The organism is Gordonia sp. CNJ-863, assembly GCF_001942325.1.
In the GTDB taxonomy this organism is placed as follows: Bacteria; Actinomycetota; Actinomycetes; order Mycobacteriales; family Mycobacteriaceae; genus Gordonia; species Gordonia alkanivorans.
The window spans coordinates 57,672-115,342 of the sequence record NZ_MKKG01000022.1 but is presented as its reverse complement, the minus strand read 5'-3'; the positions used below and the strand labels follow the sequence as shown (position 1 = coordinate 115,342).

49 protein-coding genes, 1 tRNA gene and 3 pseudogenes (2 of these 53 cut by a window edge) are annotated in these 57,671 nt (G+C 68.3%); 38 read left to right on the top strand and 15 right to left on the bottom strand.

From position 1 onward, the window contains the following. The 3 genes in view from BJF87_RS12415 to meaB are tightly spaced (each overlapping or abutting the next) and all read left to right on the top strand, a layout consistent with a single transcriptional unit that may run on beyond the window. Window positions 1-93: the 3' end of a methylmalonyl-CoA mutase family protein gene (locus tag BJF87_RS12415; protein ID WP_075863333.1), read on the top strand. The gene continues 1,842 nt to the left of window position 1, outside the view; the window shows 93 of its 1,935 coding nt (coding positions 1,843-1,935); its start codon lies beyond the left edge, outside the window; it ends in the stop codon at window positions 91-93. Further along, the gene (scpA, locus tag BJF87_RS12410) at window positions 90-2,375 is read left to right on the top strand and encodes a methylmalonyl-CoA mutase (protein ID WP_075863273.1); all 2,286 of its coding nucleotides are present in this window, start codon (window positions 90-92) and stop codon (window positions 2,373-2,375) included. Before BJF87_RS12415 ends, scpA begins: the two co-directional genes overlap by 4 nt. Then, window positions 2,375-3,373 (top strand): methylmalonyl Co-A mutase-associated GTPase MeaB, encoded by a 999-nt coding sequence (gene meaB / locus BJF87_RS12405; RefSeq protein ID WP_075863272.1) that lies wholly within the window; start codon window positions 2,375-2,377, stop codon window positions 3,371-3,373. The genes scpA and meaB overlap by 1 nt, the downstream gene beginning before the upstream one ends. A gap of 42 nt (window positions 3,374-3,415) precedes the next feature. On the opposite strand, the gene BJF87_RS12400 is transcribed toward meaB, so the two are convergent. Beyond that, window positions 3,416-4,453, bottom strand: coding sequence for a nucleoside hydrolase (locus BJF87_RS12400; RefSeq protein ID WP_075863271.1), 1,038 nt, complete (start codon window positions 4,451-4,453; stop codon window positions 3,416-3,418). Between the two features lie 116 nt (window positions 4,454-4,569). On the opposite strand from BJF87_RS12400, the gene BJF87_RS12395 reads away from it, so the two are divergent. After that, window positions 4,570-5,814 carry a M23 family metallopeptidase gene (locus BJF87_RS12395; RefSeq protein ID WP_035751558.1) on the top strand — a complete coding sequence of 415 codons (1,245 nt, stop codon included), beginning with the start codon at window positions 4,570-4,572 and terminating at the stop codon, window positions 5,812-5,814. An 81-nt stretch (window positions 5,815-5,895) separates the two neighbouring features. Continuing rightward, window positions 5,896-6,825: a mechanosensitive ion channel family protein gene (locus tag BJF87_RS12390; protein WP_006360430.1), complete on the top strand. Its 930-nt coding sequence runs from the start codon at window positions 5,896-5,898 to the stop codon at window positions 6,823-6,825. A 68-nt stretch (window positions 6,826-6,893) separates the two neighbouring features. Here the strand turns inward: BJF87_RS12390 and BJF87_RS12385 are convergent. Further along, window positions 6,894-6,979: transfer RNA gene (locus BJF87_RS12385), tRNA-Leu, on the bottom strand. Between the two features lie 107 nt (window positions 6,980-7,086). Here BJF87_RS12385 and BJF87_RS12380 point away from each other — a divergent pair. Continuing rightward, window positions 7,087-8,421, top strand: a complete 1,335-nt coding sequence (locus BJF87_RS12380) for a M20/M25/M40 family metallo-hydrolase (RefSeq protein WP_006360429.1) — start codon at window positions 7,087-7,089, stop codon at window positions 8,419-8,421. Window positions 8,422-8,482: 61 nt separating this feature from the next. Next, window positions 8,483-9,028: a YbhB/YbcL family Raf kinase inhibitor-like protein gene (locus BJF87_RS12375; protein ID WP_006360428.1), complete on the top strand. Its 546-nt coding sequence runs from the start codon at window positions 8,483-8,485 to the stop codon at window positions 9,026-9,028. Window positions 9,029-9,097: 69 nt separating this feature from the next. Here BJF87_RS12375 and BJF87_RS12370 read toward each other — a convergent pair whose 3' ends face one another. The 3 genes from BJF87_RS12370 to BJF87_RS12360 are packed head-to-tail and all read right to left on the bottom strand — an operon-like array spanning window position 9,098 to window position 11,615. Further along, window positions 9,098-10,234, bottom strand: a complete 1,137-nt coding sequence (locus tag BJF87_RS12370; protein WP_006360427.1) for a quinone-dependent dihydroorotate dehydrogenase — start codon at window positions 10,232-10,234, stop codon at window positions 9,098-9,100. Continuing rightward, a complete protein-coding gene (locus BJF87_RS12365) occupies window positions 10,228-10,551 on the bottom strand; it encodes a DUF5703 family protein (protein WP_075863270.1) in 324 nt (107 codons plus the stop codon). Before BJF87_RS12365 ends, BJF87_RS12370 begins: the two co-directional genes overlap by 7 nt. 2 nt (window positions 10,552-10,553) lie before the next feature. Further along, window positions 10,554-11,615: a hypothetical protein gene (locus BJF87_RS12360; protein WP_006360425.1), complete on the bottom strand. Its 1,062-nt coding sequence runs from the start codon at window positions 11,613-11,615 to the stop codon at window positions 10,554-10,556. Window positions 11,616-11,772: 157 nt separating this feature from the next. Between BJF87_RS12360 and BJF87_RS12355 the strand changes: the two genes are divergently transcribed. From BJF87_RS12355 to BJF87_RS12330, 6 genes are all read left to right on the top strand, one after another. After that, window positions 11,773-12,615, top strand: a complete 843-nt coding sequence (locus BJF87_RS12355) for an undecaprenyl-diphosphate phosphatase (RefSeq protein WP_006360424.1) — start codon at window positions 11,773-11,775, stop codon at window positions 12,613-12,615. Window positions 12,616-12,673: 58 nt separating this feature from the next. Then, window positions 12,674-13,411 (top strand): MSMEG_4193 family putative phosphomutase, encoded by a 738-nt coding sequence (locus BJF87_RS12350; protein WP_035751563.1) that lies wholly within the window; start codon window positions 12,674-12,676, stop codon window positions 13,409-13,411. Window positions 13,412-13,436: 25 nt separating this feature from the next. After that, on the top strand, window positions 13,437-14,144 hold the full coding sequence (locus tag BJF87_RS12345) for a DUF3090 domain-containing protein (protein WP_075863269.1): 708 nt from the start codon (window positions 13,437-13,439) through the stop codon (window positions 14,142-14,144). Between the two features lie 73 nt (window positions 14,145-14,217). Next, window positions 14,218-15,036, top strand: coding sequence for an SCO1664 family protein (locus BJF87_RS12340; RefSeq protein ID WP_262338958.1), 819 nt, complete (start codon window positions 14,218-14,220; stop codon window positions 15,034-15,036). 88 nt (window positions 15,037-15,124) lie between these two features. Continuing rightward, window positions 15,125-16,375 carry a cysteine--1-D-myo-inosityl 2-amino-2-deoxy-alpha-D-glucopyranoside ligase gene (gene mshC / locus BJF87_RS12335; protein WP_035751706.1) on the top strand — a complete coding sequence of 417 codons (1,251 nt, stop codon included), beginning with the start codon at window positions 15,125-15,127 and terminating at the stop codon, window positions 16,373-16,375. Window positions 16,376-16,465: 90 nt separating this feature from the next. Continuing rightward, a complete protein-coding gene (locus BJF87_RS12330) occupies window positions 16,466-16,774 on the top strand; it encodes a hypothetical protein (RefSeq protein WP_006360419.1) in 309 nt (102 codons plus the stop codon). Window positions 16,775-16,787: 13 nt separating this feature from the next. On the opposite strand, the gene BJF87_RS12325 is transcribed toward BJF87_RS12330, so the two are convergent. Beyond that, on the bottom strand, window positions 16,788-17,894 hold the full coding sequence (locus tag BJF87_RS12325) for an alpha/beta hydrolase (protein WP_035751568.1): 1,107 nt from the start codon (window positions 17,892-17,894) through the stop codon (window positions 16,788-16,790). Beyond that, window positions 17,891-18,769, bottom strand: coding sequence for a PAC2 family protein (locus tag BJF87_RS12320; RefSeq protein WP_075863267.1), 879 nt, complete (start codon window positions 18,767-18,769; stop codon window positions 17,891-17,893). Before BJF87_RS12320 ends, BJF87_RS12325 begins: the two co-directional genes overlap by 4 nt. A gap of 51 nt (window positions 18,770-18,820) precedes the next feature. Here BJF87_RS12320 and metH point away from each other — a divergent pair, with 51 nt between their 5' ends. Both metH and BJF87_RS12310 read left to right on the top strand, forming a co-directional pair. Continuing rightward, a complete protein-coding gene (metH, locus tag BJF87_RS12315) occupies window positions 18,821-22,411 on the top strand; it encodes a methionine synthase (RefSeq protein ID WP_006360416.1) in 3,591 nt (1,196 codons plus the stop codon). A 24-nt stretch (window positions 22,412-22,435) separates the two neighbouring features. After that, window positions 22,436-23,218: a crotonase/enoyl-CoA hydratase family protein gene (locus BJF87_RS12310; RefSeq protein WP_006360415.1), complete on the top strand. Its 783-nt coding sequence runs from the start codon at window positions 22,436-22,438 to the stop codon at window positions 23,216-23,218. A gap of 85 nt (window positions 23,219-23,303) precedes the next feature. Here BJF87_RS12310 and BJF87_RS12305 read toward each other — a convergent pair. Both BJF87_RS12305 and BJF87_RS12300 read right to left on the bottom strand, forming a co-directional pair. Beyond that, window positions 23,304-24,890, bottom strand: a pseudogene (locus BJF87_RS12305) (DUF222 domain-containing protein). A gap of 153 nt (window positions 24,891-25,043) precedes the next feature. Beyond that, complete coding sequence (locus BJF87_RS12300) at window positions 25,044-25,967, bottom strand: manganese-dependent inorganic pyrophosphatase (protein ID WP_035751572.1); 924 nt, start codon at window positions 25,965-25,967, stop codon at window positions 25,044-25,046. Between the two features lie 100 nt (window positions 25,968-26,067). Between BJF87_RS12300 and BJF87_RS12295 the strand changes: the two genes are divergently transcribed. Beyond that, entirely contained in the window at window positions 26,068-26,514 is a 447-nt protein-coding gene (locus BJF87_RS12295; protein ID WP_035751574.1) for a MarR family winged helix-turn-helix transcriptional regulator, read from the top strand. Next, a pseudogene (locus BJF87_RS12290) lies at window positions 26,511-27,985 on the top strand (MFS transporter). The gene BJF87_RS12295 and the pseudogene BJF87_RS12290 overlap by 4 nt, the downstream one beginning before the upstream one ends. A gap of 1 nt (window position 27,986) precedes the next feature. Here BJF87_RS12290 and BJF87_RS12285 read toward each other — a convergent pair. Further along, window positions 27,987-28,799: an alpha/beta fold hydrolase gene (locus BJF87_RS12285; protein WP_042376268.1), complete on the bottom strand. Its 813-nt coding sequence runs from the start codon at window positions 28,797-28,799 to the stop codon at window positions 27,987-27,989. Between the two features lie 125 nt (window positions 28,800-28,924). On the opposite strand from BJF87_RS12285, the gene BJF87_RS12280 reads away from it, so the two are divergent. The 5 genes from BJF87_RS12280 (at window position 28,925) to hisG (ending at window position 32,089) form a co-directional block, all read left to right on the top strand. After that, a complete protein-coding gene (locus BJF87_RS12280; protein WP_075863266.1) occupies window positions 28,925-29,392 on the top strand; it encodes a CinA family protein in 468 nt (155 codons plus the stop codon). Window positions 29,393-29,396: 4 nt separating this feature from the next. Continuing rightward, window positions 29,397-30,191 carry a helix-turn-helix transcriptional regulator gene (locus BJF87_RS12275; protein WP_035751582.1) on the top strand — a complete coding sequence of 265 codons (795 nt, stop codon included), beginning with the start codon at window positions 29,397-29,399 and terminating at the stop codon, window positions 30,189-30,191. Window positions 30,192-30,241: 50 nt separating this feature from the next. Further along, entirely contained in the window at window positions 30,242-30,913 is a 672-nt protein-coding gene (locus BJF87_RS12270; protein WP_042376306.1) for an HAD family phosphatase, read from the top strand. After that, the gene (locus BJF87_RS12265) at window positions 30,910-31,173 is read left to right on the top strand and encodes a phosphoribosyl-ATP diphosphatase (RefSeq protein WP_006360406.1); all 264 of its coding nucleotides are present in this window, start codon (window positions 30,910-30,912) and stop codon (window positions 31,171-31,173) included. Before BJF87_RS12270 ends, BJF87_RS12265 begins: the two co-directional genes overlap by 4 nt. A 70-nt stretch (window positions 31,174-31,243) precedes the next feature. Further along, window positions 31,244-32,089 (top strand): ATP phosphoribosyltransferase, encoded by an 846-nt coding sequence (hisG, locus tag BJF87_RS12260; RefSeq protein WP_006360405.1) that lies wholly within the window; start codon window positions 31,244-31,246, stop codon window positions 32,087-32,089. A gap of 166 nt (window positions 32,090-32,255) precedes the next feature. Here hisG and BJF87_RS12255 read toward each other — a convergent pair whose 3' ends face one another. Together BJF87_RS12255 and BJF87_RS12250 are read right to left on the bottom strand one after the other, a co-directional pair. Beyond that, on the bottom strand, window positions 32,256-33,116 hold the full coding sequence (locus BJF87_RS12255; RefSeq protein WP_006360404.1) for a thioesterase family protein: 861 nt from the start codon (window positions 33,114-33,116) through the stop codon (window positions 32,256-32,258). Window positions 33,117-33,164: 48 nt separating this feature from the next. Further along, window positions 33,165-34,046, bottom strand: coding sequence for a RecB family exonuclease (locus BJF87_RS12250; RefSeq protein WP_006360403.1), 882 nt, complete (start codon window positions 34,044-34,046; stop codon window positions 33,165-33,167). Window positions 34,047-34,209: 163 nt separating this feature from the next. Between BJF87_RS12250 and BJF87_RS12245 the strand changes: the two genes are divergently transcribed. The 3 genes from BJF87_RS12245 to BJF87_RS12235 all read left to right on the top strand — a co-directional run bounded on the left by BJF87_RS12245 (window position 34,210) and on the right by BJF87_RS12235 (window position 39,645). Next, complete coding sequence (locus BJF87_RS12245) at window positions 34,210-35,040, top strand: tRNA (adenine-N1)-methyltransferase (protein ID WP_005200017.1); 831 nt, start codon at window positions 34,210-34,212, stop codon at window positions 35,038-35,040. 183 nt (window positions 35,041-35,223) lie between these two features. Beyond that, on the top strand, window positions 35,224-37,011 hold the full coding sequence (gene arc, locus BJF87_RS12240; RefSeq protein ID WP_075863265.1) for a proteasome ATPase: 1,788 nt from the start codon (window positions 35,224-35,226) through the stop codon (window positions 37,009-37,011). A gap of 114 nt (window positions 37,012-37,125) precedes the next feature. Further along, window positions 37,126-39,645: an FHA domain-containing protein gene (locus tag BJF87_RS12235; protein ID WP_035751708.1), complete on the top strand. Its 2,520-nt coding sequence runs from the start codon at window positions 37,126-37,128 to the stop codon at window positions 39,643-39,645. A gap of 108 nt (window positions 39,646-39,753) precedes the next feature. On the opposite strand, the gene glgP is transcribed toward BJF87_RS12235, so the two are convergent. Next, window positions 39,754-42,312 carry an alpha-glucan family phosphorylase gene (gene glgP / locus BJF87_RS12230; protein WP_075863264.1) on the bottom strand — a complete coding sequence of 853 codons (2,559 nt, stop codon included), beginning with the start codon at window positions 42,310-42,312 and terminating at the stop codon, window positions 39,754-39,756. Between the two features lie 81 nt (window positions 42,313-42,393). On the opposite strand from glgP, the pseudogene dop reads away from it, so the two are divergent. The 11 genes and pseudogenes from dop (at window position 42,394) to BJF87_RS12175 (ending at window position 54,623) form a co-directional block, all read left to right on the top strand. Beyond that, window positions 42,394-43,892 (top strand): annotated as a pseudogene (gene dop / locus BJF87_RS12225) (depupylase/deamidase Dop). A 194-nt stretch (window positions 43,893-44,086) separates the two neighbouring features. Beyond that, complete coding sequence (locus BJF87_RS12220; protein ID WP_004019064.1) at window positions 44,087-44,278, top strand: ubiquitin-like protein Pup; 192 nt, start codon at window positions 44,087-44,089, stop codon at window positions 44,276-44,278. Next, complete coding sequence (gene prcB, locus BJF87_RS12215) at window positions 44,275-45,156, top strand: proteasome subunit beta (RefSeq protein WP_075863263.1); 882 nt, start codon at window positions 44,275-44,277, stop codon at window positions 45,154-45,156. Before BJF87_RS12220 ends, prcB begins: the two co-directional genes overlap by 4 nt. Then, entirely contained in the window at window positions 45,153-45,953 is an 801-nt protein-coding gene (prcA, locus tag BJF87_RS12210; protein ID WP_006360396.1) for a proteasome subunit alpha, read from the top strand. Before prcB ends, prcA begins: the two co-directional genes overlap by 4 nt. Window positions 45,954-46,025: 72 nt before the next feature. Further along, entirely contained in the window at window positions 46,026-47,384 is a 1,359-nt protein-coding gene (pafA, locus tag BJF87_RS12205) for a Pup--protein ligase (RefSeq protein ID WP_005200010.1), read from the top strand. A 45-nt stretch (window positions 47,385-47,429) separates the two neighbouring features. Further along, window positions 47,430-48,422, top strand: a complete 993-nt coding sequence (locus BJF87_RS12200) for a YafY family protein (RefSeq protein ID WP_006360394.1) — start codon at window positions 47,430-47,432, stop codon at window positions 48,420-48,422. Further along, window positions 48,422-49,390, top strand: a complete 969-nt coding sequence (locus BJF87_RS12195) for a YafY family protein (RefSeq protein WP_075863262.1) — start codon at window positions 48,422-48,424, stop codon at window positions 49,388-49,390. The genes BJF87_RS12200 and BJF87_RS12195 overlap by 1 nt, the downstream gene beginning before the upstream one ends. 75 nt (window positions 49,391-49,465) lie before the next feature. Further along, window positions 49,466-49,729: a Sec-independent protein translocase subunit TatA gene (gene tatA / locus BJF87_RS12190; RefSeq protein WP_006360392.1), complete on the top strand. Its 264-nt coding sequence runs from the start codon at window positions 49,466-49,468 to the stop codon at window positions 49,727-49,729. 20 nt (window positions 49,730-49,749) lie between these two features. Next, the gene (gene tatC, locus BJF87_RS12185) at window positions 49,750-50,724 is read left to right on the top strand and encodes a twin-arginine translocase subunit TatC (protein ID WP_075863261.1); all 975 of its coding nucleotides are present in this window, start codon (window positions 49,750-49,752) and stop codon (window positions 50,722-50,724) included. After that, window positions 50,721-53,549 carry an RNA helicase gene (locus BJF87_RS12180; protein ID WP_075863260.1) on the top strand — a complete coding sequence of 943 codons (2,829 nt, stop codon included), beginning with the start codon at window positions 50,721-50,723 and terminating at the stop codon, window positions 53,547-53,549. Before tatC ends, BJF87_RS12180 begins: the two co-directional genes overlap by 4 nt. 180 nt (window positions 53,550-53,729) lie before the next feature. Continuing rightward, the gene (locus BJF87_RS12175) at window positions 53,730-54,623 is read left to right on the top strand and encodes a DUF4333 domain-containing protein (RefSeq protein ID WP_075863259.1); all 894 of its coding nucleotides are present in this window, start codon (window positions 53,730-53,732) and stop codon (window positions 54,621-54,623) included. Between the two features lie 16 nt (window positions 54,624-54,639). Here the strand turns inward: BJF87_RS12175 and BJF87_RS12170 are convergent, their stop codons facing one another. Continuing rightward, on the bottom strand, window positions 54,640-55,596 hold the full coding sequence (locus tag BJF87_RS12170) for a 5'-3' exonuclease (RefSeq protein ID WP_075863332.1): 957 nt from the start codon (window positions 55,594-55,596) through the stop codon (window positions 54,640-54,642). An 84-nt stretch (window positions 55,597-55,680) separates the two neighbouring features. On the opposite strand from BJF87_RS12170, the gene BJF87_RS12165 reads away from it, so the two are divergent. After that, the gene (locus BJF87_RS12165; protein WP_075863258.1) at window positions 55,681-56,823 is read left to right on the top strand and encodes a Xaa-Pro peptidase family protein; all 1,143 of its coding nucleotides are present in this window, start codon (window positions 55,681-55,683) and stop codon (window positions 56,821-56,823) included. Here BJF87_RS12165 and BJF87_RS12160 read toward each other — a convergent pair whose 3' ends face one another. Further along, window positions 56,824-57,225 carry a PPOX class F420-dependent oxidoreductase gene (locus tag BJF87_RS12160; RefSeq protein WP_035751598.1) on the bottom strand — a complete coding sequence of 134 codons (402 nt, stop codon included), beginning with the start codon at window positions 57,223-57,225 and terminating at the stop codon, window positions 56,824-56,826. It abuts the gene before it with no gap. A 64-nt stretch (window positions 57,226-57,289) separates the two neighbouring features. On the opposite strand from BJF87_RS12160, the gene BJF87_RS12155 reads away from it, so the two are divergent. After that, window positions 57,290-57,671, top strand: partial view of an SDR family NAD(P)-dependent oxidoreductase gene (locus BJF87_RS12155; RefSeq protein ID WP_006360385.1) — the 5' portion only. The gene runs 386 nt beyond the window's last position; 382 of the gene's 768 nt are visible here — the first part of the coding sequence; the start codon lies at window positions 57,290-57,292; its stop codon lies off the right edge, out of view.

Below are 57,671 nucleotides of genomic sequence, written 5' to 3'. Positions count from 1 at the left end.
CCGGACGGTTCGCTGCGGGTCGGCATCGACGCGGTGAGCACGCTCTCCGAACTCCTCGATCAGCTTCTCTCAACCTCGGGAGCGACGGCATGACCCAGACCGAACCCAAACTGTCACAATCCAACTCGGCCCGGTCGATCCCGAGCTTCGCCGGGGTCGAGCTCACCGACGGAACGGCGGCAGCAGCAGCCGGACCGGGCGCGCCCGTCACCGAGGAACTGGCGTCGGCGCACGGCTACTCGGTCGACCAGGTCACCTGGAACACCCCCGAGCAGATCGACGTCGCGCCGGTGTACACCCGGACCGACCGGAACGCGATCCTCGACGACGCCGAGCACCCGTACCCGCTCGACTCGGTTCCGGGTGAGGCGCCGTTCATCCGTGGCCCGTACCCGACGATGTACGTGAACCAGCCGTGGACGATCCGCCAGTACGCGGGCTTCTCGACCGCCGCCGAGTCCAACGCCTTCTACCGCCGCAACCTCGCGGCCGGCCAGAAGGGTCTGTCGGTGGCCTTCGACCTCGCAACCCACCGCGGCTACGACTCCGACCACCCGCGCGTCGCCGGCGACGTCGGCATGGCCGGTGTGGCGATCGACTCGATCCTCGACATGCGTCAGCTTTTCGACGGCATCGACCTGGGCAACGTCTCGGTGTCTATGACGATGAACGGTGCGGTGCTGCCGATCCTGGCGCTCTACGTCGTGGCGGCCGAGGAGCAGGGTGTGCCGCCGGAGAAGCTGGCGGGGACCATCCAGAACGACATCCTCAAAGAGTTCATGGTCCGCAACACCTACATCTATCCGCCGAAGCCGTCGATGCGGATCATCTCGAACATCTTCGAATACACCAGCCAGAAGATGCCGAAGTTCAACTCGATCTCGATCTCCGGCTACCACATCCAGGAAGCCGGCGCGACCGCCGACCTGGAGCTGGCCTACACGCTGGCCGACGGCGTCGAGTACATCCGCGCCGGTCTCGAGGCCGGTCTCGACATCGACAAGTTCGCTCCGCGTCTGTCCTTCTTCTGGGGCATCGGCATGAACTTCTTCATGGAGGTGGCCAAGCTGCGCGCGGCGCGTCTCCTGTGGAGCGAGCTCGTCGCCGAGTTCGGTCCGAAGAACGCCAAATCGCTGTCGCTGCGCACGCATTCGCAGACCTCGGGCTGGTCGCTGACCGCGCAGGACGTGTTCAACAACGTGGCCCGCACCTGTGTCGAGGCGATGGCGGCGACCCAGGGTCACACCCAGTCGCTGCACACCAACGCGCTCGACGAGGCGATCGCCCTGCCGACCGACTTCTCGGCCCGTATCGCGCGCAACACCCAGCTGCTGCTGCAGCAGGAGTCGGGTACCACCCGCCCGATCGACCCGTGGGCCGGCTCGAACTACGTCGAGACGCTGACCCACCAGCTGGCGCAGAAGGCGCGCAAGCACATCCGCGAGGTCGAAGAGGCCGGCGGCATGACGCAGGCCATCAACGAGGGTCTGCCGAAGCTGCGCATCGAGGAGGCCGCGGCCCGCACCCAGGCCCGTATCGACTCGGGTCAGCAGACGCTGATCGGCGTGAACAAGTACCAGGTGGCCGACGACGAGGAGATCGAGGTCCTCAAGGTCGAGAACTCCAAGGTGCGCGCCGAGCAGCTCGAGAAGCTCAACACCCTTCGCACGCAGCGTGATTCCGCTGCGGTCGAGGCGGCCCTGGCCGACCTGACCCGCGCCGCGGCGTCGTCGGAGGGTGGCATGGAGAACAACCTGATGGCCCTGGCCATCGAGGCTGCGCGTCATCAGGCGACGGTCGGGGAGATCTCCGAGGCGCTCGAGAAGGTCTATGGTCGCCATCAGGCCGAGATCAAGACGATCAGCGGGGTGTACCGACATGAGGCAGGCGAGGTGAGCAACATCGACGCGGCCATCGAGGCAGTGCGCCAGTTCGCCGAGGCCGAGGGTCGCCAGCCGCGCGTGCTGGTCGCCAAGATGGGTCAGGACGGCCACGACCGCGGCCAGAAGGTCATCGCGACGGCGTTCGCCGACCTCGGCTTCGACGTCGACGTGGGCCCGCTGTTCGCCACGCCGGAGGAGGTGGCCGCCCAGGCCGCCGACAACGACGTGCACGTGGTGGGTGTGTCCTCGCTGGCAGCCGGTCACCTCACCTTGGTTCCCGCCCTGCGGGAGGCGCTCAAGGAAGTGGGGCGCGAGGACATCATGATCGTCGTCGGCGGTGTCATCCCGCCGGGCGATTTCGCCGAGCTCTACGAGGCCGGCGCCGCCGCGATCTTCCCGCCCGGATCGGTCATCGCCGACTCGGCCGTGGAGCTCATCGGCAAGCTCGCCGACACCCTCGGCCTGGAGCTGCCCGGGGTGGCCGCGAACTGATGGCGGACAGTCCTCGGCGTCGGGTCGACGTCGACGCGCTGGCCGATGCCGTCCTGGCCGATCGCCGCGCCGACCTGGCGCGCGCGATCACCCTGGTGGAATCCAAGCGCCCCGATCATCGGGCCGCCGCCCAGGAATTGCTGCTGAAGCTGACCCCGCACGCGGGCAACTCGTTCCGGGTCGGCATCACCGGCGTTCCGGGCGTTGGCAAGTCGACGACCATCGAAGCGCTCGGCATGCACCTGGTCGAGCTCGGGCACAAGGTGGCGGTTCTCGCCGTCGACCCCAGTTCGACACGCACCCGCGGGTCGATCCTCGGTGACAAGACCCGTATGGGCCGCCTGTCGACGGAGAAGAACGCCTACATCCGGCCGTCGCCGACGTCGGGCACGCTCGGCGGTGTGGCCAAGGCGACCCGTGAGTCGATCGTGCTCGTGGAGGCCGCCGGCTTCGACGTCGTGCTCGTGGAGACCGTCGGCGTCGGGCAGTCCGAGGTCACCGTCGCCAACATGGTCGACACCTTCACCTTCCTGACGCTGGCCCGCACCGGGGATTCGTTGCAGGGCATCAAGAAGGGCGTCCTGGAACTCGCCGACGTGGTCGTGGTGAACAAGGCCGACGGCAAGCACCTCAACGAGGCGAAGGGTGCGGCGCGCGAACTTCGCAACGCGCTCGGGCTGATCTATCCGCACGACGCCCTGTGGACGCCGCCGGTCCTGACGATGAGCGCGATCGAGAAGACCGGCGTCGACGAGTTCTGGAACACGGTCGTCAAGCACAACCAGACCCTCAGGGTGGCCGGCGAGTTCACCGCCCGCCGCAACCAGCAGCAGATCGACTGGACGTGGTCGATGGTCCACGACATCGTGCTCAGCAGGCTCGCGGAGTCGCCCAGCGTCCGCGACATCCGCGACGAGGTCGAGGACGAGCTGCGCGAAGGTGTGTTGACGCCGGCACTCGCCGCGCAGCGCATCGTCGACGCTTTCGACAACAGGTAGGTGAAGTCGGCGATCTGAGCCGAGTCGCCTCACGGTTCGACCCTATGCGGGTGCGTGCCTGAGGTTTCGGACGAAGGCGCCGATCGTCTCGATCAGGTCGTGGAAGACGGCGTCGAGGTCGGTGGCGGTGGCGATCCGGGCGTTCGGGCCGAGCGGCGACATCCAGCGTTCGTCGGCGACCGTCATGCCGCGGGTGAGGGTGCCGACGAGTTCGACGTCGACCCGCGCCGGGATGGTCGTGACGAGGTCGGGGTTCAAGGCCACCATCGCCGCGAACGGGTCGTGGAGGTGGGCGATGTAACCCTCGTCGTGGTCGTGGTGGAACTCGAAGTAGAAGCGCAGGGCGTCGGTGAGGTGCCGGATGATCTCGTTGTCCGCGACCGAGCGCAGACCCCGTTCGTCGCCCGGGTCAGGGCGTTCCAGGGGCGAACTCCCCGCTGCGGCGGACAGGCGCACCACGTGGCCGGGGGTCAGCACGACCTGTTCGGTGAGATCCAGCGCGCACACGATGGGCTCCGGCGCGCCGTCGGTACCGAATGCGGCGAAGACCTCGGCGGCGGCCTCCGGGTCGACGGCGACGTTCCACTCCGAGGTCGGCGTCGTGTTGCCGTGGGTGTGGAAGGCCCCGCCCATGATCACGAGGCGGTGGAGGCGGGCGGGCAGTGCGGGGTCCCGGCGGATCGCGGTCGCCAGCGAGGTGAGCGGACCGGTCACCAGCCCGACCAGTTCTCCGTCGTGCGTGCGCGACGCCTCGATCCACGCATCCGGGGCGTCGAGGTGGCTCGGCGTGCTGGTCGGGGTGGGCAGCGCCGCGTGACCGACCCCCAGCGGTCCGTGCGTGTCCTCGGTCGTCATGAGTTCGGCGACGAGCGGCGCGGCCGGCCCGACGTGAACGGGGACCTCCGGGCGGCCGCAGAGTTCGAGCCAGGCGAGGTTGTTGGTGGTGACCACGTCGACGGGGACGTTGCCGGCCGTCGAGGCGATGCCGACGAGGTCGACGTCGGCGCGCGCCAGCAGGTAGAGGAGTGCGACCGAATCGTCGATGCCGGTGTCGCAGTCGAAGAACAGGCGCTGGGTCACGTCACAATTGTGCCCGGTGTGCGGAGGGGGGGCGGCGCGTCGCCCCGGGGATCCCTAGTATTCCGACGCAGGAAGCCGGGGCGGATCGCCGTCGGCGCGGCCGCGGAGGAACGCACATGCACACACCACGACGTCCATTCGCGGTCCTCGGGGTGTGCGCAGCGCTCGTCCTGTCCGCCTGTGGCGGCGGCGAGGAGAACGGAGATGGTACGGCGGTACCGGTTCCGCCCGACCCGGTCCTCACCCCGGTCGTTGGGTCGGTGATGTTCGCTCCGACGCCGTTCGCCGGGTCGGACGGCGCCGATCACCTCGTCTACGAGGTGTCGCTGACCAACTTCATGCGCACCCCGGTGACCATCACCGGCGTCAAGGCGCTCGACGCAGGGGTGGACGGTACCCCCGAGCTGCTCGGCCTCGACCAGGCCGATGTCGGGGAACGGCTCAAGCCCACCGGGGCGCCCTCCGTCCCGCCGAGACCCGGTGTGCCCGAGGGATACTCGGACGTGCTCGCACCGGGGCAGAACGGCGTCCTGTTCCTGCATCTGAAGTTCGAGGGAGCGGCGCCGACGAAGCTCGTCCACGAGATCTCGGTCCGTGCCGACGGGGCGCCGCCGGAGATGCGGGAGACCACCGAGCGGATCGCGGAGGTCGAGGTGAACGACGGTGTTGTCCCCGTCCTGGGTCCGCCCCTGATCGGCGAGCACTACATCGCCGCCGACGCCTGCTGCGACGCGGTCCGGCACACGCGCGCGATCCTGCCGTTGGACGGCGCTCCCGTCGTCGCCCAGCGATACGCGGTGGACTGGGAGCAGGCCGGACCCGACGGCAAGATCTTCGTCGGTGAGGCCAGGAACCCGGCGAGCTACCGGATCTTCGGCGACGACGTGCTCGCCGTCGCCGACGGCTCCGTCGTCGCCAGCCGCAACGACCTGCCCGAACAGGTACCGGGGGAGTTCCCCGCGAACCTGCCGATCGCCGAGGCCGACGGCAACAACCTCGTCCTCGACATCGGCGACGGGTTCTTCGTGAACTACGCCCACATGCAACCCGGTTCGGTGCGATTCGAGCCGGGGGACCGGGTACGACGCGGCGAGGTCATCGGCAAGGTCGGCAACACCGGCAACTCGGTCGCACCCCACCTGCACGTCCACGTCATGAACGGGCCGTCGTTCCTGATGTCCCAGGGTGTGCCGAGTGTCACCGACCTGTTCACGATCACCGGCCGAGTGGCCGGCACCGCCGCCTTCGACGCCTCGGAGGGCACCGGTGTACCGCTCGAGATGGCGCCCGGTGTGACCGTCTCCACACAGCAGGACCGGATGATCCTCGATCAGAACGTCGTCACCTTCCGCGCAGGCTGACAACGGTTTTCGGCGTCGACACCGACGCTCTCGGGTCGATCCCGACTGGACAACGAATTCAACGTCCGTACGGTCGGGGTCATGACCATTCAGAACCTGGCCTTCGAATGGACCGAGACGAATCGCGAATGGATCATCGAGAATCCGATCCGCATCGCGGCCTACATCCTGGCCGCACTCGTCGTGCGTTTCGCCATTCACCGCACCATCGACCGGGCGACCCGTCCACGCTCGCGGGACGGTGAGAAGTCGCGTGGAGCGACCCTCATGCGCGGTCTGCGGCCCAAGACGGTGACGACCGAACGCAGCGCCCAGATCGCCGCCCGGCGCGCGCAGCGGGCCGCCACCATCGGTTCGGTGTTGAAGTCGACGGTGTCGATCGTGTTGCTCGTCTGGGTGGTGCTGTCGGTGCTGAGTGTCCTCGGCGTGAACATCGCGCCGTTCATCGCCTCGGCCGGAATCGTCGGTCTGGCGATCGGCTTCGGTGCCCAGAATCTGGTCCGCGACTTCGTCACCGGGGTGTTCATGCTCCTCGAGGACCAGTACGGGGTCGGCGACATCGTCGACCTCGGCGAGGCCATCGGCGAGGTGGAGACCGTGGGTCTGCGCGTCACCACGCTCCGCGACATCGACGGCACCCTCTGGTATGTCCGCAACGGCGAGATCGCCCGCGTCGGCAACATGAGCCAGGAGTTCGCGGTCGCACGCGTCGACACCCCGGTTGCGCCGGGCGCCGACATCGACAAGGCGCAGCGGGTCGCCGCCGAGGCGGCACGTCTGGCCGTCGAGGAGGACGACACCGACATCCTCGGAGCCATCGAGATGCTCGGTGTGCAGGAGGTGTCCTCGGATCAGGTCGTCCTGCGCCTGACGGTCAAGACCAAGCCGAACGGGCAGTGGGCCGTGCAGCGCCGGCTGCGACGCGCCATCCTGCAGGCCTTCGTGGAGAACTCCATCGCCCTGCCGTACTCGCGCGCCTGGGGTTCGTTGCTGGAGACCGCCGGCACCTGACCTCCGATCAGGGTGAACCAACGAGAAAACCCCCGGCCGGAGCCGGGGGTTTTCTCGTTGTTCTGCGGTGTCCGAGGGGGGACTTGAACCCCCACGTCCGTTAATAGGACACTAGCACCTCAAGCTAGCGCGTCTGCCATTCCGCCACTCGGACTTGCTTTGCTGCGTTGCTCCGGAGGGGATTTCTCCCCGCCATCTCGCGGCAGCGGGATAACACTAACCGAGGTTGCCCGTGTATCCCAAATCCCGTAGGAGTGAGGGGTGTCTTCACAGTCTGCGACCACTGAAGTAGTCGATCTCGTCAGCCGGTTGATCCGGTTCGACACCTCCAACACGGGGGAGCCGGAAACCACGAAAGGCGAGGAAGAGTGCGCCAAATGGGTGGCGCAGCAACTCGAGGAAGTGGGATACACCACACAGTACGTCGAATCGGGTCGTCCGGGCCGCGGGAACGTCTTCGCACGCCTCGCCGGACCGCCTGACTCCGACCGCGGTGCCCTCCTGATCCACGCCCATCTCGATGTCGTGCCCGCCGAGCCGGCGGACTGGAGCGTCCACCCGTTCTCCGGTGCGGTCAAGGACGGCTACATCTGGGGACGCGGTGCCGTCGACATGAAGGACATGGCCGGCATGGCGCTTGCGCTGGCCCGCCAGTTCAAGCGCGACGGCACCGTCCCGCCGCGCGAGATCGTCTTCGCCTTCCTCGCCGACGAAGAGGCCGGCGGCACCTGGGGTGCCCACTGGCTCGTCGAGAACAGGCCCGACCTCTTCGAGGGGATCACCGAGGCGGTCGGCGAGGTGGGTGGCTTTTCCCTGACCGTCGACCGACCGGACGGCACCCAGAAGCGCCTGTACCTCGTCGAGACGGCGGAGAAGGGCCTGGGCTGGATGCGACTCACCGCAGAGGCCCGTGCAGGTCACGGCTCATTCCTGCACGCCGACAACGCGGTGACCGAGGTGGCCGAGGCCGTGGCACGGATCGGTCGGCACACCTTCCCGCTCGTGATGACGGAGTCGGTGAGTCAGTTCCTCGCCGAGGTGAGCGCCGAGACCGGACTGGACTTCAGCCCCGACGCACCCGATCTGGAGACGTCGCTGTTCAAGCTCGGCGATCTCGCCCGCATCATCGGCGCGACGCTGCGCGACACCGCCAACCCGACCATGCTCAAGGCCGGATACAAGGCCAACGTCATCCCGCAGAAAGCCGAAGCCGTCATCGACTGCCGCGTGCTGCCCGGACGGCAGAAGGCCTTCGAGAAGGAGATCGACGAGCTCATCGGGCCCAATGTGACCCGTGAGTGGATCACCCACCTCGATTCGTATGAAACGACGTTCGACGGCGACCTCGTCGACGCCATGAACAACGCCATCCTCGCCCACGACGAGCTGGGAAAGACGGTGCCCTACATGCTCTCCGGCGGCACCGACGCCAAGGCGTTCGCCAAGCTGGGGATCCGGTGCTTCGGCTTCGCGCCGCTGCAACTGCCGCCCGACCTCGACTTCGCGGCGCTCTTCCACGGAGTCGACGAGCGGGTGCCGGTCGACGCGGTTCTGTTCGGCACCAAGGTGTTCGAACACTTCCTGCTCCACAGCTGAACGCTCACATAGAGTGTTGGACAGATCGTTCCGATGCGCGAAACGTCAGAAAGGTGAACACATGTCGTCCTTCGACCCGTACTCCCCGCTACCGAGTCTGCCCGGTTTCACGCTGACCTCGGAAAGCCTCACCGACGGCTCGCCGCTGGCCAACGGTCAGGTGAGCGGAATCATGGGCGCGGGTGGAGATGACCTGTCACCGCAGCTGAGCTGGTCCGGATTCCCCGCGGAGACCAAGTCTTTCGCGGTCACCGTCTACGACCCCGACGCACCCACCGCGTCCGGATTCTGGCACTGGGCCGTCGCCGACATCCCCGTGTCGGTCACCAGCCTGCCCGAGGGCGCCGGTGATGAGGACGGCTCGGGCCTGCCCGACGGTGCCGTGACGCTCACCAACGACGCCTCGCTGCGCCGCTACATCGGTGCCGCACCGCCTCCCGGTCACGGCCCGCACCGCTACTTCGTCGTCGTGCACGCCGTCGACACCGAGTCGCTGAACCTGCCCGAGGCGGCCACCCCGGCCTACCTCGGTTTCAACCTGTTCTCCCACGCGATCGCCCGTGCGACCCTGGTCGGCACCTACGAACAGCCCGGCGAGAACGTCTGAGAAGCAGAACAACGACAATGGCGTCCCGACCACTGGAGGTCGGGACGCCTTTGTTGTCAGAGCAATTCGCTAGGGCTGCTGGGCGGCGGCGCAACCCACCGCGTCGGAGATCGACGCGAACCCGCCTGCTCGGACCCGCTCGGCGAGACCGGAGTGCAACTCGTACAGCCACAGCGGTCCGCCGTAGATGAACCCGGTGTAGACCTGGAGCAGATCGGCGCCGGCGCAGATACGTTCCCAGGCCTGGTCGACGGTCTCGATGCCGCCGACACTGACAATCGCGATCTTCCCGCCCACGCGGTTGTAGAGCCGCTTGAGGACGGCGAGCGACCGGTCGGCCAACGGGGCACCGGACAGTCCGCCCGCACCGATTTCGCGCACCTCGGCGTCCGGAGTCCGCAGACCTTCGCGGCCGATGGTGGTGTTGGTCGCGACGATGCCGGCCAGTCCGAGCTCGACGGCGAGGTCGGCGACCGCGTCGATGTCGTCGTCGACGAGATCGGGTGCGATCTTCACCAGGACCGGGACGTGGACCTCCGCCTGCACCGCGGCGAGGATCGGCCGCAGCGAGTCGACAGCCTGCAGGTCACGCAGGCCGGGGGTGTTGGGTGAGCTCACGTTGACCACGACGAAGTCGGCGAGCGGCCCGAGGAGGCCCGCGGAGAGCCGGTAGTCGTCGATGGCCTCGTCGAGCGGAACCACCTTGGTCTTGCCGATGTTGGCGCCGATCGGGGCGGACACCGGACCGCGCCGGACCTCTTTGAGATGTTCGGCGGCGACGTGCGCACCGGGGTTGTTGAAGCCCATCCGGTTGATGAGGGCACGGTCGGCGGGGAGCCGGAACAGGCGCGGCCGGGGATTGCCGGGCTGTCCCTGGCCGGTGATGGTGCCGATCTCGGCGAAGCCGAAACCGATTTGCCCCCAGGCGTTCACGGCGTCGGCGGTCTTGTCGAAACCGGCCGCCAGGCCGATGGGCACCGGGAAATCCACACCGAACACACGGCTACGCAGGACCGGATCGTGGTGGGCCAGCAGCTTGGCCACCGGGAAGGAGAGGACGGAGAACCGGCTCACCGCGCGCAGCAGCACGAAGACGATGTGGTGGATGCGTTCCGGCGGCAGCAGGAACATCAGCTTGAGCAGCAGGGGATAGCACCGCCGGTTGAGTGCGATCAGCACCTTGGTGGCGGTTCGTGCGGTCAGCATGCCTGGGCGCTCCGGGGATCGTGGTCGGTGGAACGGTTCTCGTCGAGCGCGCGGGCCCCGCGCGGCGGACGTTTGCGCTTGAGCAGGATCTTGCGTGTGCCGTCGGAGTAGAGGCGGACCCGCGACAGCTCCCAGCCGCCGAACTCGGCCTGGAGCGCGAGACGCATCGACGCGGTCACCCGGGTGACGTCCGGCGGCAGCTTCAGCAGGATGTACTCGACGTCCTCCGAGGTGACCTCCCAGCCGGCGGGGTACTGCGCGCCGACGCGGGCGAAGGTCCGTGAATGCCGCGTATGGGGCCGTCGGTCAGAACCCATGGTCACCGACCGGGCTCGACCGCCGTGACACCGAGAGGGGTGCCGGGCGGCGGGACGACCTGGAGTTTGCCGTCGCGTGCCGAGAGGACATAGACGGTGCCCGCATCGTCGACGGTGATGGTGTCCGGCTGGACCACGGACGCGAACCGCTGCATCTCGGTCGGCTCGCCGTCGGCCAGGTCATACGCAACCACCTCGTTGTTCCCGGTTGTCGACACCCAGAGCAGGTTTCGGGTGTCGTCGTAGTCTACGGCGTACGGGCCATCGGCCACCGGGTAGCGGAATCGCATGACCAGCGGTGACCCGAAGAATCCGAGGATCTCGCCGTCGCGGGTGTTCGCGACCAGGATGCGCCCGAATCGGTCGACCGTCGAGGTCGTGGCGCCGTTGCCCGCACGTAGGGCAGGCCCGGTCTCGCCCGACTCCGGGTCGATCGGGGTCACCGACGACTGTGCACGGTCGAGGACGACGACCTGGCCGTCGAGGCCCTCAGCCGATGCCGGGGCCGCGGTGAGCGAGTCCACACGGACGAACTCGCGCAGGTCGTGCTTCTTCTGGAACTCACCGTTCTCGGACCCGGCGTCGTAGATCAGGACCCGGCCGTCGGCGGTTCCCACGACGATCTCACCGGACGCGGCGCGCACGACCGCGGTCGGTTCGTCGGTGTCGATTCCGGTGGTACGGGCCCGGCCCTCGGCATCAACGACGACCAGCGAACCCGGTCCGACACCGAGGTAGCCGCCGTCGGTGTCCGCGGCGAGCGCGGTCAGGCCCGGCACCTGGATCGGGGTGGGTGGCGCGGTCATCGTGGCGGCGTCGAAGCGGAGCAGTCGGCTGCCGTCCGGCGAGACTACGGCGACCGTGCGACCCGAGGAGGCGAGTGCCCGGGAGCCGGCGGGTGCGGGGACCGTCAGGCCGGCCGGCTCGGAGGTCGCGGGCGCCTCGACCGCGGTCGCCGGAGCGACGGTCGGGACGTCGGGGGTGCCGGATTCGTCGGACCCGCATGCCGTGATCATCGCCACACCCACGGCGAGGGTCGCCGCCGCGGCGACCGGGCGCCGCAACCGTGCGAGACCTCTCGGGGGCTGGTGACGGGGGCGCGGTCGTCGAGACGAGTGCATGGACCCATCTTGCGTGACCGGTCGCGCGCGATGCTCAGGCGGGTCGACGCGTGTCGCCGAGCCGGGTCGGCGGGCGGGTCGCCGCGTAGCATCGGGCGCCGTGACCGACACCATGACCTGGACCCAATCGATCGTCCTCGGGGCGCTGCAGGGTCTCACCGAGTTCCTGCCGATCTCGTCGTCCGGGCATCTCCGTATCGCCTCGGAACTGATGTTCGGCGAGGACGCCGGGGCGTCGTTCACCGCGGTCACCCAGCTCGGCACCGAGGCGGCCGTACTGTTGTTCTTCGCCAAGGACATCGTCCGCATCATCGCGGCCTGGTTCCGTGGCCTGTTCCACGCGGAGGAGCGCAGCCTCGACTACCGCATCGGCTGGTATGTGATCCTCGCGACCATCCCGATCGGCATCATCGGCTTCGTCCTCAAGGACCAGATACGCACCACCGGCCGCAACCTGTGGCTGGTGGCGATCATGCTGATCGTCTTCGCCGGTGTCTTCTGGCTGGCCGAACGCTACGGCAAGAAGCAGCGCCCGCTCGAGAAGCTGACGCTGCGCGACGGTCTGGTGATGGGCGGCGCACAGTGCATGGCCTTGATCCCCGGGGTCTCCCGATCGGGTGCGACCGCCAGCGCGGGTCTGTTCCTCGGCCTCGAACGCGAGGCCGCGTTCCGGTTCTCGTTCCTGCTGGCCATCCCCGCGGTGACGGCCTCCGGCCTGTTCAGCCTCCCGGACGCGTTCAATCCGAGCGGCGAGGGCATGGAGGCCACCGGGCCCCAGTTGCTGGTCGCGACGATCGTCGCGTTCATCGTCGGATATGCCGCCATCGCCTGGTTGCTGAAGTTCGTCAGCAATCACTCGATGAACTGGTTCGGCGCTTACCGCGTGGTCCTCGGTGTCTTCCTGATCATCCTGCTGTCCACCGGCGCCATCTCCGCGACCTGACGTTCGCGGCGGTCCTCGTCGTGTGCGGGTCGCCTGCGCACATGCCTATGGTTGTGGCATGACCGTGATCCTTCTCCGGCACGGCCGTTCGACGGCGAACACCTCGGGTGTGCTCGCCGGTCGTAGCCCCGGAGTCCACCTCGACGACCGGGGCCGTGAACAGGCCGACGACCTCGTGAGCCGCCTCGGCGACCACCTCGCCGAGATCAGGGCGATCGTGCGTTCGCCGCTCGACCGCTGTGCGGAGACCGTCGCACCGCTACTCGCCGCACTCGGCACCAACGGCGACCGCCCGCCGGAGGTCGTCGTCGACGACCTCGCCGAGGTCGACTACGGCGGCTGGACCGGACGTTCGATCTCCGAGCTGCTCTCCGAGCCGCTCTGGAAGGTCGTGCAGCAGCAGCCGTCGGCCGCGGTCTTCCCCGACGGCGAGGGTCTCGCCGACGTCCAGGCGCGGGCGGTGCGCGCCATCCGCGAACTCGACCGCGTCTACGGCGGGCCGGACGGTTCCGGGGTGTGGGTCGCGTGTTCGCACGGCGACGTCATCAAGTCGATCGTCGCCGACGCCATGGGCAGCCATCTCGACGCCTTCCAGCGCATCGTCGTCGAACCGGCGTCGATCAGCGTGATCCGCTACGCCTCGTCGCGTCCGTACGTGCACACCGTCAACAACACCCAGAAGCTCTCGATACCGACCCCGCGTCCGCCCACCGGCGACGACCAGCAGTCCTCCGACGACGCCGTCGTGGGCGGGGACACCGGTGCCACTGCGACGATCCCGGCGACATCGGGATAATGAACTCAACAATCAAGGAGGTGTGATGTCCCGAGCGATCCACGTGTTCCGCAGCCCGGACCGGTTCGTCGCCGGCACGATCGGGCAACCCGGTGACCGCACGTTCTACCTCCAGGCCGTCCACGAGACCCGCATCATCAGCGTGATGCTCGAGAAGCAGCAGGTCCAGATCCTCGCGGACCGGATCGGTGCGTTGCTCGACGAGATCCATCGCCGGTTCGGGACGCCGATCCCGCCGGTGACCGATCGGGTCGGCGACCTGAGCCCGCTCGTCATGCCCGTCGACGCCGAGTTCCGGGTCGGCACCATGGGATTGGGCTGGGACGCCGAGTCCGAGGCCGTCGTCGTGGAACTCCTCGCCATCACCGAAGGGGAGTTCGACGAGAGCGTCGTACTCGACGACACCGACGAGGGACCCGACGCGGTGCGTGTGTTCCTGACCACCACGGCCGCACGGGAATTCGCCGCCCGGTCGTCGAAGGTGATCTCGGCCGGCCGCCAGCCGTGCCCGCTGTGCAGCGAACCGCTCGACCCCGAAGGCCACCTGTGCGTTCGCACCAACGGCTACAAGCGTGATGCGCAGCTGAGCAAGTCGATCGACTTCATCGACCCCGAGGTGTTCAACAGCCTTGCGGCGCAAACCGATCCGAGCTTCCTCGTCGACGAGGACGACGACGACCCGGAGGATCCTGACGACGAGGATCCGGGCACGTCCGGACCCTCGCAGGCGTGAGACAGGGGCACGGTCGTTGACGACGGAGGCCGCGAGTCCGCAACCCGAGCCCTCGGACCCGGTGCCGACTGAGGTGTCATCGCTCGACATCCTCCGCGACGGTGAGCTGGCCATCCTCGGCCGGATTCCGTCGGCGAGCAACGCCACCCTGGTGTGCGACGCCGTGCTCGACGAACAGTCGGTCCGCTGCGTGTACAAGCCGATCCGCGGCGAGGTCCCGCTCTGGGACTTCCCGGACGGCACGTTGGCCGGCCGCGAGGTCGCGTCGTACCTGATCTCGGAGGCCCTCGGCTGGGGTGCCATCCCGACGACCATCCACCGGGACGGGCCGGTCGGTCCGGGGATGGTCCAGCGCTGGGTCGAGACGCCGGACAACACCGAACACCCGCCCGTCGAGAACCAGCCGCGGATCGACCTGGTGGACCTGTGCCCGGTCGACACGGTGCCGACCGGCTTCTTCGCCGTCCTGCAGGCCTACGACCCGTACGGCGAACCCGTCGTGCTCGTCCACGCCGACGACCCGAGACTCCAGCGCCTGGCGGTGCTCGACGTCGTCCTGAACAACGCCGACCGGAAGGGCGGCCACGTCCTCGAGGGTCTCGACGGCGGTGTCTACGGCATCGACCACGGCATCTGCCTGCACTCCGAAGACAAGCTCCGGACCGTCCTGTGGGGTTGGGCGGGGGAGAAGGTGCCCGGACACCTGGTCGCCGACGTTGCCGAACTGGCGGAGAAGCTGGAGACCGACGGGTGCACGCTGCGCGACGAGCTGCAGCGTCACATCACCGCCGACGAGGTCGACGCACTCACGGTCCGGGCGGTCGTCATCGCCGAGAGCGAGACCATGCCACTCCCGCCGGGGCACCGGACGATCCCGTGGCCACCGTTCTGACGTCATACTGTGATCCGCGTCGCCGGCCCACGCAGGCTGGGACCGGGCCGTGAACACCTCGCGGTCCGTGGGCAATACAGTGGACGGCATGCAGTCGTGGCCCGATGTGGAACTTCCGGAGGTACCCGGCGAGGGGCCTGCCCTTCGTCTCTATGACACCGCCGACCGTGCGGTGCGTCCGGTGACCCCCGGACGGACCGCCACCATGTATGTCTGCGGGATCACCCCGTACGACGCCACCCACCTCGGCCATGCCGCCACGTATCTGACCTTCGATCAGGTGAACCGCGTCTTGCGGGACCAGGGACACGACGTGCACTACGTGCAGAACGTCACCGACGTCGACGACCCGCTGTTCGAGCGCGCCGACCGCGACGGAGTCGACTGGCGCGACCTCGGCGCGCGGGAGACCCAGCTCTTCCGCGATGACATGACCGCCCTACGCGTGCTGCCGCCGCGCGACTACATCGGTGCCGTCGAGTCGATCGGCGAGGTCATCGAGGTCGTCGAGAAGCTGCTCGCCTCGGGTGCCGCCTACACCGTCGACGATGCGGAGTACCCCGACGTCTACTTCCGGACCGACGCCACCGAGCAGTTCGGCTACGAGTCCGGCTACGACCGGGAGACCATGGCGCGGTTCTTCGCCGAGCGCGGCGGCGACCCCGACCGTGCCGGCAAGCGTGACCCGCTCGACGCCCTTCTGTGGCGTGCGAAGCGGGAGGGCGAGCCTTCGTGGGACTCGCCCTTCGGTCCGGGACGTCCGGGCTGGCACATCGAATGCTCGGCGATCGCACTGAACCGGCTCGGTATCGAGTTCGACATCCAGGGCGGCGGCAACGACCTGATCTTCCCGCACCACGAGTTCTCGGCCGCACACGGTGAGGCGCTCACCGATTCGCGACGCTTCGCCCGCCACTACGTGCACACCGGCATGGTCGGCCTCGACGGCGAGAAGATGTCGAAGAGCCGCGGCAACCTGGTGTTCGTGTCGGTTCTGCGACGCGAGGGCGTCGACCCGGCCGCGATCCGTCTGGCGCTGCTCGCCGACCACTACCGCGGCGACCGCATGTGGACCCAGTCGGTGCTCGACACCGCCGTCGAACGTCTCGACCGGTGGCGTACCGCGTTCGCCGCACCCACCGGACCCGACGCGGCAGATGTGATCGCGCGTGTCCGCCAGCATCTCGCCGACGATCTCGACACCCCGAAAGCGCTTGCCGCAGTGGACGCCTGGTGCGCCGATGTGCGCAGCGGCATCGGCTCGTCGGCGGCGGCGCCCGCGACACTCGCGGCCGCGGTCGACGCGCTGCTCGGCATCCCGGCGACCCGTCAGGACTGATCCGGTCGCCGGCGTTCTCCGGATGCCGGCAAACGTCGGGCGGGTTGTACGGGGCGAACAGTGAGTGGCCGCTCTGGGTACAGTGCTCTCGTGGCGCGCGTGCAAGAGATCAGACCAGACACCGACTCCGGGGTGTTCACCGTGGTCACCCGGACATCCACCTACCTCCTCGACTTCGGGGAGATGACGCTGTTGCGTGCTCCCGGTGTCGGCGGCACGGACAGCGAGGACTGGACCGTCAGTCGGCTGCGCCGTGATTCGGAGGACATCCCGCTGCTCGGGGTGAAGTCCTGCCGGCTCGGCGAATCGGCTCAGTTCTGGGTGCGGGCCGCTGACGATCCCGACGTCCGGACGTGGCGGATCACCACGCCGGTCGTCTCCATCGAGAAGATCGGCTGACCCGGGCCGTCGCTCACCTGATCCGTCCGCTCAGGGCGTTGATCGAGTCGACGAACAGCGCCGGACGCTGCCGATGGATGTCGTGCCCGGCCGGGATCCGGTCGACGAGTAGGCAGTCCGGCATCAGGACATGGGCACGACGTGCGTCGTCGTGTGTCATCGCCCCGAGCAGAACGCCGTCCTGCTCGTGCACGGTCGCGTGCAGCAGCGTCGCGGGTGCGCGGACCCTCGTGAGGGTCTCGGTCTGGTCGAAGCCGTCGAACCACGTGTTGTCGTAGAACATCTCGCCGTAGCGGAGGTCGTAGTCGCCGGTGCCGTCCTGCAGGCAGGCGGTCAGGGCGAGGGCCCGGTTCATCGTCGGCGGCAGCCACCAGAGACGCGGGATTCGGTGCGGATCGCGGTCGAGCCGGCGCTCCACCGGGTCGCGGACCAGACGCGTCCAGCCCTTGTCGCCGAACAGCGTTCGTAGGTGACTGTGGCGCACCCAGTGGCGCGTCCAGGTCATCGACGCGTCGTGGCGGGTGGCCAGGAACTCGTGCATGGGCCGGAAGCCGTCGAGCCATGCGAAGGTGCCCGGTGCGCGGTCGGGTTCGGTGGCGAAGAACGGTGCGTCCTCGATGAGGACGGCGCGGACCAGGTCGGGGGAGTCGGCTGCCAGGCGTGCGGCGAGGAGCCCGCCCGACGAGTGCCCGGCCACCACCGCGGGCGTTCCGACGACCGACTCGATGAACCAGGTGAGTGCCGTGGTCTGCCGTAGAGCCGGATAGTGCGCCGGATCCTTGGTGGACCCACCGTGCCCGAAGCAGTCCACCGCGAAGACGTGCCAGTTGTCCGACAGCGCGCCGAGCACGGACGCGTAGTCGGTCCAGGAGACCTGCTGTCCGGGGATGAGGAGGAGCGGCGCGCCGCCCGGTGGGCCCTCGCCGTAGCCGATCACCGCGCCGTCGGGCATGGTGACCGACCGTGAGGTCACCCCGCTCGAGGCGAGGAGGGACGACTCCCGGCGATCATAGGTGAGGTTGCGGGTCACAAACGTGGCGGCGCAGGCCGACACGACGGACATGCACACCGCACCCACGGCAGCGGCGCGGCTCGCCGCTGCCTTTCGGGGAGCCGTCACGCGCTGAACGGCCCCTGGCCGCGACGCTTCAGATATCGCTCGAACTCGGCGGCCAGGGCGTCGCCGTCGATCTTCGCCATCACCTCGTCCGGATCCATCTCGGCGTCGCCGCGTTCCTCGAGCCCGCGGACGTAGTCGGCGATCTCCTCGTCGTCCTCGGTCATCTCGGTGACCGCGCGTTCCCACTCCTCGGCCTGCTCGGGCAGGGTGCTGAGCGGGACCTCGATGTCGAGGACCTCCTCGACGCGTGTCAGCAGCGCGACGGTGGCCTTCGGGTTGGGCGGGGTCGACACGTAGTGCGGCACCGCGGCCCAGAAGGACACGGCGGGCAGGCCTGCCTGCACGAAGAGGTCCTGCAGCACGCCGGTGATGCCCGTAGGGCCCTCGTAGCGGCTCTCCGCGAGGTTGTACCGGGCCGCCGACTCACTGCTGTAGGCCGTCCCGGTGACCGGCACCGGGCGGGTGTGCGGGGTGTCGGCGAGCAGTGCGCCCAGCATGACGGTGGTCTCGACCTCGAGCTCCTGGGCCAGATCGACGATCTCGGCGCAGAACGCGCGCCACCGCATGTTCGGTTCGATGCCGCGGACCAGCACGATGTCGCGGTCGGCGCCGCGCGGACTGCAGTACGAGATCGACGTCGTCGGCCATTCGATACGCCTGGTCACGCCGTCCACCTGCTTGACCGTGGGACGGTTGACCTGGAAGTCGTAGTATTCATCAGAGTCGATGTCGGCGAGCGGACGAGCGTCCCACTCGAGGGCGAGGTGCTCGACGGCGCTGCTGGCGGCGTCCCCGGCGTCGTTCCATCCCTCGAAGGCCGCGAGCAGAATGGGTCTGCGCAGCTGGGGGAGGTTCGACATCTGCTCAGCGTTCACCGAACCAGCCTACGACCGAACACGCAGAGAGGGCGAACTACGCTGTCAACCATGTCCTTCGAAAACTCCGGCCATCGACCGAGCGACTTCGACACGACGTTCCTGTCGTCGATGTCGCGGCGCGTGCTGATCGGAGACGGGGCGATGGGCACGATGCTCCAGGCCGCGGACCTCACCCTCGACGATTTCCACAACCTCGAGGGCTGCAACGAGATCCTCAACGACACCCGGCCCGACGTCCTCGAAGGCATCCATCGCGCCTACTTCGAGGCCGGGGCCGACGCCGTGGAGACCAACACCTTCGGCTGCAACCTGTCGAACCTCGGCGACTACGACATCGCCGACCGCATCCGCGAGCTGGCCTACAAGGGCACGGCGATCGCACGCGGCGTCGCCGACGAGATGGGTCCGTCCGCCGACGGCACCGGCCGTTACGTCCTCGGCTCGATGGGTCCCGGCACCAAATTGCCGAGCCTCGGCCACACGACGTTCGCCACGATCCGCGACGCCTACCAGGAATGCGTCATCGGCATGCTCGAGGGTGGCGCCGACGCGGTGCTCATCGAGACCTCGCAGGACCTGCTGCAGGTGAAGGCCGCGGTGATCGCGGCGCAGCGCGCCATGGATCGGGTGGGTCGCCGGATCCCGATCATCAGCCACGTCACGGTCGAGACGACCGGCACGATGCTGCTGGGTTCGGAGATCGGTGCCGCGCTGGCGGCGATCGAGCCGCTGGGCGTCGACCTCATCGGTTTGAACTGCGCCACCGGTCCGGCGGAGATGAGCGAGCACCTGCGCTACCTGTCGAAGCATGCGCGCATCCCGGTGTCGGTCATGCCGAACGCCGGCCTGCCCGTCCTCGGGGCGAACGGTGCCGAGTACCCGCTGACGCCGGAGGAACTGGCCGAGTCGATGGCCCAGTTCGTCGGCGAGTTCGGACTGTCCTTCGTCGGCGGCTGCTGCGGCACCACACCGGAGCACATCCGTCAGGTCGCCGAGGCGGTCGCGCAGGTCACCCCCGCGACGCGTACGCCCGAGCACGAGTCGGAGACGTCGTCGCTCTACACCGCGGTTCCCTTCGATCAGGACGCGAGCTTCCTGGTCATCGGTGAGCGCACGAACACCAACGGCTCCAAGGCATTTCGTGAGGCCATGATCGCCGAGGACTACCAGAGGTGCCTCGACATCGCCAAGGACCAGACGCGCGACGGCGCGCACATGCTCGACCTCAACGTCGACTACGTCGGTCGTGACGGCGCGGCGGACATGACCGCTCTCGCGAGCCGCTTCGCGACGTCGTCGACGCTGCCGATCATGCTCGACTCGACCGAGCCGGAGGTGATCCGCGCGGGTCTCGAGGCGCTCGGCGGTCGTTGCGCGGTCAACTCGGTGAACTACGAGGACGGTGACGGTCCGGATTCGCGGTTCAACAAGATCATGCAACTCGTGGTGGAACACGGTGCGGCTGTCGTCGCCCTGACCATCGACGAGGAGGGGCAGGCGCGGACCGCGGACTGGAAGGTCAGCGTCGCCGAGCGCCTCATCGCCGACATCACCGGCAACTGGGGTCTCGCCGAGGAAGACATCATCATCGACGCCCTCACCTTCCCGATCTCCACGGGTCAGGAGGAGGTCCGGCGCGACGGCATCGAGACGATCGAGGCCATCCGCCGGCTGCACGAGACGCATCCCGACGTGCACTTCACGCTGGGCATCTCCAATATCTCGTTCGGCCTGAACCCGGCTGCTCGGCAGGTGCTGAACTCGGTGTTCCTGCACGAGTGCGTGCAGGCCGGCCTCGACACCGCGATCGTGCACGCGTCGAAGATCCTGCCGATGGCGCGCATCCCGGAGGAGCACCGTCAGGTCGCGCTGGATCTGGTCTACGACCGCCGGCGCGAGGGTTACGACCCGCTGCAGAAGCTGATGGAGCTGTTCGAGGGTGTCTCGGCGGCGTCGGCTCGCGAGTCGCGCGCCCAGGAACTGGCCAAGCTGCCACTGTTCGAGCGGCTGGAACGACGCATCGTCGACGGTGAGCGCAACGGCCTGACCGACGATCTCGACGAGGCGATGACCCAGGTCCCGCCGCTGTCGATCATCAACGACACCCTGCTGTCGGGGATGAAGACCGTCGGCGAACTCTTCGGCTCGGGTCAGATGCAGCTGCCGTTCGTGCTGCAGTCCGCCGAGGTCATGAAAGCGGCTGTGGCGCACCTCGAACCGCACATGGAGGCGACCGGTGAGGACGGCAAGGGCCGTATCGTGCTGGCGACCGTCAAGGGCGACGTGCACGACATCGGCAAGAACCTCGTCGACATCATCCTGTCCAACAACGGGTATGAGGTTGTCAACATCGGCATCAAGCAGCCGATCGCGACCATCCTCGACGTCGCCGCCGACAAGAGGGTCGACGTCATCGGCATGTCGGGTCTGCTGGTGAAGTCGACCGTCGTCATGAAGGAGAACCTCGAAGAGATCAACACGCGGGGCCTCGCCGACGAGTACCCGGTCCTGCTCGGTGGTGCGGCGCTGACGCGCTCCTATGTCGAGAACGATCTGTCGGACGTCTACGAGGGCGACGTGCACTATGCGCGTGACGCTTTCGAGGGCCTGCGACTGATGGACGACATCATGGCGCGCAAGCGCGGTGGCGGCCCCGACCCCGACAGCGACGAGGCCAAGGCCGAGGCGGCCAAGACCGCCGAGCGCAAGGCACGCCATGAGCGGTCCAAGCGCATCGCCGCGAAGCGCAAGGCCGCCGAGGAACCCGTCGAGGTGCCGTCGCGTTCGGACGTGGCCGCCGACAACGAGATCCCGACCCCGCCCTTCTGGGGTTCGCGCATCGTCAAGGGCGTGCCGATCGCCGACTATCTGCAGCTGCTCGACGAGCGTGCGCTGTTCCTCGGCCAGTGGGGTCTGCGTGGCGCCCGCGGCGGTGACGGCCCCTCGTACGAGGAGCTCGTCGAGTCCGAGGGCCGGCCGCGTCTGCGCTACTGGATCGATCGGCTCGCGACCGAGAACATCCTGCAGCACGCCGCGGTCGTCTACGGCTACTACCCGGCGGTCAGCGAGGGTGACACCGTTCACGTGCTGACCGAGCCGGATCCCGATGCGCCGGTGCGGTTCAGCTTCTCGTTCCCGCGCCAGCAGCGGTCGAGGTTCCTGTGCATCGCCGACTTCATCCAGTCACGCGAGGCCGCGAAGGCCGCCGGCCGGGTCGATGTCATGCCGTTCCAGCTCGTCACGATGGGGCAGCCGATCGCCGACTTCGCGAACAAGCTGTTCGCCGAGGACGCGTACCGCGACTACCTCGAGGTGCACGGCATCGGTGTGCAGTTGACCGAGGCGCTCGCCGAGTACTGGCATCAGCGCGTGCGCAGCGAGCTGAAGTTCGGTGACCGGTCGATGGACAGCGAGGATCCCGAGCACGCACAGGGCTTCTTCGACCTCGAATATCGTGGTGCGCGTTTCTCGTTCGGTTACGGCGCCTGCCCGGATCTCGAGGACCGCGCGAAGATGATCGAGCTCCTCGAGCCGGAGCGGATCGGTGTCCAGTTGTCGGAGGAACTGCAGCTTCATCCGGAGCAGTCCACGGATGCGTTCGTGCTGCACCATCCGGAAGCCAAGTACTTCAACACCTGAGTCTTCACCACGATCGGAGGGGCGATGGGCGGGTCGGGAGTGATCGAACGGCCGCAGGGACCGGTCCGGATCATCGGGATCGACCGTCCCGACCGCCGCAACGCCGTGGATCGGGCGACCGCCGATGCCCTGGCCGACGCGTTTCGTCGGTTCGACGCCGACGAAACCGCCTCGGTGGCCGTGCTCTACGGCGAGGGCGGGACGTTCTGCGCCGGAGCCGATCTCAAGGCCATCGCCGACGGAACCCCCAACCGGGTGGAGTTCGACGGTGACGGCCCGATGGGCCCGACCCGGATGCGGTTGTCCAAACCGGTGATCGCGGCGATCTCCGGTCACGCGGTCGCCGGTGGCCTCGAACTCGCGCTGTGGGCCGACATGCGCGTCGTCGAGGAGGATGCTGTCTTCGGCGTCTTCTGCCGGCGCTGGGGCGTTCCGCTGATCGACGGTGGGACGGTGCGGCTTCCTCGGTTGATCGGGGAGAGCCGCGCGATCGACCTGATCCTCACCGGGCGCGCGGTGGCCGCGGACGAGGCGCTGCAGATCGGACTCGCGAATCGGGTCGTACCGTGCGGGACATCCCTCGACGCCGCCGTCGAGCTCGCGACCCAGATCGCACAGTTCCCGCAGACGTGCCTTCGCCAGGATCGTCTGTCTGTCCTCGAGCAGCCGGGCATGGACACCGACGCCGCCATGGTCAACGAGCTGCGCCATGGGATGGTGTCACTTGCCTCCGACACCGTCGCAGGAGCCGCGCGATTCGCCGACGGCGCGGGCCGTCATGGTCAGGGCATCACCTCTGCTCCCTGATCCGAAAGAACGCGACATAGCCCTCGCTGCCTGAGGTGCGAGGAGCGCAAGCGACGAGCCACGAAGGCTCACAGACCATTCGGCGTCACCCGCGCGGGTACGCCGCGGCGAGGAGTATCGAGGCAAGTGTGGCTTCGGCGTCGGAGGCGTTGCGGAGGTCGATGATCTGGCGCATCTCGAAGCGCGGTTGATCGCCGGACTCGGGTTTGGGTCAGTGGATATCGGTGCGCACCTGTTTCAGTTGTTCAGCGAATCGGCGGGGTATGTCGGGTCGCCGGTTGATGCGTTCGGGGTTGGGTGGTGCGCCGGGTTCGGCGTTGAGCCGCCAGGCGCAGCGGCCTTCGTCGGGTCCGTCCCGAACCATGCGGGTGGTGTACTGGCCGGGCTGGTCGCCGACCAGGCGGTTGTGTTTGGGACAGGCGGGGGCGAGGTCGGTGATGTCGGTGAGTCCGCCAAGGCCCCAATCCAGTTGGGCGTGGTGTATTTCCACGTGTGCGGCGGCTATGCCGCAGTCGGGGGTGGAGCAGCTTTCGCCGTCGGGTCTGGCGAAGGACACCAGGCGTTGTTCGCGGGTGGCCAACCTTTTGCCGCGGCCGAAGTAGAGCGGGACGGCGGTGGCGTCTTTGAATACCGCCAGCCAGGGTTGGGTGTCAGCGGCGAGTTTGATGAGGTCGGTGATGGGGATGAGGGTGCCGGTGGCGGTGGTGGCGAAACCGGCTTCGCGGACCAGGTCGTCGAGGTCGGCCTTGATGATCAATTGCGTGGGTAGTCCGCGGTGGCTCTTGCCCAGCAGGCCGTCGTCGAGGACAGCTTTGAGGAGGGCGTTGAAGGCGTCGTGATTGAGTTGGGCGGGGGTGCGGGTATCGCGTTCGGCAGCCGCCTCGACTGCTTCCGGATCGGCATCCTCGACTGAGCCACAGGGTGATTCGGGGTCATCCGGATTGTTCATGCCGGGTTTGGCCCACACGGCAAGCAACATGGTGACGCGCGCAAGCAGTTCGGGTGTGAGGTTGGCGGTCATTTTCGCGGTGCCGTCGGCGCGCTGGCGGTTCACGTACAGCTGGCGGCGGCGTTTGCGGTCGGTGTCGTCGGCGAGTGTGCCGTCGGGGTCCACGAGTGCCAGCAAGCGCGCCCCGAGGGCGGCGATGTCGGCGGGGGTGTGGTCGACGGCGATCTCGGCCATCTGTCGTTCGGCGGCGACTTTCACGTCGTGGTCGACGGCGTGGGGGATCTGGTCGAGGACGTCGAGCACGGCGTGCACGTGGGCAGATCCGACACGTCCGTCGGCGAAGGCTTCGGCCAGGGTGGGGTGCTGGGGTGGGAGTGGTTCGCCGGTGAGGCTGGGAAAGGTTGCGGTCGCTGACATCTGGTCGCGGCGCCGCATGGGGTGGGCGACGCGTAGGCGGTGGGTCATGAACTGGATGACGCTGCGGTGGCCGGTTTTGCGGGGCAGGTCGCGTTCGGTGGCTTCGACGATCTGTCGGTCACCGGCGAAACCCAGTCGAGCGATGGCTCGTTCGGTCTCGGCCGCGACATCGACGAGTGCGGCATCTGAGCACTGCGTGAGATCGACGGCCTGCAGTTCGGTCGTGATCCGGTGGAGTTCACCCACCAGTTCCTCGGCACGCGAGATGGGCTCGTCGGCGACGTCCACCTGCGAGGTACCCCTCATGGCGGCCACCCCCGACACCTGGTGCGAAATGTATGTTCGACAATACCCGCGATTGTGTTGTCGTGCAACGAATATCGTCGGTTCTTCCGGTCGCCAAGACTGTCGGTGCGGTGTGGTAACGCGGCTACCGTCCGACCTGTCAATCGGGCGAACTCAGCTCGTCAGCTCCTCGGTCAACTGCGGCACGATCTGCTTCTTCCGCGAGACGATGCCCTTGCCGAAGGCGTGCCCGTCGGCAACCGTGATCCCGAGCGCACGCTCGACGGCGTCGACGGGTTCACCGACCACGAGAAGGTCTGAGTCGCAGGCGATCACATCGGTGATCAGCAGCAGGAACAGATTGTGGCCCGCGGTCTCCCTCTCGGCGGCCATGGCCTCGAAGAACTCGTCGCGGCGGGCGAGGACGGCGTCGGAGTCGACGGTGGTCAGCTGGGCCACGCGCACGCTGGCCGATCCCATCGAGAAGGTCTTGGCGTCGAGTCCGATGATCGACGACGCCGGTTGGTCACCGAGGTCCGTTCCGGCGCGGAGTAATCGGTTCCCGTAGTCCACGAGGTCGACGCCGGCGATCGTCGCGAGCTCCTCGGCGGCGATGCGATCGGAGTCGGTGGTCGTGGGGGAGTTCAGCAGGAGGGTGTCGGAGATGATCGCCGACAACATGATCCCGGCGGTGTCGGCGGGGATCTCGACCTCGCTCTCCGCGTACATGCGGGTGAGGATCGAACACGTACATCCGACCGGCTCGACTCGCATGTACAGCGGCGCGGCGGTCTCGAAGTTGGCGATGCGGTGATGGTCGATCACCTTGCGGACGGTGACGTCGGCGATGTCGGCGACGCTCTGCTGGCGTTCGTTGTGGTCGACGAGCATCACGTCGTGGGGGCTCGCGTGCTCGATGACGCGCGGCGCCGCGAGGCCGAAGTGGTCGAGCGCAAAGGCCGTCTCCGGGCCGGGTGAGCCGAGGGCGACGGCTTCCGCGTCAACTCCGAGTGCCTGTTCGAGCCGTGCCAGGCCGATCGCGGACCCGATCGCGTCGGTGTCGGGATTGCGGTGTCCGATGACGAGGATCTTCGACATGCGACTCAGCTTTCGCTCGACGTTGCTGCATCCCAGCGTACGGCGGAGCTCCGACGTTCGATGATTGCCGCAGAGATAGTTGTAAAACTACAATCGTTTTATGTCGACAACGGACGCCCACGTGCGCTCGCAGACCACCACCGAGGTGTGGTTCGCGATGAACAGCCTCGTGCGGGATCAAGAGAAGCAGTCGCGTGCCCGCATCAGCGAGGTCATCGACATCCCGTTCAGCCGGTTCCGCGCGCTCCGCCGTGTCGCCGTGCGGCCGATGACGCAGCGAGACCTCGCGGAGCGAATGGGTGTGGATGCATCGGCCATGAGCGGCATCGTCAATGATCTCGTCGCCCGCGGGCTCGTGACCCGGGAGGCCGACGCCGACGACGGCCGGTGTAAGCGCGTCACGATCACCGACGCCGGCCGCCGGGTGATGGACGAGGTGACCGCGAACCCCGCGACTGCGCCCGAGATGTTCGCCGCGCTCGACGAGGCGCAGCTCCAGCAGCTCGCGGAATTGCTCGATCTCCTCCGCGCGGCGGCCGAGTCGTGAACGCCGCACGCGCTGCGTTGCGCGCTCGATCGGCCGACGGCACCCTGACGCGGCGGGACCGGCTCGTCATCCTCGCCACCTGTTGCCTGAGCCTGTTCATCGTCGGCCTCGACGTGTCGGCGGTGAATGTCGCGTTGCCGTCGATCAGTTCGGACCTCGGCGCGACGCCGGCGCAGCTGCAGTGGGTCCTCGACGCGTATGCGCTGGTGATCGCGAGCCTGCTGATCTTCGGCGGATCGCTCGGAGATCGCCTGGGCCGCAAGCGGATCTTCCAGGTCGGCCTGGTGACCTTCGGCGTCGCTCGGTGTTGTGTTCGCTGGCACCGACACCGGAGGTCCTCATCGGGGCACGCATGTTGCAGGCCGTCGGCGGCGCGATGCTCAACCCGGTCGCGCTGTCGATCGTCACCAACGTCTTCGTCGATCCTCGCGAGCGTGCGCAGGCGATCGGACTGTGGGGCACCGCGTTCGGCATGAGCCTGGCATTCGGGCCGGTCGTCGGTGGGGCCCTCGTCTCCGGGATCGGGTGGGAGGCGATCTTCTGGCTCAACGTTCCGGTCTGCCTGCTCGCCCTCGGACTGACGATGCGATTCGTCCCGGAGTCGAGGGCCGAGCACGCTCGCCGCGCGGACCCGGTCGGACAGGTGTTGATCCTGACCCTCCTCGCCACCCTCACCTTCGCCATCATCGAGGGACGCCCCCAGGGGTGGACGTCACCGGGAGTGCTCACGTGTTTCGCCGTGTCGGCCGGCGCGTTCGTCGCGATGATCGCGTACGAGAGTCGCCGCGAGGAGCCGCTTCTCGACCCGCGATTCTTCCGGAGCGCGCCGTTCTCGAGCTCGGTCGCATGCGCGGTCATCGCCTTCGCCGCCACCGGGGGCTTCCTGTTCCTCAACACCTTGTACCTGCAGGAGGTTCGTGAGATGTCGCCGCTGCACGCGGGACTCATGACCTTGCCGATGGCGGCGGCGTCGGTGGTCTGCGCGCCCATCGCCGGTCGGCTCGTGGGCGATCGGGGAGCCCGGACACCGATGGTGATCGGAGGAGTCGGGATGGTGGCGGGCGCCCTGATGCTCACCGGCCTCGGCAACGACACCTCCCTCGTCTACGTCGGCGGCGCATATCTGGTCTTCGGGCTCGGCTTCGGGTTCCTCAACGCACCGATCACCAACGGGGCGGTCTCGGGGATGCCCCGAACGCAGGCGGGTCTGGCGTCGGCGATGGCCTCGACCGGCCGCCAGGTCGGCACCGCGCTCGGTGTCGCGGTGTTCGGCGCGGTGGCGTTCGCCGGAATCGAGGGGTCGGTCGCCGACGGGCTCGCCGCCGCCGCCCGCCCGGTGTGGCTGATCATGGCGCTGTGTGGCGCTACGGTCCTCGTTCTCGCCTTCGTCTCGACGGGGGCGTGGGCCCGTGGAACGGCTGCCCGCACACGCGAGCGGATCGAGTCCACGTCGGGGACCTGGGTGCCCTGACCTACCCCGGCCGGCGCTGAGCGTCGGCTTCGGTGGCTGCCCGTGCACCGGTTGCCTGCGAGTCCCACCACTCCGCGATCCGTTGCGCGACGACGTCGGGCGTACGGACCCAGCCGATGTGCGTCGTGTTGCCGCCCGCCGGGCATCGTGCGTCGTCGTAGCGCCAGTGGGTGATCGACTCCGGCGAGAACGCGGCGTCGAACGCTGATGCCGCACCGTCGGTGACGATCTCGTCGTCATCGAGCCGGATGGCCAGGGTCGGTGTCTCGATCGAGCCGTCGAGGGCGAACGGCGCCCTACCGGTGAGGACCATACGTGCCCACTGCCGCATCAGCGTTCGGGCCGTGGGGCCGCCGAAACCCTGCCGGGGCCAATGGCCGACGGCACCCGATACGGGCCCGACGGCCACGGCGATCGCGCCCAGGGCCAGACCGCGGAGCCCGTAGTGGCGTACCGCCGGCACCGACGCGCCCACTGCGACGATCCCGTCGGGCGTGTGATCCGACGACTGGGCGACCATCGCGGCGAGTTGCGCACCGAGGCTGTGCCCGACCACGACGACCCGCGTGCCCGGGACGTCGGCCCGGGTGCCGGCGATCGCATCGGCGAGGTCGGCGGCCTCGTCCTCGTAGGACCAGTCGGCGGTGTGGGAGGGCGGGGTTGTACCTTCCTCGACACCGCGGCGCGCGACGACGCGGACATCGAGCCCGTATCCCGTCAGTGCCTCCGTCAGCCGTCGGTAGACCCGCGCCGGCACGGCCATCGCCGGGGAGATCAGGATGGCGGTCGGCCGATCTGTGCTGGTCTGGGTCATGGCCCAAGAGTGACGCATCGCCGACGCCGGCACCACTACCTACCAGGTAGTGGTTTGATCTCGGCCCTATCCGGATATCGCCGGGGTGCTGTGATCGAAGATTCCGACCGAAAGGCGAGCCACCGATGTCCGACGTGACCGATTTCTCCGAGACGTGCGCGCGACTGGCCGACGCGATCGTGGAGCAGGGTGTGCACGTCGCGGTCGCGGAGTCGCTGACCGGCGGCAACCTCGCGAGCGAGCTGAGCAAGGCCCCGCAGGCGGGGGACTGGCTCCGCGGCGGCGTCATCGCCTACCACGAGGACGTGAAGTTCGGCCTACTCGAGGTGCCCGAAGGGCCCGTCGTCAGCGAGACGGCCGCACGCGCCATGGTGGCCACCACCGCGCGACTGTTCGACGCCGAGATCGTCGTCGCGGTGACCGGCGAGGCGGGGCCGGAACCCGACGAGGCCGCACCGGGAACCGTATGGTTCGGACTCGACCATCGCGGCCGGGTCTCCGCGACCCGCAAGGAGTTCGACGGCGAGCCCGAAGACGTTCTCGCCCAGACCATCGCGTACTCACTCGAACTGATCGAGAGCTGTCTACGATGACCCCATGACCGTCGAGGTGGGAACTCTGCTGCAGCAGTGGCGGTCTCGCCGGTCCATCAGTCAGCTCGACCTCGCCTACGAGGTCGGGGTCTCGCCGAAGCACCTCAGCTTCGTCGAGACGGGTAAGTCCCGCCCGAGTCCGGGGCTGCTTCACGCGCTGGCCGAACGTCTCGACATCCCTCTGCGCGAACGTAATTCGCTCCTCCTCGCGGCCGGTCACGCACCGCGCTACAGCGAGGAGCCCCTCGACTCGGAGACGATGACCCGCGTGCGCGGCGAGGTCAAGAGACTGCTCGACGCGCACAACCCCAACATCGGGATGGCCCTCGACCGCGCGTGGAACGTCGTGTTGGCCAACGACACCGCGATGCGGCTCCTGTCCCTGCTCCCGGACGAGCTCCAAGCCAGGCCGGTCAACCTGTTCCGGGTGTCGCTGCACCCCGACGGCTTCGCGCGGATGACGCACAACCTCGACGAGTGGGCCTCCTACCTGCTCGACCTCCTTCGTCGGATGGTGCGCATCACCGGCGACGAACGACTCGCCGAGCTCGAACGCGAGGTGTCGTCGTATCCGACCGTGTCCGGTCTGAACGGCGGGCAGGTGTCGGGCAGGTCGCGAGAGGTGGGTTCGCTGCTGGTGCCGTTCGAGCTGGAACTCGGCGACGAGGTCTTGTCCTTCTTCAGCACCCTGACCACCTTGGGTTCACCCCGCGATGTCACGCTCGAAGAGCTGACGATCGAGCTTTTCTACCCGGCCGACGAGCCGACGGAACGATGGGTTGCGATGATGCAGGGGTGACCGACTCCGCTGATCCCGCATTCCGACTCCCCGCCGCCGTCCTCTGGGACATGGACGGCACGCTGCTCGACTCCGAGCCGATCTGGGAGATAGCGATGTCCGAGCTGGCGGCGCTCCATGGCATCGCGATGACCCCGCACCTGCGCGAATCGACGCTCGGCAACTCCCTGCCCGACGCGCTGGCGAAGGTCCACGACGCCGCGGGTCTGTCGCCCGAGGTCCGGGATCCCGCCGCGGACGGACGGTGGACGCTGGACCGGGTGACCGAACTCTTCCAGGAGGGTCTCCCGTGGCGACCCGGCGCACTCGAGGCGCTGGAACTGATCGCCTGTGCCGGTATCCCGATGGCGCTGGTCACCAATACGGTGCGTGAGGCAGCCGATGTGGCCCTGGAGACGATCGGCCGTCATCGCTTCGCGACCACGGTCTGCGGCGACGAGGTCGCCGTCGGCAAACCCGCTCCCGACCCGTACATGCGCGCCGCCGAACTGCTCGGATTGCCGACCGCGGAATGCCTGGCGGTGGAGGATTCCCCGACCGGCGCTCAGGCCGCGACGGCGGCCGGATGTCTCACCCTCGTCGTCGAATCCGCGGCACCGGTGGAACCCGGACCGCTGCGGGTGTTTCGACGCTCTCTGGTCGGATTGGGACTCGACGACGTCACCGAGGCATGGACCGGCGGTCTCGCGCGTACCGCGACATGCCAAAATGAGGAATCGTGAAGACATTCGAGGAGCTGTTCGCCGAACTCAGCGACAAGGCCGAGAACCGCCCCGCGGGGTCGGGCACGGTCGCCGCGCTCGACTCGGGTGTGCACACCCTGGGCAAGAAGATCATCGAAGAAGCCGGCGAGGTGTGGCTCGCCGCCGAGCACGAGTCCGACGACTCGCTCGGCGAGGAGATCTCCCAGCTCATCTACTGGCTGCAGGTGATGATGATCAAACGGGGCCTCAAGCCGGAGGACGTGTACCGACATCTGTGACCGGAAGCCCCGGTCGCCGACACACAACCTCCCGCTCAGCTGAGCACAACCCCACGAAAAGGACATCGAGATGCTGCGAGTGGCTGTACCCAACAAGGGTGCGCTCTCCGAATCCGCGTCGGCCATTCTCTCCGAGGCCGGCTACCGCAAACGATCCGACTCCAAGGATCTGACGGTTCTCGACAACAACAACGACGTCGAGTTCTTCTTCCTCCGTCCCAAGGACATCGCCATCTACGTCGGGTCGGGACGCCTCGACCTCGGCATCACCGGCCGAGACCTCGCCGGCGACTCGGGAGCCCAGGTCCACGAGCAGCTCGCGATGGGCTTCGGCACGTCGACCTTCCGCTACGCGGCCCCGGCCGACCAGGAGTGGACCGTCGCCGACCTCGCCGGCAAGCGCGTCGCGACGTCGTACCCGAACCTGGTGCGCGACGACCTCGCCGGGCGCGGCATCACCGCCGACATCATCCGGCTCGACGGCGCGGTCGAGATCTCCATCCAGCTCGGGGTGGCCGACGCGATCGCCGACGTCGTCGGTTCCGGACGCACGCTGCGCCAGCACGGGCTGGCTGCCTTCGGCGAGTCGCTGTGCGACTCCGAGGCCGTGCTGATCTCCCGGCGCGACGCCGATCTCACCAAAGCCGAGAAGCAGTTCATCGCGCGCGTCCAGGGCGTCGTCTTCGGACAGCAGTACGTGATGATCGACTACGACTGCCCCAAGTCGCTCCTCGACAAGGCAACGGCGATCACCCCGGGCCTCGAGTCCCCGACGGTCGCCCCGATGGCAGATCCCGATTGGGTCGCCGTCCGCGCGATGGTTCCGCGCAAGGACCACCAGAACCTGATGGATGAGCTCTCCGAGCTCGGCGCGAAGGCGATCCTCGCCACCGACATCCGCTCCTGCCGGTTCTGACCCTTCGAGACGGCCGTCGCAGGCTCCGGCCTCCTCAGGGGGCGGGGGACGGCGGTCCGTCGCAGGCTCCGGCCTCCTCAGGGAGCGAAAAGGGGCACCCTCGACCAATCTCGGGGGTGCCCCTTTTCTCCTCCCTGAGGAGCGAGCTTGCGAGCGCCTCGAAGGGTCAGCCGACGGCGTTGAGCAAGACCGTCTGCGCCGACCGGCCGATGTAGCCGGAGGTGTCGTACAGGTCGCCGAGGGTCGCGCCGAAACCGTCGGGTCCGGCGACCATGTTGGCGTCGATGCCGACCCACGGCCCGCTCGGTACCCGCGTCAGATGCACGGTGGTGTCGGTGTTCATCCAGGACCAGCGGTCCGGGCGCAGTCTCGTACCCACACCGTTGGCGACGTCGATCACGATGAACATGGCCTCGAGGTCCGAGGTCTTCTCGCCCTCGACCAGCGGGAGGGCCGCGCGCAGCCACACCGCCGGGGTCTCGCCGTAGCGGCCCTCGGTGCGTGCCGATTCGACGGTTCCGATGAACCCGAGCGTTCCCCAGCTCACTGCTTCGCCGCTGTCGTCGGGGAACCCGATCTGGCTCGGCAGCTCGTCGGGCAGCGGGGTCAGGGGAGCGGGACCGTTGGCGATCTCGCTGGTGTCCGCGCCGCGGATGCGCCAGCCCACCGACTTCGCGGCCGTGCGGAACGAGCCGTCGGCCCGCTGCACCTCGAGCTCGGTCTCGACGAGACTGATCTGCCTACCCGGGCGGATCACGCGAGCGTGAATCCGGTTGACGCCCAGCCCGATCGGGCCGAGGATCTCGGTCGTCACGCGGGTGAAGTGCTGTGAGGGATCCGGGTCGCAGCGCAGCAACGACCGCATCATCAGCGCCGACGGCGGGCCGCCGTGCTGCATGGTCGGCGACCAGACGCTCAGGGTGGCGTCGGTCGGCTGGAAGTACTCATATCGCGCCGACGGGTCGCCGGCCGGGCTGGTGCCGTCGGACGCCGGGGCGTCGACGGGGACGTAGTACGAACTCTCCACGTGTCCAGCCTATGTGCATCTACATAATCGGGCGTCCCGGGGTGTGCCTCAGGCGACGAACCCGGGCGGCGGACCGGGGTAGGGCGGGATCTCGCCGCCGAACTCCGGGCACCGCGACTGGTGTTCGCAGAACCGGCACATCCGGGACTTCCGCGGCCGGAAGTCCCCGGAGGCGACGCCGGTGCGGATGGCCTGCCAGATCGCGCGCAGCGTCCGCTCGAAGCGGAGCAGCTCGTCGTGATCGGGGTGGTAGATCAGCTGCTGGCCGTCGGACAGGTACATCAGTTGCAGCCGGGCCGGCACGACGCCGCGCGTCCGCAGGATCGCCAGCGCATAGAACTTCATTTGGAACAGCGCCTTGGCCTCGTAGGCCTCGCCGGGGGAGCGTCCGGTCTTGTAGTCGACGACGCGGATCTCGCCGGTCGGTGCGACGTCGATACGGTCGATGAAGCCGCGCATCAGCATGTCGTCGGCCTCGATCTCGACGTGTTCCTCCACCGAGTCGGCATCGAAGGCGGTGGGGTTCTCCATCGTGTAGTACGTCGCGATGAGCTTGTGTGCACCGGCGATGAACGCCGCCTGACCGCCCTCGTCGATCACCCGCGCGAGCTGCGGGTCCTCCTCGCACAGCGCCGCCCAGGCCCCCTCGACGAGCAGCTCTGCCGAATCCTGGGTGCGGAGCTCGGCAGGCATGTCGAAGAGGTTCTCGAGTGCCGCATGGACGACGGTGCCGCGGGTCTGTGCGGCGGTCGGCGTCTCCGGGAAACGGTCGATGGCGCGGAACCGGTACAGGAGCGGGCATTGCTTGAAGTCCGCCGCCCGCGACGGAGACAGAGCCAGGGGGCGTCCGACGATCCCGCGCGCCCCCTCCGACGGGGGCGGCTCCGGCGCGGGGGTCGCGCTGGCGGAGGGGTTGTCGGTGCCGGTCATCGTGCTCACATCTCGCAGACTAGGCCGCAGCCCCGACACTCTGCCGGTCCGACACCCACCTGCGGTCGGGTATCGTCCTCACGGCCCACCGGACTCCCGACCACCACCTTCTCCGCCAGCGCGGAGGCGTCGGCTCCGTCCCGTTCACGAGAGGAAGCACCCAGTGCCCACCACCGGACCGTTCGCCGTCGGCGACCGGGTTCAACTGACCGATGCCAAGGGCCGAAAGTTCACGGTGCTCCTCGAAGAGGGCAAGCAGTTCCACACCCACCGCGGCGCCATCTCGCACGACGATCTCATCGGCTCGCCCGAGGGCAGCGTCGTCTCGGCCACCAGCGGCACCCAGTACCTCGCGTTGCGGCCGCTGCTCGTCGACTACGTGCTCTCGATGCCGCGCGGTGCCCAGGTCATCTACCCCAAGGACGCCGCGCAGATCGTCCTCGAGGGCGACATCTTCCCGGGCGCCCGCGTCTTGGAGGCCGGCGCCGGATCCGGCGCGCTGACGTGTTCACTGCTCCGCGCCGTCGGCACCGAGGGCGAGGTGAACTCCTTCGAGATCCGCGAGGATCACGCCGAGCATGCGATCCGCAACGTCGAGACCTTCTTCGGTGGCCGCCCGGACAACTGGAACATCGTCGTCGACGATCTCGCGAACGTCGACCAGGACGAACGCTTCGACCGCGTCATCCTCGACATGCTCGCGCCGTGGGAGCCCCTCGACGTGGTGCGCACCGTGTTGAAACCAGGCGGGGTCCTGACCATTTATGTGGCGACCGTCACCCAGCTCTCGCGCGTGATCGAGGCGCTGCGCGAGCAGGAGTGCTGGACCGAACCGCGTGCCTGGGAAACCCTGCTGCGTGAGTGGTCGGCGGTGGGTCTGGCCGTGCGGCCCGAACACAAAATGCAAGGCCACACCGCGTTTCTGATCACCGCCCGGAGGCTGGCCGACGGCACCACCACGTTGCGTCCGCAGCGTCGTCCGACCAAGGGCTGAGTTCTGCTCGTCCCGACCGCGGTCAACATCGCGATCACGTTGCGAAGACGCACATTTAACACACCCTCAACACCCCCGATCGGTCCGGTGAAGGGCGATTCTGCGTCCGTGCCGGTAGCGTAGGGATACGGCGCGAGCATTCCGATCGTGGGATCGGGTGATTGCCGGGGAGAGGAGTCAGCAATGACCGAATCTGACCGCCATGACGCCACCGGGGACCGTGCGGTCCCCGAGAGCGCGAGTGCACCCGACGAGGGCTTCACCCCTGCCTACACCCCGCCTCTCGCGCGGAGTGGTTCCGAACGCCCGTCGTTCGGACGCCAGGCAGACACCGATAGCCTCCAGGAACGCGTCGACAGCCTCACGGCGCGCAACGCGAAGCTGCTCGACACGCTCAAAGAAGCGCGTCAGCAACTCGTCGCCTTGCGCGAGGAGGTCGACCGTCTCGGTCAGCCGCCGAGCGGCTACGGGGTCCTGCTCGAGGTGTACCCCGACGCGACCGTCGACGTGTTCACCTCCGGTCGCAAGATGCGGCTCACCTGCTCGCCGAACATCGACACCGAGACCTTGACCAAGGGCCAGACGCTGCGTCTGAACGAGGCCCTGACCATCGTCGAGGCCTTGGCGTTCGACACGGTCGGCGAGATCAGCACTCTGCGCGAGGTTCTCGGGGACGGCAAGCGGGCGCTGGTCGTCGGTCATGCCGACGAGGAGCGCGTCGTGTGGTTGGCCGAGCCGTTGCTGGGCGAGGTCGACGCGGAGGACGGCAAGCGCCGCAAGCTGCGTCCGGGCGACTCGCTGCTCATCGACACCAAGGCCGGGTTCGCCTTCGAGCGGGTGCCCAAGGCCGAGGTCGAGGACCTCGTCCTCGAAGAGGTGCCGGACGTCGGGTACGAGGACATCGGTGGTCTCGGCCGGCAGATCGAACAGATCCGCGACGCCGTCGAACTGCCGTTCCTGCACAAGGACCTGTTCCGCGACTACCAGCTGCGGCCGCCGAAGGGCGTGCTGCTCTACGGTCCGCCCGGTTGCGGTAAGACGCTCATCGCCAAGGCCGTCGCGAACTCCCTTGCCAAGAAGATCGCGCTGTCCCGCGGAGACGACGCCAAGGAGGCGAAGTCCTACTTCCTCAACATCAAGGGTCCCGAGCTGCTCAACAAGTTCGTCGGTGAGACCGAGCGTCACATCCGGCTGATCTTCCAGCGCGCCCGGGAGAAGGCGTCCGAGGGCACCCCGGTCATCGTGTTCTTCGATGAGATGGACTCGATCTTCCGCACCCGCGGCTCCGGTGTCTCCTCCGACGTCGAGACCACGGTCGTGCCGCAGCTGCTCAGCGAGATCGACGGTGTGGAAGGCCTCGAGAACGTCATCGTGATCGGTGCGTCGAACCGCGAGGACATGATCGACCCCGCGATCCTGCGTCCCGGCCGCCTCGACGTGAAGATCAAGATCGAGCGTCCCGACGCCGAGTCGGCGATCGACATCTTCTCGAAGTACCTCACCGAGGAACTGCCGATCCACGCCGACGACATCGGCGAGTTCGGCGGGGATCGCACGGCCTGCATCAAGGCGATGATCGAGAAGGTCGTCGAGCGGATGTACGCAGAGAGCGAGGACAACCGGTTCCTCGAGGTCACCTACGCCAACGGCGACAAGGAGATCATGTACTTCAAGGACTTCAACTCGGGCGCGATGATCCAGAACGTCGTCGACCGTGCGAAGAAGTACGCGATCAAGTCGCAGCTCGACACCGGTGCCCCGGGTCTGCGTGTGCAGCACCTCTTCGATTCGATCCTCGACGAGTTCGCGGAGAACGAAGATCTGCCCAACACCACCAACCCGGACGACTGGGCTCGCATCTCGGGCAAGAAGGGCGAGCGGATTGTTTACATCCGCACGCTGGTCACCGGCAAGTCCTCCGGGGCGAGCCGCGCCATCGACACCGAGACGAACACCGGGCAATACCTGTAGCACGCGCCTCATCCAGCAGACGACCGACTCCCCAGGGGGTCGGTCGTCTGCTGTACAGAACGGCATGAAAACCGTCGTCAAGCACTAAAGTTGGCGGCGATGAACAGTACATCGATGGCTCGCGGTCGGGTGATCGTCGACGGTGGGGCGCCTCATCCGCTGGGCGAATCCCCGCGCATCACCCTGGGCAGGGAACCCGACAACGACATCGTGATCAATCATCCGATGGTGTCGCGTCGGCATCTCGCCATCGAGTGGCGCGGGGCTGCGTGGTATCTCGTCGACATCGGTAGCACCAACGGCTTTTTCGCCGGCGGACGACGCCTGGCCGAGCTCATGGTCGCCGGCCCGACGCAGGTCCGGCTCGGCGACGTGAGCACCGGTCCGATAGTCGACCTGGTGATCGATCCGACCGCCTACCCGCCACCGCCGAGCGGTCAGATGCCGTCCGCACCCGCCCGTCCGGGTCCGTTCCCGCCGGGGCCACGGTCAGCGGGTTTCGCCGCCCCCGGCCACCCGGGACCGAACATGCCGCAGTCGGGCCGCATCCCGTCACGATCCTCGGGCGGACCCTCGCGCGCCGGTGCGCCGGAACCGATGCCCGCCGAGCTGCGCGACGCCCCGCATCTGCAGGCGCTGAAACAGAACGTCTCGGCGGTCTACCGGCTTCCGGGAGCACCGACTCCGCCCGAGCGCGAGTCGATCTCGCTGCGCGGTGTGCAGCGCATCGGCCGCACACCGGACAACGACATCGTCGTCAGCGACGTCCTCGCCTCCCGCCACCACGCGCAGGTGTCGAGCCGCGGCGGCGTCCTGGTCATCGACGACCTCGGCAGCGTCAACGGCACCTTCGTCAACGGCCGCCGGGTCAACAACGCGCCGCTGTCCGACGGTGACGTGGTCACGATCGGCAACAGCGACTTCGTGGTGTCCGGCGGCACGCTCATGCGCGGCCAGGAGAGCGCGGCGGTCGCCGACGGTCTCCACGTGCACGGGGTCAGCCTCATCGTCGACGGTGGTAAGCGGCTTCTCGCCGACGTCGACTTCAGCGCGAGTCCCGGCACGCTCACCGCGGTGATCGGCCCGTCCGGCGCCGGCAAGTCGACCGTGTCGAAGATCGCCGCGGGCCTGAACTCGCCGACGAGCGGCCTGGTCACCTTCGAGAGTCGCAACGTCCACGCCGAATACGACGCCCTCCGCACCCGAATCGGGATGGTCCCGCAGAAGGATGTGCTCCACCACAAGCTCACGCTCCGGCAGGCCCTGCGCTACGCGGCAGAGCTGCGACTGCCGCCCGACCTGTCGAAAGAAGACCGCGACCGGGTCATCGACGGCGTCCTCGGCGAACTCCAACTGACCGAGCACGTCGACACCCGCGTCGAGAAGCTCTCCGGCGGACAGCAGAAGCGTGCATCGGTCGCGATGGAGCTGCTCACCGGTCCATCGCTGCTGATCCTCGACGAGCCGACGTCGGGTCTCGACCCGGCCCTCGACCGCCAGGTGATGGCGACCCTGCGGCGCCTCGCCGACGCCGGCCGCGTCGTCCTCGTGGTCACCCACTCGCTGACGTACCTGTCGATGTGCGACCAGGTGCTGCTGCTCGCCCCGGGCGGCAAGACCTCGTTCTGCGGTGCGCCGGCGCAGGTCGAACAGGAGATGGGGACCTCCGACTGGGCGGAGATCTTCGCCTATGTCGCCGACCAGCCCGACGCCGCGTACACGCGCTACCTCGAACGGCATCGGCGTGCTCCGAATCCACCGCCGCCGCAACGTCCTCCGGGCCCGCCGATACCGGTGCCGCACACCAGCTTCACCAGACAGGCGTCGACCATCGCCCGACGCCAGGTACGGCTCGTCTTCGCCGACATCGGCTATCTGGTGTTCCTGGTGTTGCTGCCGGTGGTCCTCGGACTGCTGACGCTGGTCATCCCGGGGTCGAGTGGTTTCGCCCGACTCGAGGTGATCCCGAACGCGCCGCCACCCAAAGACGGCGCGGAGGCGATCCAGATCCTGGTGGTCCTCGTCGTGGGTGCCGCGTTCATGGGTGCGGCTCTGACGGTGCGCGACCTCGTCGGTGAGCGCGACATCTTCGAGCGGGAGAGAGCCGTCGGATTGCGTCCCGGCGCTTACCTGTTCGCGAAGATCGTGGTCTTCTTCATCGCCGCGATCCTGCAGACGATCATCATGGTCGGCATCACCTTCGCCGGTCGTGGGCTACCCGACTTCGGCGGCCCGATCCTGCCCCCGCCGCTGGCCCTGCTGTTCGCCGTCGCCGTGCTCGCCTGTGTGAGCACCCTTGTCGGACTCGCGATCTCGTCGGCGGTGAAATCCAACGAACAGGTGATGCCGCCGCTGGTCATCGTGGTGATGGTGCAGCTCGTCTTCTGCGGCGGCCTGTTCAAGCTGGACGGTGTCGGCCTGCAGCAACTGTCGTGGATCTTCCCCTCGTTCTGGGGTTACGTCACCGCCGCCGGCAGTGTCGACCTGTACAACATCAACGTCGCCGCACCCCAGCGGATCACGTTGTGGGAGACCTCGATCGCCCACAGCGCCATCGCCTACTCGGTGCTCGCCTTCATCAGCTTCCTGCTGCTGGCCTTCACCTACTCACGGTTGCGGCTGAAAAAGCGCTGAGCCAGCCGCACCCGACCGGTAGACGTCAACTCGACCGGCAGACGTCGATCGAGGTCTGGCGGTCGGGGCTGAGGTTCGGCAGTCGGGCCGAGCTCGTACGGCCTTCGCCTATCCCGCCGCATCGCCCGACGCCACCGGATACCGGACGAGTCCGAGTTCCGCGTCGTGCGAGAGCTGTTCGTGGCGGGGGAGTACGCGCACCGTGTAGCCGAGGTGGCCCGACGCCGGCGGGGTGGCCAGCACCGAGAAGATCACGCGACCCGACGCATCTCGTTCGGCGGCCGGGCTCATGTCGGTGATCGCGGGGTCGACGATGTCGCCGTCGTCGGTCACGCGGCCCAGCACGAGTTGGACACGGAGACTGTCGGGGTCGAGTTCGCCGACCGCCACGTGGGCGGACACGCGGAGACCGTCGTTCTCGCTCTCCTCGTCCACACCCGCGACGACGACCGAGCCCCAACCGGTCTCGATCTCCCGCCGATAGACGGCGAGGTCACGGGCGCCGGCATGATCGTCGGCGCACGCGGCGACGTAGGCCGCCGCGGCGGGGCAGTACAGCTCGGTGGTGTAGTCGCGAACCATGCGCGAGGCGAGGACTTGGGGGCCCAGACGGGTGAGCGTGTGGCGCATCATCTCCACCCACCGCGTCGGCAGCCCGTTCTCGTCCCGCTGATAGAACAGCGGGATCACCGTGTCCTCGAGGAGTGCGTAGAGAGCTTCGGCCTCGAGGTCGTCGCGCCGGTTCTCGTCCTCGACTCCCTCGGCCGACGGGATGGCCCAACCGTTGTCGTCGTCGGCCATCTCGTCCCACCAGCCGTCCAGGATGGACAGGTTGAGGCCGCCGTTGAGCGCCGACTTCATCCCCGACGTCCCGCACGCCTCCATCGGCCGCACCGGGTTGTTCAGCCACACGTCGCAGCCGGCGTAGATGTGGCGGGCCATCGAGATGTCGTAGTCGGGCAGGAACACGATGCGGTCGCGCAACTGCGGGTCCTCGGCGAAACGCACCACCTGCTGGATGAGCGCCTTGCCACCGTCGTCCGCCGGATGCGCCTTGCCCGCGATGACGAGCTGCACCGGCCGGTCCGGGTCGGTGAGGATGCGGCGCATGCGGTCCGGGTCGCGCAGCATGAGCGTGAGCCGCTTGTACGTTGCTGCGCGACGGGCGAATCCGATCGTCAGCACGCCCGGGTCGAAGAGGTCGGCGGTCCAACCGAGTTCGGCGTCGGTGAAGCCACGCTCGCGTCCGCTCGCATGCGCCCGGCGCCGGACCTCGGCGACGAGCTCGGCCCGCAGCGATTCGTGGGTCGACCAGATCGTCTCGGCGGGCAGCCCGGCGTAGACCTCGGGCGCGGAATCCTCGTCACTCGAGGCGAAGTCACGCCACACCTTCGCCACCCAGGTTGGGCCGTGCACGCCGTTGGTCACCGCGCCGATCGGCACGTCCGCGGCGTCGAAGCCGGGCCACAGGTCGGCGAACATCTCCCGGCTCACCTCGCCGTGCAGCTGCGAGACGCCGTTGCTGCGCTGGCCGAGCCGAAAGCCCATGTGCGCCATGTTGAACACGCCCGGATCGGCCTCGTCGCCGAGCTCGGCGATGGTCGACGCGGGCAGGCCGGGCAGCAGTCGCGAGGTCCCGGAGGCGTCGGCGTCGAGGTACCGGTTCACCAGATCGGTGGGGAAGCGGTCGATCCCCGCCGGCACCGGGGTGTGCGTGGTGAAGATGTTCGACGCCCGGACCACGGCCTCGGCGGTGTCGAAGTCGAGCCCGGCGGCCACGTACTCCCGGATGCGTTCGGTGCCCAGGAATCCGGCGTGGCCCTCGTTCATGTGGAACACCGTCGGCTCTTCCCGGCCGGTCGCCCGCACATAGGCGCGTAGCGCGCGCACCCCGCCGATGCCGAGGAGGATCTCCTGCAGGATGCGATGCTCCTGGTCGCCGCCGTAGAGCCGGTCGGTGACGCCGCGCAACTGGTCGTCGGTGTTGGCTGCGATGTCGGAGTCGAGGAGCAGCAACGGGATCCGGCCGACGCTGGCAACCCACACCTGTGCAGACAGGGTCCGGCCGTCGGGCATGGAGATCTCGACGACGACGGGCGCGTCCCCGTCGGTGAGGAGGGTCAGCGGCAGATCCCGCGGGTCGTTGACCGGATATCGCTCCACCTGCCGGCCGTCGTGGTCGAGGCCCTGGCGGAAGTAGCCGGACCGGTAGAACAGTCCGACGCCGATCAGCGGGAGCCCGAGGTCCGAGGCGGCCTTCAGGTGATCGCCGGCGAGGATGCCGAGCCCGCCGGAGTAGATGGGCAGCACCTCGGAGACGCCGAACTCCATGGAGAAGTACGCGATCCCGGGCGGGACCGGATGGGTCTGCGCGTACCCGCCGAACCACTGCGGCGCATCGAGGTACTCCTCGAGACTCGCGTGCGCCGCCGAGACCCGCGCGCGGAAGTCCCCGTCGGCCGCCAGCTCGGTCAGCCGGGCCGGGTCGACGTCGGCGAGCACCCGCAACGGATCACCCGTCGCCTCCCACCGCTCGGCGTCGATCGTGGCGAACAACTCCTGGGTCGGCGGGTTCCACACCCAGCGCAGGTTGTGCGACAGGGGACCGAGGGCGGCGAGTTCGGGAGGCAGCGGCACCCGAACGGTGAACCGGCGGAAAGCTTTCACGGCGACGACGGTACTGGTGCCGGGCCCGCCCTGCGAGCGGGACGCTGCGAGCCTCTCCGCATCACCCTCTACCCTCGAAGCATGCAGCGAATCATCGGTACCGAGGTCGAGTACGGAATCTCCGCGCCCGGCGACCCGACCGCGAATCCGATCATGACCTCCACGCAGGCCGTTCTCGCCTATGCGGCGGCCGCCGGCGTGCCCCGCGCCAAGCGCACGCGCTGGGATTACGAGGTCGAGTCCCCGCTCCGCGACGCCCGCGGATTCGACCTCGGCCGCGGTTCCGGACCGGCTCCGATCATCGACGCCGACGAGATCGGCGCGGCCAACATGATCCTCACCAACGGCGCCCGCCTGTACGTCGACCACGCCCATCCGGAGTACTCCGCACCCGAGGTGACCGACCCGATGGACGCGGTCATCTGGGACAAGGCGGGCGAACGCGTCATGGAGGCCGCCGCACGCCACGTGGCGAGCGTTCCGGGTGCGCCCAAGCTGCAGCTCTACAAGAACAACATCGACGGCAAGGGCGCCTCGTACGGCACCCACGAGAACTACCTGATGGCCCGCGAGACCCCGTTCACCGCGGTCATCGCGGGTCTGACCACGTTCTTCGCCTCGCGTCAGGTCATCACCGGCTCGGGTCGCGTGGGCATCGGCCAGTCGGGCGACGAGGCGGGCTTCCAGCTCTCGCAGCGCTCGGACTACATCGAGGTCGAGGTCGGTCTCGAGACCACCCTCAAGCGCGGCATCATCAACACCCGCGATGAGCCCCACGCCGACCCTGAGCGCTACCGCCGGCTGCATGTCATCATCGGCGACGCCAACCTGGCCGAGACCGCGACCTACCTCAAGGTCGGGACCACCGCGCTGGTCCTCGACCTCATCGAGGCGGGCGTCGACTTCTCCGACATCGAGCTCGCCCGCCCGGTCCAGGCCGTGCACACCATCAGTCACGACCCGACCCTGACCGCTACCGTCGCACTCACCGACGGCCGCGAGCTCACCGGCCTGGCCCTGCAGCGCGAGTACCTCGAACGCTGCATGAAGTTCCACGAGCAGGAGCACTCCGACGACGAGCGGGCCAAGCACGTCCTCGAGACGTGGGCGGATGTGCTCGACCGCCTCGAGCGCGATCCGATGGAATGCTCCGACATCCTCGACTGGCCGGCCAAGCTGCGCATCCTGGAGGGCTTCCGCCAGCGTGAGGGCCTGTCCTGGTCGGCCCCGCGCCTGCAGCTCATCGACCTGCAGTACTCCGCGTCCGCCTCGACAAGGGTCTCTACAACCGCCTCGTCGCGCGCGGCTCGATGAAGCGTCTGGTCGACGAGAACGACGTGCTCGCCGCGATCCACGAGCCGCCGCGCAACACCCGCGCCTATTTCCGCGGCGAATGTCTCCGTCGTTTCGGGGCAGATGTCGCCGCGGCCAGCTGGGATTCGGTCATCTTCGACCTCGGCGGGGACTCCCTCGTCCGCATCCCGACGCTCGAGCCGCTGCGCGGGACGCAGGCCCACGTGGGCAAGCTTCTCGATTCGGTCAACTCCGCCGCCGAACTGGTCGACCAGCTGACGACCTGACACGCGCGGGGCATGTGCTTTGTTCCGCCCCAGTTGTCGCCGCCACAGGTAGTGTGGGACCACACGATTCCGAGGCCGATTCACCAGGGATCAGCGCCCGGCGGAAGCCGGTGAGATCCCAGGGGTCGCAAGACCCGATGGTGGTCGGTCGCGGGTAGCCCGCCAAGGGGCGATCGGTTTCAAGGAGGCAGCAGATGGCGCAGGAACAGACCAAGCGTGGTGGCGGCGGCGACGATGAGGGCGTCGGCCCCGATTCCGGTGCCGGACAGGAACGTCGCGAGAAGCTGGCCGAGGACACCGACGACCTGCTCGACGAGATCGATGACGTGCTCGAGGAGAACGCCGAGGACTTCGTGCGTGCTTACGTGCAGAAGGGCGGCCAGTGAGCGACAGGTTCGGATCACTGCCCCCTTTTTCACAATTTCGTACGGGTTCTGCTCTCGGCGCGGACATCTCGTCGTTCACCGAGTTTCTCCGGATGCACGCGCCCGAGCAGCTTCCGCAGGCTCAGGTTGATCGCGTGGGTTCGTTCGCCGGGGGCGCAGACGGCGCCGGAGACATCCCGCACGGCACGACGATAGTCGCCGTGTCGTATCCGGGTGGGGTCGTGCTCGCCGGTGACCGGCGGGCCACGATGGGCAACCTGATCGCGACGCGAGACGTCAAGAAGGTCTACATCACCGACGAGTACTCGGCAGCCGGCATCGCCGGCACCGCGGGTATCGCGATCGAGATGGTGCGGCTGTTCACGGTCGAGCTCGAGCACTACGAGAAGATCGAGGGTGTCCCGCTCACGCTCGACGGCAAGGTCAGCCGGCTGGCGAGCATGGTCCGCGGAAATCTCGGTGCGGCCCTGCAGGGTCTCGCCGCGATCCCGTTGCTCGTCGGCTACGACATCGATCACGACGACCCGACCGAACGCGGCCGGATCTTCAGCTTCGACGTGGCGGGTGACCGTCACGAGGAGTTCGGCGGCTACACGGCCATCGGTTCCGGATCGGTGTTCGCGAAGTCGTCGCTGAAGAAGCTCTACCGCTCGGACCTGACCGCCGACGAGGCGATCGCCATCGCGGTCGAGTCGCTCTACGACGCCGCCGACGACGATTCGGCGACCGGCGGACCGGACCTGGTCCGCAAGATCTTCCCGATGGCCGCGGTCGTCGACGCACAAGGTGCACGGGAGGTGGACGCGGCCGAGATCGAGAGTGCGGCGCGGGCCGTCGTCGAACGCCGTGCCGCCGAGCACGAGGGAGGTGCCCGATGACCTTCCCGTATTACGCCAGTGCCGAGCAGATCATGCGCGATCGCTCGGAGCTCGCGCGCAAGGGCATCGCACGCGGGCGGTCCGTGGTGATCCTGACCTATGCCGACGGGGTGTTGTTCGTAGCGGAGAACCCGTCGAACACCCTCCGCAAGACCAGCGAGATCTACGACCGCATCGGTTTTGCCGCGGTGGGCAAGTACAACGAGTTCGAGAGCCTGCGCAAGGCAGGAATCCAGCTCGCCGACATGCGGGGCTACAGCTACGACCGCGCCGACGTGTCCGGTCTGTCCCTGGCCAACACCTACGCCAATGCCCTGGGCAGCGTCTTCACCGAGCAGGCCAAGCCGTTCGAGGTCGAGCTGTGCGTGGCCGAGGTCGCCCGGGCGGGCAAGCCGAAACCGTCTCAGCTGTACCGCATCTCCTACGACGGGTCGATCACCGACGAGACCCGGTTCCTGGTGATGGGCGGCGCGACCGAACCGATCGCGGCGGCTCTCAAGGAGAGCTATGCCCCCGACATGGCGCTCGCCGAGGCGATCGGGGTCGCGGTCAAGGCGCTCGCCACCCCGGCCGACTCCGGCAACGGCGCCCCGGCGTCGCCGCGCGAGCTGACCGCCGGCGACCTCGAGGTCGCGATTCTCGACCGCAACCGGCCGCGACGGGCGTTCAAGCGCCTGACCTCGGCCGCGGTCGAGGAACTCCTGCCCGCTGCCGCACCCACGACCAACTCCCCGGCCGAGGGTTCCTCAGCGGACGACACCACCTCCGGCGGCGACTCTTCCGGCGGATCGGACTAGAACGCGACGACTCGCGGTCGGCCTGGCGCTTCTGCCCGGTCGGCCGCGGGTCCCGCGAGTAGGGTTGGTCAAGTGCAGCGACGAATCATGGGCATCGAGACCGAGTTCGGTGTCACATGCACCTTCCACGGTCATCGGCGGCTGAGTCCTGACGAGGTCGCGCGGTACCTGTTCCGCCGCGTCGTGTCATGGGGTCGGTCGTCGAACGTCTTCCTGCAGAACGGCGCACGCCTGTACCTCGACGTCGGATCGCACCCCGAATACGCGACCGCCGAGTGTGACAGCCTGATCCAGCTGATCAACCACGACCGCGCCGGCGAACTGGTCCTCGAGGACCTGCTCGTCGACGCCGAGCAGCGTCTTGCCGACGAGGGGATCGGCGGCGACATCTACCTGTTCAAGAACAACACCGACTCCGCGGGCAACTCCTACGGCTGCCACGAGAACTACCTCGTCGTGCGGGCGGGGGAGTTCTCCCGGATCTCCGACGTCCTCCTGCCGTTCCTGGTGACCCGGCAGCTGATCTGCGGCGCAGGCAAGGTGCTGCAGACCCCGAAGGCCGCCACCTTCTGCCTCTCGCAGCGCGCCGAGCACATCTGGGAGGGCGTCTCCTCGGCCACCACCCGCTCGCGCCCGATCATCAACACCCGCGACGAGCCGCACGCCGACGCCGAGAAGTACCGGCGCCTGCATGTCATCGTCGGCGACTCGAACATGTCCGAGATGACGACCCTGCTGAAGGTCGGCTCGGCGGCGCTGGTGCTCGAGATGATCGAGGCCGGCGTGGCGTTCCGGGATTTCGCCCTGGACAATCCGATCCGCGCCATCCGCGAGGTCAGCCACGATCCCACCGGCCGGCGTCCCGTGCGTCTCGCCGGCGGACGGCAGGCCAGTGCCCTCGACATCCAGCGCGAGTACCACGCCCGCGCGGTCGAGCACCTCACCAACCGCCGTCCCGACCCCGAGATGGACATGGTCGTCGACCTGTGGGGCCGCATGCTCGACGCGGTCGAGGCCGACGACTTCGCGAAGGTCGACACCGAGATCGACTGGGTCATCAAACGAAAGCTGTTTCAGCGCTACCAGGACAAGTATTCGATGGAGCTGTCGGACCCGAAGATCGCGCAGCTCGACCTCGCCTTCCACGACATCAAGCGCGGCCGCGGTGTGTTCGACGTCCTGATGCGCAAGGGGCTCGTGGCCCGTGCGACCACCGACGAGGCCATCAAGACCGCCGTCAACGAGCCGCCGCAGACCACCCGTGCCAAGCTCCGTGGTGACTTCATCTCGGCGGCGCAGAAGGCGGGACGCGACTTCACGGTCGACTGGGTGCACCTCAAGCTGAACGACCAGGCCCAGCGCACCGTGCTGTGCAAGGACCCGTTCCGCAGCGTCGACGAGCGGGTCGACCGGCTGATCGCATCCATGTGAGCGAGCCTCCGCACCGCCTGATCGGCAAGGATCTAACCTGACGCAGTGGCCACTCCCAAAGTCGAGCGACTGCTCAATCTGGTGATCTGTCTGCTGTGGACGAAGCAGTACGTCACCGCCGACTACATCCGACGCAACGTCGCCGGTTACCAGGACGGCGACAAGTCCGACGAGGCATTCAACCGGATGTTCGAGCGGGACAAGAACGAACTGCGCGACCTCGGCATCCCGCTGGTCACCGGACGTTCGCCGATGGCGGCGGGCGCCGAGGGATACCGCATCGACCGTGACACCTACGAGCTGCCCGAGATCTCCCTGGACTCCGACGAGGCCGCCGCGATCGCCATGGCCGCCGCGCTCTGGGACACCCCGGAGGTCTCCACGCTGTCGCAGACCGCGATCCTCAAGCTGCGCGCCGCGGGCCTCGACGTCCGCTCGGAGGACGACCTCGGCTTCACCGCCGGCGGGTCGACGCGGTCGATGGGTTCGGAGCAGGTCATCGCCGGACTCCTCGGTGCGATCCAGGTCAAGCGCGCCGTCGAGTTCACCCACCGGTCGTCGGCGACCGCGACCCCGGCCGTCCGTCGGGTCGAGCCCTGGGGTGTGGTGTCCCACCACGGCCGCTGGTACGTCGTCGGACACGACCTCGACCGGGCCGCCACCCGCACGTTCCGCCTGTCGCGGATCTCGACGGTGACGCCGGTCGGACCCGCCGATGCCGTCGACGTGCCCGTCGGCACGGACCTCCAGCAGATCGTCTCCGCGGCGGTCGATTCCGCGGCGGGCACCGACGGTCGCACCGCGCGCATCTGGGTGGCCGCGGGCCGGGCCGCCGGACTCCGCCGGGCCGCGACCACCTCCGAACCCGCTGACCTCGACGGTGAGGCGGGCGACGTGCTGACCCTCGACATCCATTCGCTGTCGGCGGTGGCGCGCATGGCGCTGGGCGTGGGCCGGGACGCGGTCGTCCTCGATCCGCCAGAGCTGCGCGACCTCGTGATCGCCGGTCTGGACCGGCTGGCGGGGGTGAGCGCCTGATGGCCGGTGCACAACCGTCGCGCCTCAACCGGCTGCTGGCGATGGTCCCGTATTTCCAGGCTCGGCGCGGCATCTCGATCGAGCAGGCCGCGCGCGAACTCGGCGTCACCCAGACGCAGCTCACCAAGGACCTCGAGTTGCTGTTCGTGTGCGGGCTCCCGGGTTACTACCCCGACGACCTGATCGAGCTCGAGTTCAGCGAGGGCTTCGTCAGCGTCGGGTTCACCGCGGGCATGGACCGTCCGTTGCGGCTCACGACCGTGGAGGCCAGCACCCTGCTCGTGGCACTGCGTGCCCTTGTGGAGACGCCCGGTGTGGTCGACGTGACCGCCGCGCGGCGCGCCATCGCCAAGATCGAGGAGGCGGTCGGGGCGACCGTCGTGCCGGGTCTGTCCTCCGGCGCGGAGTCCGAGGCATCGCCGGGGGAGAACCCGACCTTCACCACCGTCCGCGAAGCCGTGCGTCGAGGACGTGCGCTCCAGCTGAGCTACTACTCGGCGAGCCGGGACAGCGTCACCGACCGTGTCGTCGACCCGATCCGGCTGCAGGTGATGGACCAGCACACCTACCTCGAAGCCTGGTGTCGCATGGCCGAGGGCGTGCGGTTGTTCCGCTTCGACCGCATCGACACCGCCGTCGAACTGGACGAACCGAGCAACCCGCCGGCCGAGGCCGAGTCGTCGTCGCAGTCGGTACTCGTCCCGGAGAACCCCGATCTGCCGGCGGTCGAACTCGAGATCGATCCCGACCACCTGTGGATTCTCGACTACTACCCGGTGGAGCCGACCACCTCGATCGACGACCGCCATCCGGATGAACCGGTCCGCGCCCGCATGGTCTACGGCTCACCCGAGTGGCTGACCCGTTTCCTGCTCGGCTTCGGCGGCTCGGTCCGCGTCGTCGACGATCAGAAAGTCGCGGCGGCGGTCGTCGAATCGGCGGCGAGTGCGCGCGAGCGCTACCGCTGAACCGGGCGGTCCACCGGCCTCAGACAACTCGGGTAGCATTGGACACGGTCTGGATTCGATCTGAAGGGTGATCTCATGGGCTTCACTTCGTGGTGGCACTGGGCGATTGTCGCCGTCGTGCTGCTGATCCTGTTCGGCTCGAAGAAGCTGCCGGACGCCGCCCGAGGTCTCGGACAGTCGCTGCGCATCTTCAAGAGCGAGGTCAAGGAGATGCAGAAGGACGACAAGCCTGCCGACACGGCACCGGCATCTCCCGACGCCCCGCAGCGGGAACTCCCGTCGGCTGACAACACCCAGCCGGGCACGTCGTCGAACGCCGACACCAAGAAATCGGCTTAGGGGCGCGTCGGAGAATCCGAGTGCGCATCCCCTTCGACCCCCGACACCGCAAGCGCAAACTCAATCCCGACGGCACGATGTCGTTGGTCGAGCATCTCTATGAGTTGCGCACACGCATGGTCATCTCGCTGTTGGCGATCGTGGCCACCACGATTCTCGGGTTCATCTGGTACAGCCACGGCTTCCTGGGCATCCCGTCGCTCGGCGACATGCTGCGCGGACCGTACTGCGACCTGCCGCCCTCCGCCCGTGCGACGCTGACCGCCGACGATTCCTGCCGTCTCCTCGCGACCGGCCCGTTCGACCAGTTCATGCTGCGACTCAAGGTCGCGCTCACCGCCGGTGTGGTCCTGGCATGCCCGGTGTGGATCTATCAGACCTGGCAGTTCATCACCCCCGGCCTGCATCAGAACGAACGCCGCTACGGCATCGCCTTCGTCACCGTCGCGACCACGCTCTTCGTCGCCGGCGCGGTTCTGGCCTATCTGGTGGTGGCGAAGGCCTTCGACTTCCTGTTGACCGTCGGCAATGAGGTCCAGGTCACCGCCCTCGCCGGTGACCAGTACTTCGGGTTCATGATCAACGTCCTGGTCATCTTCGGTGTCAGCTTCGAATTGCCCCTGCTGATCATCGCGCTCAATCTCGTCGGTGTCCTGACCTACGACCGGCTCAAGAAGTGGCGCCGCGGCCTGATCTTCGCGGTCTTCGTGTTCGCCGCCATCGTCACCCCGGGCCAGGACCCGTTCACCATGCTGGCCCTGGCCTGCGCGCTGACCGTGCTGCTGGAGTTCTCCATCCAGTTCGCGCGCATCGCCGACAAACGACGCGGCAGGCGGGCACCGAGCTGGGCCGGACTCTCCGATGACGAGGCCGGCCCGCTGCCTCCGACCCGCCCGGTCTCGTCGCCGTCGCCGGTCGCGACCTCGGCCGCGGGCACCTCGAACGCCACCCGGACCTCGACACGGGCACACGAGACATTCGACGACGTCCTGTGAGTCAACTCGACGCGTTCACGTCGCGGCTGGACTTCGGACTCGATCCGTTCCAGCGCCGTGCCTGCGAGGCCCTCGAAGCAGGTCACGGCGTGCTGGTCTGCGCACCGACCGGCGCGGGCAAGACCATCGTCGGCGAATTCGCGGTCCACCTCGCTCTCGCCGGCGGGACCAAGTGCTTCTACACGACCCCGATCAAGGCGCTGAGCAACCAGAAATATGCCGACCTCGCCGCCGTTCACGGCCATGAGTCGGTCGGACTGCTCACCGGCGACAGCTCCATCAACCCGGATGCGCCGATCGTCGTGATGACGACCGAGGTCGTGCGCAACATGATCTACGCCGAATCCCGCGCGCTCGACGGGCTGTCGCATGTGGTGATGGACGAGGTGCACTTCCTCGCCGATCGCTTCCGCGGAGCGGTCTGGGAAGAGGTGATCCTGCACCTCGAGCCGTCCGTGCGTGTGGTGAGCCTGTCCGCGACCGTCAGCAACGCCGAGGAGTTCGGCGACTGGATCCAGACCGTCCGTGGCGACACCTCCGTCATCGTCGACGAGCACCGGCCGGTCCCGCTGTCTCAGCACATGCTGGTCGGCCAACGGATGTTCGACCTCTTCGGCCCGGCCGATCGCGATCCCGCGGACCGGAAGGGGTCGCGTCCGCGGGTCAATCCCGAACTCAAGCGGCACATCCGTCACCGCATCCTGCTCGCCGAGGACGAGCGTGATTCGTCCCGGGGCCGAGGCCGGGGAGGTGGCGGGGGACAGCCGCGCCGACGCGACGGCCGCGGTCCACTGCTCTCGCGCCCGAATCTCGTCGGTCGCCTCGACCGTGAGGGTCTGTTGCCCGCGATCGGGTTCATCTTCTCCCGTGCCGGTTGCGACGCCGCCCTGGCTCAGTGTCTGCGGTCGGGTATCGCGCTGCTGACACCCGAGGAGGCCGCCGAGGTCGACGCCGTCGTCGACCGGCGCCTCACCGAACTCTCGCCCAGCGACGCCGACGTGCTGGGCGTGCAGGAGTGGCGCGAAGGTCTCCGCCGAGGCCTGGCGTCGCATCACGCCGGGATGCTCCCGACCTTCCGCCACGCCGTCGAGGAGCTTTTCGTCCGTGGGCTCGTCCGCATGGTGTTCGCCACGGAGACACTGGCTCTCGGGATCAACATGCCGGCCCGGTCGGTGGTCCTCGAACGTCTGGTGAAGTACAACGGCGAGTCGCACGTCGACCTCACCCCCGGCGAGTTCACCCAGCTGACCGGCCGCGCCGGACGCCGCGGGATCGACGTCGAGGGCCATGCCGTCGTGGTGTGGACACCCGAGGTCGTCCCCGAGGAGGTCGCCGGACTCGCGGGTGCCCGCACCTTCCCGCTTCGCAGCTCCTTCTCGCCGGAATACAACATGGCGGTCAACCTGCTCGGCCGGCTCGGTCTCGACGGGGCCCGTGAACTCCTGCACCGATCGTTCGCCCAGTTCCAGGCCGACCGCTCGGTGGTCGGGCTGGCCCGCAAGCTCCACGAATCGCAGCGGGCGCTGCGCAAGCTCGACGGCGAGCTGGCCCGCGCCGCCGAGGCCCGGGGTCTGGAACCCGGGGGAGTCGACGCCACCGGGGCACCGGCAGCGGGCGAGACCGAGGCGTACGCCGGGTTCCTCGGCTACGTCACGCTCCGCGAGGAGATCCGCCGTCGAGAACGAGACCTGAAGTACCGCAAGCGGATCAACACCGAGGATGCAATCGTCGCCGACCTGGCCGCGCTCAAACGGGGTCACGTCATCGGGGTGCCCGTCGGACGCCACCGGGGTCTCGCGGTGATCGTCGAACCGGCCACCCAGGCAGCAGATCCCAAGCCGCTGGTGGTCACCGAGGACGCCTGGTGCGGACGTATCGGGCTGCGTGACTTCGTCAATCCGCCCGAGGTCCTCGGCAACATGCGGTTGCCGAAGAACGCCGACCGCCGGACCGGACGCGGCCGCCGCGACCTCGCGTCTGCACTGCGGTCGACCGGGATAGAGATGCCCCGGGGGCGCTCCAAGAAGCGCGCCGACGCCGCCGATGACCCAGAGCTGGCCCAGATGCGTCGCACGCTGCGTGCCCATCCCGCGCATCAGATCCCGAACGGCGACGAGCTGTTCCGTCTCGCCGAGAAGCGCAACCGTCTGCTGCGCGACATCGTCACCGCCGAACGCAGCATCGGTGAGCGAACCTCGACGCTCGGTGTCACCTTCGACCACATCGTCGGTGTCCTCAGCGAGCTCGGGTACGTCGAACGCGTCCGCGAGGCCTCCGAATCGACCGGCCACAACATGCGGGTGACCGAGTCGGGCAAGCTGCTGGCCCGCATCTACAGCGAGAGCGATCTCGTGGTGACCGAGTGCATTCGCGCGGGCGTGTGGGACGACCTCTCGCCGGCCGACCTGGCCGCCGTCGTCGCCGCACTCGTCTACGAGAGCCGTCGCGACAGCTACGGCGGGGTCGATGCGCTGCCCGGCAGCACCTCGCTGCGTACTGCGATGGCCGCGACCGTGGACATCTGGTCGAAGGTGACGGCGGTCGAGTCGCGCCACCGGGTCAGTCCCACCCGGGAGCCGGACACCGGTTTCTCGCTCGCGGTGGCGACCTGGGCGTCGGGCCGATCGCTCAGCGAGGCACTGCTCCTCGCGGGCGAACGCGGTCAGCTGCTCTCACCTGGCGACTTCGTCCGGTGGAATCGTCAGGTCATCGACCTCCTGGAACAGATCCGGCTCTGCGTCGGCACCGACACCCGCCTGGGCGGCACCGCACGATCCGCGGTCAAGGCGATCCGCCGGGGAGTGGTGGCCGCCGAACTCGGTTGAGCCCGTCGGTTCACCAGACGACGCTGCGGGCCACCCTGCTCGAGGTTGCCTGATTGTCGTGTGTGCCTGAGGTAACGTTCATCCCGCATTCGGTGTCAGGGAGGGATGTCCCGGCACTGTCGCGTGACGTCACAGTTCGCCGACACCTCGTCGAGGTGGGAGCCGAGTGGGAGGGGACTCATGACCGACCCGAACAACCCGAATCCGTCCCAGCCCCAGCAGGGCCAGCCCGGCTCCGGCGACAAGACCGAGATCGTGAACACGGGCGGTTCCCAGGAGGGCGGCTCGCAGGCCGACCCCACGACGATGGCGCCCAACCCCGGTTACGGACAGCCCCAGCAGGATCCGTACCAGGCGAATCCCTACCAGCAGAACCCCTACCAGCAGGCTCCCGGATACGCGCCCGGAGCGCAGGCACCGGGCCAGCCGGCCCAGAACCAGCCGACACAGGTCGGGTACCCCGGGGCGCAGCCCGGCCAGTACGGGCAACCCGGTGGTCAGCCCGCCTACGGTGCCCCGAACCAGGGTGCGCCCAACTACGGCGGACCCGCGCAGCCCTACGGTCAGCAGCCCGACCCCGCACAGTACGGTGCCGGACAGTACGGTGCCGGACAGTACGGTGCCGGTCAGTACGGTGCGCCCGGCCAGTACGGTCAGCAGCCCTACGGTCAGCCGCAGCAGACCCCGGGCGCCTACGGCCAGAACCAGTTCGGCGGACCCGACCAGTTCAGCGGCATGGCGACGCCCAAGTCGAACAAGACGCTTCGGACGCTGCTGTTCGCCGGTGGCGGTGCGCTGATCGTGATCGCCGCGATCATCCTCATCACCGCCTTCGTCGCCCCCGGCTGGGCCCCGAAGAACCTCGACCAGCAGGCAGCCCAGGACGGCGTGCAGCAGATCCTCACCGAGGACTATCAGGCCAGCGATGTCAGCAATGTGAAGTGCCCGTCCGGCCAGCGCGTCAAGGAGGGGTCGTCGTTCACCTGCTCGGTGACCGTCGGCGGACAGGACCAGCAGGTCACCGTCACCTTCATCGACGACGAGGGCCGCTACGAGGTCTCGCGTCCCAGCTGACACGAGACCGCGCTGATCAGGCCTTGGGCCAGCCCAGCGCCTTCGACAACCGGCCCACCGACGCCCCTATGCCCAGCTCCTCGACGAGCGCGGCCAGGGCCTCGGGGTCGGCCGGTTCCGACGGCAGCAGATCCGGGCCGCTGTCGATGGTCTCCGCGTCGGTGCGCACCGAGACGACGGTGCGGGCCGCCTCCAGGTAGTCCTCGGCGGCGAGCAGCGCCTTGCGTGCCCGCGTCGGGACCTTCGACGACGAGTCCCGGGCGGCCGCTTCGAGCGCGTCCAGGCTGCCGTACTCGCTGATCAGTTTCGCCGCGGTCTTCTCGCCGATGCCCGGTACACCGGGGAGGCCGTCCGACGGGTCGCCGCGCAGCATCGACATCTCCGCGTAGCCGATCCCGGCGCGATCGGCGGGTACGCCGTACTTCTCGCCGACCTCGACCGGCCCCATCATCTCCGCCTTCGCCAGTCCGCGCCCGACGTAGAGCACCCGCACCGGGACCGGATCATCGGAGACCACCTGCAGCAGGTCGCGGTCACCGCTGACGACGATCACCGGATGCTCCGCCTCCTCCCAGGCGAGTGTTCCGATGACATCGTCGGCCTCGCAGCCGATCGCCCCCGAGGTCGCGATCCCCGCAGCGGCAAGGACATTCATGATCATGTCGACCTGCGGCGTCAGTGCGTCGGGCACTTCTTCGACGTCGATGGTCTCCGTGCCCGTGGCGTCGGTCGCACCGTCCTCGACCGCGACGCGGTGCGCCTTGTAGGTCGGGATGAGGGCGGTACGGAACTCGGGACGCCAGTCGAGGTCGAGGCACACGACGAGCCGCGTCGGGTGTTCGCGTGTCACGAGATTCGCGATCGTGTCGATGAATCCCCGGACCGCGTTGACCGGTCGCCCGTCGGGGCTGGTCATCTTCTCGGGCAGGGCGTAGAACGACCGGAACCACAGGCTCGCACCGTCGAGCAGCATCAACGAATCCGTCACCTCCACACTCTCGCATTGACGGTGTCGCCGCGTCACCACGACCCGCACACCCGGCGGTAGTCTTCGACCATGGCTGCCACATCGACCACCGCCGGCCCGGCGGCACCGCTGTTCGATCCCGAGGTGTACCGCGAACGCATGCGACGCGCCGCGGAACTCACCCGCGACGCCGGCCTCGACGCGCTGGTGGTGGCGCCCGGTCCCGACCTGCGATATCTCGTGGGCTCGCGCGCCGACACCTTCGAACGCCTCACCGCACTCGTCATCCCCGCAGCGGGGGACCCGAAACTCGTCATCGCGCGCCTCGAGGTGCCGTCGTTGTCCGCCTCGGCGGTCGGCGACCTCGGCATCGAGGTGGCCGACTGGGTCGACGGCGACGACGCGCACGGTCTCGCCCTCTCCGGTCTGCCGTCGAATCCGACCATCGCGGTGTCGGATTCGATGCCCGCCCTGCACGTGATCCCGCTGGCCCGGCACACCGGCGCCACCCCGCAACTCGCCACCGCCGTGCTGCGTGAACTCCGAATGCTCAAGGACGACGCGGAGATCGAGGCCCTGCGTCGTGCCGGCGCGGCCATCGACCGTGTCCATGCCCGGATGGGTGAATGGCTCAAGCCCGGACGCACCGAGCGGGAGGTCTCCGACGACATCGCCGCGGCGATCCTCGAGGAGGGCCACACCGAGGCCGCGTTCATCATCGTCGGTTCCGGACCCAACGGCGCCGACCCGCATCACGAGTTCTCCGACCGGGTCATCGAACGGTCCGACATCGTCGTCATCGACATCGGCGGACCGGTCGAACCCGGTTACAACTCCGACTCGACCCGCACCTACTGTTTCGAACCGCCCGCCGCCGACGTCGCCGACGCGTACGCCGCCCTGCACGAGGCGCAGCGGACTGCCGTCGCCGCCGTACGTCCCGGAGTCACCGCCGCCTCCATCGACGCGGCCGCCCGCGACCTGCTCCGCGAACGCGGCCTCGCCGAGGCGTTCATCCACCGCACCGGACACGGCATCGGCCTCTCGGTCCACGAGGAGCCCTACATCGTGAACGGCAACGACATCACCCTGCGCCCCGGCATGGCCTTCAGCGTGGAGCCCGGGGTGTACTTCTCCGGCCGCTGGGGTGCCCGCATCGAGGACATCGTCGTGGTCACCGAGGACGGCTGCGAGTCCTTCAACAACCGCCCGCACCAGCTGGTGCAGCTGTAGCTACCCCAGCAACGACGCCGACCCGAGCACCCGGGACACGCTGATCTCGATGACCACACGTCGAGGGTTGGGCTTCGGCTGCCGGTACCGCTGTGCGTAGCGCTGCTCCGCCTCGTGCACGCGTTCCGGTTCGCGGCTGACCCGCGCCGGACCCTCGAGGGTGAGCCAGCGGGGACCGTCGACGTTCGTCACCGCCGCGTAGCCGCCGCGCTCGACGTTGCGCACCTTCTGGCTGCCGTCGAAGGTGATCACCCGCGCCAGCCCGGCTTCGGGGTCCCAGGTGAAGCCCACGGCCACCGAATGCGGTGTCCCATCGGCCCGCAGCGTCGTGAGGGTGCCGAGATGGCGTTCGGTCAGGAACTCGAGTGCGGCGGGGCCGATGTCGGCAGCGGTACGTGACATGTCTGCCACGCTAGCGCCGGTGGGGTGACTTCGACGTGTCGGGGCTGGTGCGATACTGCTGTGCATGGCGTCTGAGACATCTGCGGGTTCGCTGGTCCTGTTCGGCGGCCGCAGTGAGATCGGTGTGGCCACCGCTCAGCGTTTGGCCGACGGGCGGACGGTGGTCCTCGCGGCCCGTCGGCCCGACGACCTCGCCGATCAGACCGCACTGCTTCTCGAGGCGGGCGCGACCGCCGTACACACCGTCGGCTTCGATGCCGACGACACCGACACCCACCCCGGGCTGATCGCGTCCCTGCTCGACGACTTCGGCCCGATCGGTATCGCGATCGTCGCGTTCGGGATCCTCGGTGACCAGACGCGCGCGGAAGCCGATGTCGCGCATGCCCTGCAGATCGCGCACACGGACTACTACGCCCAGGTCAGTGTGCTGATCCCGCTTGCCG

Coding starts and splice junctions, on each gene's coding strand:
- scpA (WP_075863273.1), top strand. CDS start 90: ATGACCCAGACCGAACCCAAACTGTCACAATCCAACTCGGCCCGGTCG.
- meaB (WP_075863272.1), top strand. CDS start 2,375: ATGGCGGACAGTCCTCGGCGTCGGGTCGACGTCGACGCGCTGGCCGAT.
- BJF87_RS12395 (WP_035751558.1), top strand. CDS start 4,570: ATGCACACACCACGACGTCCATTCGCGGTCCTCGGGGTGTGCGCAGCG.
- BJF87_RS12390 (WP_006360430.1), top strand. CDS start 5,896: ATGACCATTCAGAACCTGGCCTTCGAATGGACCGAGACGAATCGCGAA.
- BJF87_RS12375 (WP_006360428.1), top strand. CDS start 8,483: ATGTCGTCCTTCGACCCGTACTCCCCGCTACCGAGTCTGCCCGGTTTC.
- BJF87_RS12370 (WP_006360427.1), bottom strand. CDS start 10,234: ATGCTGACCGCACGAACCGCCACCAAGGTGCTGATCGCACTCAACCGG.
- BJF87_RS12365 (WP_075863270.1), bottom strand. CDS start 10,551: ATGGGTTCTGACCGACGGCCCCATACGCGGCATTCACGGACCTTCGCC.
- BJF87_RS12350 (WP_035751563.1), top strand. CDS start 12,674: ATGACCGTGATCCTTCTCCGGCACGGCCGTTCGACGGCGAACACCTCG.
- BJF87_RS12345 (WP_075863269.1), top strand. CDS start 13,437: ATGTCCCGAGCGATCCACGTGTTCCGCAGCCCGGACCGGTTCGTCGCC.
- mshC (WP_035751706.1), top strand. CDS start 15,125: ATGCAGTCGTGGCCCGATGTGGAACTTCCGGAGGTACCCGGCGAGGGG.
- metH (WP_006360416.1), top strand. CDS start 18,821: ATGTCCTTCGAAAACTCCGGCCATCGACCGAGCGACTTCGACACGACG.
- BJF87_RS12310 (WP_006360415.1), top strand. CDS start 22,436: ATGGGCGGGTCGGGAGTGATCGAACGGCCGCAGGGACCGGTCCGGATC.
- BJF87_RS12300 (WP_035751572.1), bottom strand. CDS start 25,967: ATGTCGAAGATCCTCGTCATCGGACACCGCAATCCCGACACCGACGCG.
- BJF87_RS12295 (WP_035751574.1), top strand. CDS start 26,068: ATGTCGACAACGGACGCCCACGTGCGCTCGCAGACCACCACCGAGGTG.
- BJF87_RS12285 (WP_042376268.1), bottom strand. CDS start 28,799: ATGACCCAGACCAGCACAGATCGGCCGACCGCCATCCTGATCTCCCCG.
- BJF87_RS12280 (WP_075863266.1), top strand. CDS start 28,925: ATGTCCGACGTGACCGATTTCTCCGAGACGTGCGCGCGACTGGCCGAC.
- BJF87_RS12275 (WP_035751582.1), top strand. CDS start 29,397: ATGACCGTCGAGGTGGGAACTCTGCTGCAGCAGTGGCGGTCTCGCCGG.
- BJF87_RS12270 (WP_042376306.1), top strand. CDS start 30,242: ATGGACGGCACGCTGCTCGACTCCGAGCCGATCTGGGAGATAGCGATG.
- hisG (WP_006360405.1), top strand. CDS start 31,244: ATGCTGCGAGTGGCTGTACCCAACAAGGGTGCGCTCTCCGAATCCGCG.
- BJF87_RS12250 (WP_006360403.1), bottom strand. CDS start 34,046: ATGACCGGCACCGACAACCCCTCCGCCAGCGCGACCCCCGCGCCGGAG.
- arc (WP_075863265.1), top strand. CDS start 35,224: ATGACCGAATCTGACCGCCATGACGCCACCGGGGACCGTGCGGTCCCC.
- BJF87_RS12235 (WP_035751708.1), top strand. CDS start 37,126: ATGGCTCGCGGTCGGGTGATCGTCGACGGTGGGGCGCCTCATCCGCTG.
- BJF87_RS12220 (WP_004019064.1), top strand. CDS start 44,087: ATGGCGCAGGAACAGACCAAGCGTGGTGGCGGCGGCGACGATGAGGGC.
- prcA (WP_006360396.1), top strand. CDS start 45,153: ATGACCTTCCCGTATTACGCCAGTGCCGAGCAGATCATGCGCGATCGC.
- BJF87_RS12195 (WP_075863262.1), top strand. CDS start 48,422: ATGGCCGGTGCACAACCGTCGCGCCTCAACCGGCTGCTGGCGATGGTC.
- tatA (WP_006360392.1), top strand. CDS start 49,466: ATGGGCTTCACTTCGTGGTGGCACTGGGCGATTGTCGCCGTCGTGCTG.
- BJF87_RS12175 (WP_075863259.1), top strand. CDS start 53,730: ATGACCGACCCGAACAACCCGAATCCGTCCCAGCCCCAGCAGGGCCAG.
- BJF87_RS12170 (WP_075863332.1), bottom strand. CDS start 55,596: ATGCTGCTCGACGGTGCGAGCCTGTGGTTCCGGTCGTTCTACGCCCTG.
- BJF87_RS12165 (WP_075863258.1), top strand. CDS start 55,681: ATGGCTGCCACATCGACCACCGCCGGCCCGGCGGCACCGCTGTTCGAT.
- BJF87_RS12160 (WP_035751598.1), bottom strand. CDS start 57,225: ATGTCACGTACCGCTGCCGACATCGGCCCCGCCGCACTCGAGTTCCTG.